The sequence below is a fragment of the Arthrobacter sp. 4R501 genome, assembly GCF_002929755.1.
Lineage (GTDB): Bacteria > Actinomycetota > Actinomycetes > Actinomycetales > Micrococcaceae > Arthrobacter.
This window is the reverse complement of the sequence record NZ_PJIW01000005.1, coordinates 227569-275383: the sequence shown is the minus strand read 5'-3', so window position 1 is coordinate 275383 and position 47815 is coordinate 227569. Positions and strand designations below refer to the sequence as shown.

Below are 47815 nucleotides of genomic sequence, written 5' to 3'. Positions count from 1 at the left end.
GCGAAGTCCGCGGCCATCGCCACCTCCGCCGCCTTCAACCGCTCCGCATTAATCCCGTTCAGCACCACCGTCGCCCCCGCCCCAGCCAACGCCCGCGCCAACGCATTACCAATCCCCCGGCTCGAACCCGTCACCAAGGCAACCCGCCCCGTCAGATCAAAAAGTCCACTCATGGTGCAGCTGTCCCTTTCGTTGCGGCTTCCACTGGTTCCGCGATATTGGTGTTGTCGCTCAGATTCGAAATGGCCTGGCGGACCACAGCAAGGTCCAGATCGCCAAGGCCCTGGCGCTTGAGTTCGGCGTAAAGCTCGACGGCGGCCGCCGCCATCGGCACGGCAGCCCCGGCCGCCCGGGCTGATACGAGCACAAAGGACAGGTCCTTATGCATAAACTTCGCCGGACCTGTTGGTGTGTAGTCCTTCCGGACCAGACGCGGTCCCACATTCTCCAGAACACGGCTGCCCGCAAGGCCGCCGGCCAGGACGTCGAACAGCGCCGCCGGATCCATCCCGGAGCGCTCGGCGAGCTCGGCCGCTTCGGCGAGCGCCGCCGTCGTGGTTCCTACAATGAGCTGGTTGCAGGCCTTGGCGAGCGATCCGGCGCCCAGCGGGCCCATGCGCCTGACAGTGGTTCCCATCGCGCTGAAGAAAGGCTCGAGCCGCCGGAAGTCGTCCGCGGTGCCGCCGGCCATGATGGCCAGGGTGCCGTCGGTCGCGCCCTTGGTCCCGCCGCTGACCGGTGCATCCACCACTGTGGCGCGGCCGTGGCTTGCCTCGCTGACCCGCCGTCCGAAGTCCTGGACCTTCGCGGGTGAGACGGAGCTTGTGACTACCACCGTAGTGCCGTCCTGCGGCGGATTTTCATCCCAGCTCGCCAGCAGCCCCGCCGAGGCCTCCTCGATGAAGGACAGGTCCGGGAGCATAAAGGCGATGATTGGCAGGTCCCGCAGGGATGCAACGTCGGGCGCGGAGTGGCCACCCTGCGCCACGAATTCCTGGAGGGGAGCTTCGGATCTGTTCCAGGCGGTGACCGCCCATCCGGCGCGGACCAGATTCGCCGCCATGGGCAGCCCCATCAGCCCCAGGCCTACAAAGCCCGCTGTTCTGTCTTCCATATCTAGGCCTCGACTCACATCGTTGTGTGGTTAATGAAGGGAAATCTGTCCAATATCCTAGCCGCTATTCAGTATGATGAACACTATGACGACTCTAACCACCGTCGCGATCGCCGTCCCGCTCGAAGCAGAGCTGGTGGACCGCATCCGCGCCGTAGACCCCTCCGTAACTGTCCTCTATGAGCCGGACCTGCTTCCGCCCGAGCGTTTTCCGGCCGACCACTCCGGGGATCCGGACTTCAAACGCACTCCCGCACAGGAGGAGCAGTACTGGGCCATGCTCAACAAGGCGCAGGTTCTGTACGGCCTGCCCAATGAGAGCCCCGCGGGCCTGGCCCGCATCGCGCGCGAGAATCCACGGCTCCAGTGGGTCCACGCCATGGCCGCCGGCGCCGGCGGCGCTGTCAAGGCATCCGGGCTGGACCAGGAAACCCTCCTCAAATTCAAGGTGACCACCTCCGCCGGCGTCCATGCCCTGCCGCTGGCAGAATTCGCTGCGCTGGGAATCCTCAACGGCTTCAAGCGCAGCGCCGAGCTGGCCCAGGACCAGGCGGCCAAGGTGTGGCCCGAGCTTCGGACCCCCACGCGCCTGGTCAGCGGTTCCACGCTGGTAGTGACCGGCCTGGGCGAAATCGGTCTGGAGACCGCCCGGATCGCCCGCGCCGTGGGCATGACGGTCAGCGGCACCAAGCGGAATGTTGAGCCGATCGAAGGAATCGAGCAGGTTGCCGGCAACGACGGACTGCCCGGGCTGCTCGCCTCGGCGGACGCCGTCGTCAATACGCTGCCCGGCACGCCGTACACGGAGAAGCTCTTCAACCGTGCGGTGTTTGCCGCGATGAAGCCGGGAACGGTGTTTGTGAACGTGGGCCGCGGCACCGTGGTGGACGAGGACGCCCTGCTGGAGGCCCTGGACAACGGCCAGGTCTCCTACGCCTGCCTTGATGTCTTTGCCGTGGAACCGCTCCCCCAGGACAGCCCGCTGTGGAACCACCCCAGGGTCATGGTGTCGCCGCATACGTCGGCGCTCAGTGCCGCGGAGAACCGCCTGATCGCGGAGCGCTTCTGCAGCAACCTGCGCACGTTCCTCGACGGTGGCGACCTCCCCCACCTGGTGGACCCGGTCCACTTCTACTAAGGCGCAGGCCCCGGCCCGCACCACAGAGCCCCTGCCGTGGATCCTCGAAACAGAATCCCGTAGCAGGGGCTCTTTTGTGTCCAGCAGTTTTGTCCGCGTGCTTGTCGGCGGCCAGATAGTTACATATTTGCGCTGAGCAGCGGCGCCCAACTAACGAGCGGCACGGAAATAGGCGGCCTCCACATCAAGGGGAGGCCGCCTATTGCGTGGGTGGAGTGCCTAGCGTGCGTCCTCCACCAGGAGCAGGTCCCGGCCGTTGGTTTCCGGGGTGAAGAAGGTGGTGCCGAAGGAGATCAGCGCCAGGACCAGGGAGTAGATGGCGGGAACCAGCCAGGAATGGCCGGTCGCGGCCAGGAGGGCCACACCGATCATGGGTGCGAACCCGCCGGCCAGGACGGCGGAGAGTTCACGGCTCAGCGCCACGCCGGTGAAGCGGTGCTGGGAGCCGAAGAGTTCCGGCAGCATGGCGCACTGCGGACCAAGCATGGACTGCACACCGAGTGAAATGCCCACCACCATGACCACCCAGACGAGGGTGACGCTGCCGAGCGTGACCAGGTAGAAGGCCGGCAGGGCGATGACGGCCTGGAAGAGGGCGCCGTAGCGGTATACAGGAACGCGTCCGAAACGGTCGGAAAGGGCGCCGAAGGTGACCACCATGACCGCTGCGAATCCAGCGGCAATGAGGAGGCCGGTGGGGCCGATGAACTTGTCGCCGGCGAAGATTCCGGCGGGCATGCTGATGAAGGACACCAGGAGGGCGGAGTAAATGGAGGAGTTTCCGTTTTCTCCCATCCGCAGGCCGATGCCGATGAGCACGTTTTTCTTCGAGTGCTTCCAGATCTGTACGACGGGGTTCTTGACCACGGCTTTGTGCTTTTCCAGTTCCTGGAAGACCGGCGTTTCCTTGAGCCGGAGTCGGATGAAGACCGCGATGACAATCAGGATGACGCTCGCCAGGAACGGAACGCGCCACAGCCAGCCCTGCAGCACTTCCTTGTCGGCCAGTGCCATCAGGGCGAAGGTGCCTGCGCCGAGCAGGGTGCCCAGCTGGATGCCGACGAACGGCAGCGCGGCGAAGAATCCACGACGACGGCGCGGGGCCACTTCTGAGATCAGGGTGGTGGCGCCTGCCTGCTCGGCGCCAGCGCCCAAGCCCTGAAGGATCCGAAGGGCCACCAGGAGCACTGCGCCGACCATTCCCGCCTGTTCAAAGGTGGGCAGGAGCCCGATGGCGAAGCTGGCCATGCCCATCAGACCGATGGTCAGGATCAGGACCATCTTCCGGCCGAACCGGTCACCGATGTAGCCGAAGACGATGCCGCCGAACGGCCGGGCTGCGAAGCCCACACCATAGGTGGCGAACGACGCGATCACGGCGCCGCTTTCCCCCAGCGGTGAGAAGAAGAGCGGCCCAAAGATCAAGGCCGAGGCGAGGCCGTAGATGTAGAAGTCGTAGTACTCCAGTGCGGAGCCTACTGAGCTGGCAAGAGTTGCCCTTCGCAGCTGCTCCGGATCGACGGCGGCGCCGTCCATGTCAGTCTGCGGTGATTTAGTACGAGTTGTCACAAGAACTCCCTCAAAAACACTCCAGGCCCCCGTTGGCCTGGTGGGATAGCGAGGACACGCCGTGGTGTCGATCACTATATTGAACAGAGTACAGCAAGTTGAACACGCAGCAAGTGGTTGACGGATATTTTGTTCACAACCGGTGTGATGAACGTTAAATAGGGCCGCCAGAGCGGGGGCACTCAGCCCATAGGGTTACCTAGGGACCGCGCCAGCTCGTTCAGTTCCTTGACCATCTGGGAACCCTGCTCCGCGGAGTATGTGGCCTTAAGGGCCGTGACTGACAAACCAAGGCTCGGGCCGTGGGCACCGCGCGTAGGCACGGCCACAGCCAGGCAGACCACTCCAGTAGTGGATTCCTCATCTTCGAACGCATAGCCCTGTTCACGGATGGTTGTGAGCTGTGCTTTCAATTCGGCCCCGGTGCGGAGGGACTTCGGGGTCAGCACTGGAAGTTGGGCGTCATCGGAAAACATTGCGTCGACGTCGTGGTCATGAAGGCGGGCAATCAAGGCCTTGCCCACGGCACACAGGGACACCGGCATCTTGTCGCCGATGTTGGACGTCAGCCGGACCGCCGGATGACCCTCGTAGCGGGCCAAATAGATCACGTTGGTTCCGTCCAGCATGGCTATGCGTACCGTCTCCCCGGAAAGGGTCGGCGCCTGCTCGCAGAACCGGTAGAACTCCTGTACTTCGTCGAGCCGGCTGAGATAGGCGGCGCCGAGTTCCACGAGCTTGCGGCCCAGCGTGAATTCGGCGCCCTGGCGGCTGATCAGCCGGGCTTCTTCCAACGCCAGCAACAGGTTGGAGGTGGACGACTTGGGGATACCCAGCTCGCGGGCCAGGTCGCTCAGTGTCAGCCGCCCCGTCGCAGAGGCTGACAATGCGTCCATGACGGCGGCGGCACGCGTGACCGCCGGCGCCGGCGACGTGCTCCCCAAACCCTCGGAGGAGCGGGAAGTGCGGGAATCGGCCATGATTCTCCTTCGATCGGCACGCCGGGGCGCTTCGCGTAGATGCGTTCATTCTGCTGAACACTAACCATCATAATGGCTTAGGCGCGATTCGGGGCCCGGCCAGGCGCCGTCCACCGCGCCACGCACGCGTGGTCCGCGTGGCATTTGTTTGTTTCAGGAAGTTCACGGTATATTCATTTCAGACCCTCCACCGCGGCATCCCCCAATAGTCGCGGTGGAGGGTTTTCCAATGCCTGAATGTTGCCGTGGCCTGGGCTGCCGGGTTCAGGCGACGTCCACCACGGATTCCCTCAGCCTCCAACCGCCACCAAGGCCGTCGCGCTCCAGCACCATGGTGGTCAACGCGGACCGGGGATTGCGGCCCAGCCGCACCTGGACCTGCAAGACCTCAACGTCCACGCGGCCCAGACCTTTGGGCATACGCCGCTGCGCCTCCCACCAGCTCACACGCTCAAACCATCTCACTGCGTCGGCACCGACGGCCCATTCCCGGCCGTTGCTGACCACGGCCGTCGGGCTGCCGTCCTTGGCCTTCTTCACCACCACATATTCCATAGCGGGAACACTAGGGACAGCCACCGACAATTTGGCGCCCTAGCGGTATTGAGCCAGGAGGGCACGGATTGTTGAACCCTTGGCTTCTGCGTAGTCGAGCCGATGTGCTCCACTGTGATGCTTGTGGAGCCCAGTGCGGAACGGATGTTGTCGCGGAGGTCGCAAAAGATCTCCGGCCACCCTGCGTCGTAGGCCACGGGCTCCACGGGTCCGTTGAGGGAATCCCTGCCGTGGAGATACTCGACCCCATTCACATTCATGGGCCGGCACTACGCCCTGAACCGCATAGGGCAACAAAAACCCCGCCGTTCCCGGCCGCTCGGGCCAGGAACAACGGGGTTTGGTGGTGGGTCCTACCGGGATCGAACCGATGACATCCACGGTGTAAACGTGGCGCTCTACCAGCTGAGCTAAAGACCCAAACTGCCGGTTTTTCGCACCTCAGCGCGTCAACCAACGAACATAGACTCTACCTGACGGGGGGGACGAAAAGCCAATCGACACGGTCGGCCCCGAACGGTCAAAGATCGGGGAGTTCGGCGGCGAGCCAGGTCAGTGCCTCGCTGACGCCAGCGTCGAGCTTGATGGTGGCGTACTGGTCTCCCCGAGTACCGCCCCTGTTGATGATCACCACAGGCTTGCTGTCCTTCGCCGCGTGTCGGACGAACCGCAGTCCGCTCATCACGGTCAGCGATGAACCGGCAACAAGCAATGCCTCTGCAATGTCCACCATCGCGTAGGCGGCTTCTGCGCGTTCTTTGGGCACGTTCTCGCCGAAGTAGACAAAGTCGGGCTTGAGAATTCCGCTGCAGGCGGGGCAGGCAGCGACCACAAAACTGCTGATCAGAGCAATGTCCTCAACAGTGGCGTCGGCGTCGGGCGCAATTTCCACCAGGCCGGAAGTTGTGGCGCGCGCCAGGAAGCCGGGATTGAGTTCTTCGAGCACCCCGGCCAGCAGGCGGCGGGTGTAGGTGCGCTTGCAATCGAGGCATGCCACCCGGTCATAACGGCCGTGGAGGTCAATGACATTCCGGCTGCCGGCGTCTTCATGCAGCCGGTCGACGTTCTGGGTGATCAACCCAGTGAGCAGGCCCCGCCGCTCAAGTTCTGCGGCCGCAGTGTGCCCAGGGTTTGGATCTGCGTGCCGCAAGTGGGACCAGCCGATATGGTTCCGCGCCCAATAGCGCTGGCGGTTGGCGCCGTCGCGCACAAACTCCTGGTACGTCATGGGCGAACGTGGCACGGCATCCGGCCCGCGGTAATCCGGGATGCCCGAATCGGTGCTCAGCCCTGCGCCGGTCAGGAACGCCAGCCGCTTGCCGGACAAAAGCTCCCGGACGTGTTCAAGCCCCTGAAGGTCCGCACTGGACAGCGCGGCAGGGTCAGTGGCCGGCAGGCTGGCGAAGCCTGTCAGGCCGATGCCGTGCCGCTGCTGGTCCATTTGGCCTCAGGCCTGTTCCAGACCTGCCAGAGCATCCTGGTACTCGGCGAGCTCGCGGGCCTGCCCGCGCGGATTCACCACGACGTAGCAGATTGTTCCTGCTGCATCGATGATGAACGTCCCGCGCCCAGCCATGCCGCTCTCCGGGTCGAAGACTCCATAGGCGGTAGCGACAGCGCCGTGCGGCCAGAAGTCGGCCAGAAGGTCAAAGCCGTAGCTTTCCTTCTCGGCATAAGCCCGCAGGCTGAACTTGCTGTCCACGGACACGGCCAGGACGGTGGCCCTGGCATCCTCGAACGCGGCCAGGTTGTCCCGGATTTCGCAGAGCTCGCCGGTACAGACACCCGAAAAAGCAAAAGGATAGAACACCAGCACAACGTTCTGCCCGCGGAAGGTGGATAGCCGGACAGGTTCTCCGAACTGGTTTACCAGCTCAAAGTCCGGGGCAAGCTCCCCCACTGCCGGAACAGTCTGCCCGGCTACGGCAAGAGCTGCCGTCACTTGTTCTTCCTGCTGACCAGGCGGGTGGCACTCCAGTCCTTTGACACACCTGCCGAGGTGGTGAGGTGCAGGCCCGCAGTGGGCGCCGCTTCCTGGATTTCCGCCGGCGACACGTACCCGGTGCGCCCGGACTTTGGCGTCAGCACCCAAACAACCCCGGTTTCACTCAGGGTGGTCAGGGAATCCATGAGGCTGTCGACCAGATCCCCGTCGCCGTCCCGCCACCAAAAAATGACGGCGTCAACAACGTCGTGGTCATCCTCGTCCAGGAGTTCGGACCCTGTCAGGTCCTCAATATCATCACGTAAGTCGAAATCGACGTCGTCGTCGTAACCGAACTCCTGAATCAGATCCCCGTTTTTGAAACCCAATTTTTCCGCCACATTTACCGAAGTGGCGGCGTCGGCCTCGCTCACGTGTTCCTCCAATGCCTAATACATGCAATTCGCATAGTGATTTCCATTACTCCCAGCCAACACCCTTTGTGCCTGCGCTTCAAGCTGCCACCACCGCGATCCGCCATATTCTGCGTCACATCCGGCGCCGTCAGCCTGCGTTGCAGCGGCTTTCGTCACACAACCAGTATGACGGCGAAATACAACAGGGACGCCATGGACGCGGCTACGCATCGCGCTGGAGTCACAGCTAGAGTGACTGGTGACAACTATGCCTGCGGGGCGACCGCCTGGAACTCAATGGCAGACATAGGCGTGATAGGACCCTGCCCGGCGCACATGACCGGGCTGTTGTAACCGATACGTCGCACACGTCGCATTCATGCCGGACAGTCACCCTGCCCGGCATGTGGGCGCCGATGCATGCGCGCAAAGAGAGGTTGGACGTGGCTGCAGGAGAAGAGACCTCCCATATCCTCAGCGGGTTGACAAACCAGCTGCCTGATCGTGATCCGGAAGAGACCGCCGAATGGGCTGAGTCCCTGGATGCCCTGATCAGGGAACAGGGCACGGAACGTGCCCAATACATCATGCGGAGCCTGCTGCAGCGCGCCGGCGCGCAGAGCGTCGGCGTGCCGATGGTGACCACCACGGACTACGTGAACACCATCCCGGTGGACCAGGAAGCTCCGTTCCCCGGCAACGAAGAGTTCGAGCGCCGGTACCGGGCGTACATGCGCTGGAACGCCGCCATCATGGTGCACCGGGCACAGCGGCCGAACATCGGGGTGGGCGGGCACATCTCCACCTACGCCGGGGCCGCCACCCTGTACGAGGTGGGCTTCAACCACTTCTTCCGCGGCAAGGACCACCCCGGCGGCGGTGACCAGGTCTTCTTCCAGGGCCATGCCTCCCCCGGCATGTACGCCCGCGCGTTCATGGAAGGCCGACTCGCCGAGGAGGACCTGGACGGGTTCCGGCAGGAAAAGTCCAAGGAAGGCCACGCGCTCTCCTCCTACCCGCACCCGCGCCTGATGCCGGAGTTCTGGGAGTTCCCCACGGTCTCGATGGGCATCGGCCCGATGAACGCGATCTACCAGGCCCAGTCCAACCGGTACCTGCACAACCGCGGCCTGAAAGACACCTCGGACCAGCAGGTCTGGGCGTTCCTGGGCGACGGCGAAATGGACGAGCCCGAGTCCCGCGGCCTGCTCCAGCTCGCCGCCAACGAGAACCTCGACAACCTGAACTTTGTGGTCAACTGCAACCTCCAGCGCCTGGACGGCCCCGTCCGCGGCAACGGCAAGATCATGCAGGAACTCGAAGCGTTCTTCCGCGGCGCGGGCTGGAACGTCATCAAGGTCGTCTGGGGCCGGGAGTGGGATGACCTGCTCACCAAGGACGCCGACGGCTCGCTCGTGAAGATCATGAACGAGACCCCTGACGGTGACTACCAGACCTACAAGGCAGAGTCCGGCGGGTTTGTCCGCGAGCACTTCTTCGGCAAGACCCCGCAGACCAAGGACATGGTCGCGGACCTTTCCGATGACGAGATCTGGAACCTCAAGCGCGGCGGCCACGACTACCGCAAGGTCTACGCCGCGTATAAGGCAGCCACTGAGTTCAAGGGCAAGCCCACCGTGATCCTGGCCAAAACCGTCAAGGGCTACGGACTCGGACCGCACTTCGAGGGCCGCAACGCGACCCACCAGATGAAAAAGCTCACCCTCGATGACCTGAAGAAGTTCCGCGACCACCTGCGGATTCCGGTCACCGACGAGCAGCTGGAGAAGGACCCGTACCAGCCCCCGTACTTCCACCCGGGCACCGATGCGCCGGAGATCCAGTACATGATGGAACGCCGTGCCCAGCTGGGCGGTTCTGTTCCGGAGCGCCGCTCCAAGCACCAGGAGATCGCTCTCCCGGAGGCAAAAACGTACGAGGTCGCCAAGCGCGGTTCCGGGAAGCAGCAGGCGGCCACCACCATGGCGTTTGTCCGGCTCCTCAAGGACCTCATGCGGGACAAGAACTTCGGCAAGCACATCGCGCCGATCATCCCCGATGAGGCCCGCACGTTCGGCATGGATGCGTTCTTCCCCACGGCGAAGATCTATAACCCCAAGGGCCAGAACTACCTGTCCGTGGACCGGGACCTGGTCCTTGCGTACAAGGAATCGGCCCAGGGCCAGCTGATCCACCCCGGCATCAACGAAGCAGGCGCGGTCGCGGCGTTCACCGCCGCCGGCACGGCCTACGCCACGCACGGCGTACCGCTGATTCCGGTGTATGTGTTCTACTCCATGTTCGGTTTCCAGCGCACCGGCGATGCCTTCTGGGCCGCCGGGGACCAGATGGCCCGCGGGTTCATCATCGGCGCCACCGCCGGGCGGACCACGCTGACCGGCGAAGGCCTGCAGCACGCCGACGGCCACTCCCCGCTGCTGGCCTCCACGAACCCGGCAGTGGTCACCTACGACCCGGCGTACGGGTACGAGATGGGCCACATCATCCGGGACGGCATCGAGCGCATGTACGGGCCCGATTCGGCTGACCGGAACCTGATGTACTACATCACGGTCTACAACGAGCCCATCACGCAGCCCGCAGAACCCGAAGAGCTCGACGTGGAAGGTGTCCTCAAGGGCATCTACCTCCTGGCTCCGGCGAAGATCGACGGTCCCCGGACCCAGATCCTGGCCTCCGGCGTCTCGGTTCCCTGGGCCATCGATGCCCAGCGGCTGCTCGCCGAGGACTGGGGCGTCTCCGCCGACGTCTGGTCCGTCACGTCCTGGAACGAACTGCGCCGCGACGGCATGGCCGCCGAGGAAGAGGCGTTCCTGAACCCGGGCAAGCCCGCCCGTGTTCCGTTTGTGACCCAGCAGCTCGCCGGTGCCACAGGACCCGTGGTTGCGGTCTCGGACTACATGAAGGCCGTCCCGGACCAGATCCGCCAGTTTGTGCCGAACGAGTTCGCCACGCTGGGTGCGGATGGCTTCGGTTTCTCCGACACCCGCGCAGCGGCCCGCCGCTTCTTCAAGAACGACATCCACTCCATCGTGGTCCGTTCCCTGCAACTGCTGGCGCGCCGCGGCGAAGTTGATGCCCAGGCCCCGGCCCAGGCAATCGAGAAGTACAAGCTGCACAACGTCAACGCCGGTTCCACCGGCAACGCGGGCGGCGAGTCCTGATCAACTCCCGCTGACCTGCTTGTCAGCGGACATGAACGACGACGGCGACCCTCACCGAAAAGGCGAGGGTCGCCGTCGTCGTCATCCCCCTGCCTTTCCGGACAGGAGGCGGCCTGTGACGCAGGTCCAACAACGTTGTAGCCTTTGCACAAATGGAGCTTGCCGGGCAGGCACCGTATGCTCGTAGGATGCCAGAGCCAACCACCCCGCCCGTGAAGCGCAAGCCGTCCTCGCGCAGCATGACACCGGAGAAATCCGAAACCCTGAAAAAGCTCCGGGCAAGCGTGGGCCAGCTCTCCACCACCACCCTTCGCCAGCTGGAAAAGTCGCTGCCGTGGTATTCGCGCCTCAGCTCCGACGAGCGCTCGGCCCTGGGCATGGTGGCGCAAAACGGCATCGCAGCCTTTGTCACCTGGTATGAGCGGCCCAGCTCACCGTCGTGGATCCTCACCGACGTTTTTGGGACGGCCCCCACCGAGCTGACGCGCTCCATCAGCCTCCAGAAGGCGCTCCAGCTCATCCGCATAGTGGTGGAAGTGGTGGAAGACCAGGTGCCGGTCATCGCCCCGGAAGCTGACCAGCCCTCCCTCCGCGAGGCGGTCCTGCGCTACTCACGGGAAGTGGCCTTCGCGGCGGCAGACGTGTATGCGCGGGCGGCCGAGTCCCGCGGTTCCTGGGACACGCGGCTGGAAGCGCTGATCGTGGACGCCATCCTCCGTGGCGAAAACACGGACGCGCTGCGGTCCCGGATCGCCGCGCTGGGTTGGAAGGCACAGGAGAGGTTCACTGTGATGGTGGGCAATTCGCCGTCTGAACCCAGTGCCAGCTACGTCAGCGAACTGCGCCGCCTGGCAGGCCGCTACGCCGAGGATGCGTTGGTGGGCATCCAGGGCGACCGGCTGATCCTGATCCTTGGCGGCGTCCAGGACCGCGAGACCGCATACCTGAAACTCAGCGAAATGTTCGCCCCCGGCCCGGTGGTCTACGGTCCGGAAGCCGGCTCCCTGCTGGAGGCCAGCGGATCAGCGCAGTCTGCCTTTGCCGGCCTGACCGCGGCAAGGGCGTGGCCCGCCGCTCCCCGGCCCGTGGCCGCCGATGACCTGTTGCCGGAACGCGTCATCTCCGGTGACGAAGCGGCGCGCCGCTCCCTGGTGAAAAACATCTACCGTCCGCTTGTCGCCGCCTCCAACGGGCTGGTGGAGACCTTGGGCACCTACCTGGAGTTGGGCCATTCCCTTGAGGCGACTGCCCGCGAATTGTTTGTCCACGCCAACACCGTCAGGTACCGGCTCAAGCGCGTCTGCGACGTCACGGGCTGGGATCCGCTGCTCCCCCGGGAGGCGTTTGTGCTGCAGGCGGCGTTGGTGGTCGGGCGGCTGTCGGCGCCGCCAAAAGCCCCGGCGGAGCGTCATCCGGCGCGGAATCAGCCGTGAGTAGTTGTAGACTTCCTACAATCTGACCCCTTGAGCTTGGTGCAGTGAAACACCGCTGGATGACCCCATAATTTGGAAAGCTGGATACGTGCTTGCAATAGTCTGCCCTGGACAGGGCTCACAGACCCCGGGTTTTCTGGCCCCTTGGCTGGAACTGCCTTCGGTAGCAGGCCATCTGGCCTCCCTCAGTGAGATCGCAGGCATCGACCTGACAGCCCACGGGACCACCTCTGACGAGGACACCATCAAGGACACCGCCGTTGCGCAGCCCCTGATTGTTGCCGCCGGGCTGGTGGCCGCAAAGTCGCTGTTCGACGTCGAACTCGGCACGCTTCCCGTGATCCTTGCCGGCCACTCCGTCGGTGAAATCACCGCCTCGGCCCTCGCCGGCGTGCTCACCGAGCAGGAAGCCATGACGTTCGTCCGTGAACGCGCCAACAGCATGGCCGCCGCCGCTGCCGTAACCCCGACCGGCATGAGTGCCGTCGTGGGCGGGGACCCCGCAGAGGTCCTGGCCGCCATCGAGGCTACCGGCGCGACACCGGCCAATGTCAACGGCGCGGGCCAGACGGTGGCAGCCGGAACCTTCGAACAGCTCAAGGCCCTGGCGGACAACCCGCCGGCGAAGGCGCGGGTCATCCCGCTGAAAGTGGCCGGGGCGTTCCACACCTCGCACATGTCCCCCGCCGTGAGCGCCCTCGAGTCGCTCAAGCCCGGCCTCAAGCCGCAGAAGCCGCAGGTGCCCCTGCTGTCCAACTTTGACGGCCGGGAAGTGACCGACGGCGGCGCCGCCGTCGAGAGCCTCATCGCGCAGGTCTCCCGGCCGGTCCGCTGGGACCTCTGCATGGAAACCCTTGTGCAGCGCGGCGTCACCGGTGTCATTGAGCTGGCCCCGGCCGGCACCCTGGCCGGGCTCGCCAAGCGCGGCATGCCCGGCGTCAAGACCGTTGCAGTCAAAACCCCGGACGACCTCACTGCCGCACTGGCACTCTTCGCAGAACTGGAGGGAAACGCATGAGCGTTCCCACGCTGAAACAGGTTCCCGTAAACGAATACAGCCGCATCCTCGGCCTCGGCGCATTCCGGCCTGACGTCATCGTCACCAACGACGACGTCTGCCAGTGGATTGATTCCTCGGACGAATGGATCCGCCAGCGGACCGGCATCGTGACCCGGCACCGGGCCGCTGCCGACGTCAGCGTCATCGATATGGCCGAGGGCGCTGCCCGGGAGGCCCTGCAGCAGGCAGGCATCGAAGCCTCCCAGCTTGGTGCCGTCATCGTTTCCACCGTCACCCACCCGTACGCCACGCCGTCGGCGGCCGCCGCCCTGGCTGACCGCATCGGTGCGACGCCGGCTCCGGCCTTCGATATCTCGGCCGCCTGTGCCGGGTACTGCTACGGCATCGCCCAGGGCGATGCCTTGGTCCGCTCCGGCACGGCCACCTACGTGCTGGTGGTCGGTGCGGAGAAGCTCTCCGACGTCATCGACAACCGGGAACGCACCATTTCCTTCCTGCTGGGCGACGGGGCGGGCGCTGTTGTCATCGGCCCCTCGGACACCCCCGGCATCGGACCCTCGGTGTGGGGTTCGGACGGCAGTAAATGGGACGCCATCGGCATGACGCGTTCCATCCTGGATGTCCGCGACCTCAGCATGGCCGCCCGCCAGTCCGACGAGCCCGGCGACTTTGCCCTGCTCGAAGAAGCGCAGGAGCTCTACCCCACACTCCGCCAGGACGGGCAGACCGTCTTCCGCTGGGCGGTCTGGGAAATGGCCAAAATGGCACAGCAGGCTTTGGATGCCGCGGGCGTCAAGGCTGAAGACCTCGTTGCGTTCATCCCGCACCAGGCCAACATGCGGATCATCGACGAGATGGTCAAGAAACTGAATCTTCCTGAATCCGTCACCGTGGCCCGGGACATCGCTGATGCCGGAAACACCTCGGCGGCCTCCATCCCACTTGCTACCCACCGCCTGCTCAAGGAAAACCCTGAGCTCAGCGGCGGCCTCGCACTCCAGATCGGCTTCGGCGCCGGGCTGGTCTTCGGTGCCCAGGTAATCGTCCTTCCTTAGGAACGCCCCATACAGGCCGCATCCGCGGACTGCACCGTTTCCGGCACCCCCTGCCGGCAATAACAAGAAAAGGAGCCATCAATGGCTAGCAACGAAGAGATCCTGGCCGGCTTGGCTGAAATCGTCAACGAAGAAACCGGCCTTGCCCCCGAGGCTGTGGAACTGGACAAATCCTTCACCGAGGACCTGGACATCGACTCCATCTCCATGATGACCATCGTGGTCAACGCCGAAGAGAAGTTCGGCGTGCGTATCCCGGACGAAGAGGTCAAGAACCTCAAGACCGTGGGCGACGCCGTCAGCTTCATAGCAGGCGCACAGGCCTAGCCAAGGCTTCAGCCCCTTAAGGCTGACTGGACTGCCGGTCCGTGCTCAGGCCGGACCGGCAGTCCACCACATTTTTCGGCAGCCAGCTGCCCCACACGCGGGACCCCGCCGGACAACCGGATACGGCCTGCCCACCGACAGAGAGTGATCCAATGACACGCAAAGTAGTCATTACCGGTCTGGGTGCCACCACGCCCATCGGCGGCGACGTACCCACCATGTGGAAGAACGCGCTGAAAGGGGTCTCCGGTGCCCGCACGCTGGAAGATGAATGGGTCGCCAAGTACGAACTGCCTGTCCACTTTGCTGCCCGCTGTTCCACTCCGGCCCTGGAGGTCCTGAGCCGCGTTGAGGCCAAGCGGATGGACCCGTCCACCCAGTTCGGCGTCATCGCGTCGCGTGAAGCCTGGGCCGATTCCGGCATCACCGAGATTGACCCCGACCGCCTTGCGGTCGCCTTCGCCACCGGCATCGGCGGCGTCTGGACGCTGCTGGACGCGTGGGACACGCTGAAGGAAAAGGGCCCGCGCCGCGTCCTGCCCATGACGGTGCCCATGCTGATGCCCAACGGCGTCGCAGCAGCCGTCAGTCTTGACCTTGGCGCCCGTGCCGGCGCCCACACCCCTGTTTCGGCCTGCGCGTCGGGCACCGAGGCCCTTCACCTGGGGCTGGAGCTGATCCGCTCCGGCAAGGCCGACGTAGTGATGTGCGGCGGCGCCGAGGCAGCCATCCACCCCATGCCCCTGGCCGCGTTCTCGTCCATGCAGGCCCTCTCGCGCCGCAACGACGACCCCCAGGGCGCCTCACGCCCCTACGATCTGGGCCGCGACGGCTTTGTGATGGGCGAAGGCGCCGGCGCGCTGGTGCTCGAAGCCGAGGAACACGCCATTGCCCGCGGCGCCCGCATCTACGGCGAACTGGCCGGCACCTCCGTGACGGCTGATGCCTACCACATCACCGCCCCGGACCCCCAGGGCCTGGGCGCCACGCGCGCGCTGAAGGCAGCCATGTTCGACGGCCGGATCCAGGCCGAGGACGTTGTCCACGTCAACGCGCACGCCACTTCCACTCCCGTCGGTGACAAGCCCGAGTACACGGCCCTCCGCGCATCGCTGGGGAACCACCTCGACAGCGTCGCAGTGTCCGCCACTAAGTCACAGATGGGCCACCTGCTGGGCGCGTCCGGTGCCGTGGAGGCAGTACTCACAGTGCTTGCCGTGTACCACCGCAAGGCCCCGGTCACCATCAACCTTGAGAACCAGGACCCGGAGATCCCGCTCGACGTCGTCACGTCGGCGAGGGATCTGCCGGCAGGCGACATCGTGGCGCTGAGCAACTCGTTCGGCTTCGGCGGCCACAACGCCGTGATCGCTGTCCGCAGCATCTAGCAGCAGCGCGGGAACAGCAAGTACCGCAGACGAAGCAGAGGCCCCGCCATGTGGCGGGGCCTCTGCTTTTGCTATGGAGCGCCGCCTTCCGATCCGGGCACGGCTTCTGCCAGGACAGCGGACAGGAAGTACGACGTCGTGATGTCCGACGGCGGTCAGCCCACCTGGTGCAGCCAGCGGACGGGTGCGCCCTCGGCTGCGTGGCGGAACGGCTCTAGTTCCTCGTCCCACGCCTCACCCAAGGCCAGGGAAAGCTCGTGGTACACGGCGGAGGGGTCGCCGGCACCCGATTCGTAGGCGTAACGGATGCGGTCCTCTGAGACCATGATGTTGCCGTGGACGTCCGTTGTGGCGTGGAAGATTCCCAGTTCGGGGGTATGCGACCAGCGGCCGCCGTCAACTCCCTGGCTCGGCTCTTCAGTGACCTCGTAGCGAAGATGGGCCCAGCCGCGAAGGGAGGATGCCAGCAGCGATCCGGTGCCCGGGGTTCCTGTCCAGGAGAGTTCGGCGCGGAACATTCCGGGCGCGGCAGGCTGAGGGGTCCACTCTAGATCCGTCCGCTTGTCCACGACGGATCCAATGGCCCACTCAACGTGCGGGCACAGTGCTGTAGGGGCTGAGTGAACAAACAGCACACCGCGGGTCATTGCAACAGACATTCCATCCTCCATAGCTGTAGGTACGTCTTCCCCAACGACCTCTGCCTGGATGAAACTGCCCGGTGCTGTAAGTTCCAGCGGCGGTGTTCCCTGCCTGATTATTAAGCTGTGTCCGGACTTGCGGGTGACGCGCGAAGCGAAAGAGCTTCAAGCGAAACTTGAAAGTTGCCGGACGTGACTCTTATTGTGCCGTACGCCGCGTAATTACGCCAGTGCGATCCGCCATAGGTGACACGGTCCTGGAATTACCCCGCGTTGGCGGGAATCCACGGCCCTCACGCCCGGGGATGGGCCTGCTGGTAGCTGTTCCGGAGCCGTTCAACGGACACATGGGTGTAGATCTGCGTGGTGGCGAGGCTGCTGTGGCCCAGGATTTCCTGGACGGCACGAAGATCCGCGCCGCCATCGAGCAGGTGCGTTGCCGCAGTATGCCTCAGCGCGTGCGGACCGGTTGCCGAGGTGTCGCCCAAAGCTTCGAAGAGAGCGTTTACCACGGTCCTGACCTGGCGCTGGTCAACACGGTTTCCCCTGGTGCCTAAGAAAAGCGCCGGTCCGCTGCGGCCGGTGGCCAGGAGCGGCCTGGCCCTGCGGAGCCAGTCGTCCACGGCCACAGCGGCCGGGACGCCGTAGGGAACAGTCCGTTCCTTGTTGCCCTTGCCGACCACACGCAGGGTCCGGCGGTCCGGGTTGAGATCGTCCACATCCAAGGCGGCCAGCTCCCCCACGCGCAGGCCCGTGGCGTATAGGAGCTCCACCATGGCCCGGTTGCGCACCGGCACCGGTGACCCGTCAGCCGCGGCTTCTTCCAGACTGTCCAGCAGCCTGAGGAGTTGGTGGGACTGCAGCACCCCGGGCAGTGACTTTTCCGCCTTGGGAGCCCTGAGACGGAGGGCAGGGTCGGTCTCGATGAGTTCTTCCCGTATGGCCCATGTGGTGAAGGAACGCGCGGTGGCCGATCTCCGCGCAAGGGTGGCCCGGGATATCCCGGCCTGGCTCTGCGCCCCGAGCCAGCGTCGGAGAGTGCCCAGCTCCAGTTCCGGCAGATCCGTGACGCCCTCGGAGGTGGCGTATTCCAGGAGGCCTCGAAGATCGGACAGGTATGCCCGAAGCGTATGCCCGGACCGGGCCCGCTCGGCGGTCAGGTATCTGCCGAAGTCGGCAAGTGCCTGTTCAAATGCCCGGGACAGTTCCTGATTCTGCACTGTTCCACTGTCCCAGAACTCCGCGGGAATCCCGTGCCGGACACAGGCAACTACGCTAATTCCTTGGCCCGTTTCCAGCCGCCCCTTTCTGAAGCTGCGAGCCCCAGCAGGCCTAGCCTGCCCAGCCCGGCCCGCACGGAGTCCGCACTGAGGCCGGCCACTGCGCAGAGCTTGTCCACGGACGTGGTGGACCGCAGCGGCAGGGCGTCCAGAAGGATCAGATCCTCCAAGGTCAGTCCGTCATGGTCGGCCGCAGGCGCTGTCCCGGGCGCCGCAAGACCCACGCCGCTTGGGGATGCCAGTTCGGCGATCTCCGCGGCGTCAGTCACGCAGACAGCCCCGCCATCCCGGAGCAGCCGGTGGCAGCCGGCGGAGTTGGCGCTGTGCACGGACCCCGGCACAGCTCCCACCGCGCGGCCAAGCGTCTCCGCGTGGTGGGCCGTGTTCAGCGCACCGGACCGCCAGCGCGCTTCGACCACCACCGTCACTGCGGCCAAGGCCGCGATCAGCCTGTTCCGCTGGAGAAAGCGGTAGCGGGTGGGCGCCGACCCTGGCGGCACCTCTGCGAGCACCGCTCCCTGGTTGCAGACCGCCCTCAGGAGATCCTCGTTGCCGGACGGGTAAAACCGGTCCACACCACCAGCCATCACCGCGATGGTAGGCACCGCCGCTGATCCCCCTGCCAGTGCTGCCCGGTGCGCGTGGGCGTCGATGCCGTATGCGCCCCCGGAGACCACGGTGAAGCCCCGCTGAGCCAAGGAGTAGGCGAGGTCCCCGGTCACCGAGGCGCCGTAGCTGGTGCTGTCGCGGGACCCCACCAGCGCCACGCTCCGGGCCGGACCGGGAAGCTCCTGTTCCAGGCCCCGCCACCAAAGACAGATGGGCTCCTGCATCCCAAGGTCCCCGAGCTGGGCAGGCCAGAGATCATCCGACGGGATAATCAGCCGGCCGCCAAGGCGTGTCATGGTGGCCAGGTCACGCTCGGGCGCCAGATCCGGAATGCGGGGAGCCCAGGGTTTGAGGGAGGCAGCCATCCCCGCCCAGCTGGTTCCGGCGCCGTTGTCCGCCAGCAATCCGGTGATCTCCCGCTCCAGTGCCGGGCCGGCGACCGCCTGGCCCGTGGCGATTTTCAAGGCGTCGGGTGCGCCGGTGGCCTGTACCAGGGCCAGTCCGGCCGCGTCCTGCGGTTCCATGAGCCTCGACAGGGCGGCCCGGGCGATCCATTCGTTGTCCATGTGGTTTCTTCCTTCACGCAGCTGCCGAGGCAGCCTGCCGGAGGCCAAGGGCCTGTCCGATGTCGTTGGTGTCGGGCATGTCGCGGTGCGACAGGTCCGCCAGGGTCCAGGCCAGCCGGAGAACCCTGTCATAGCCCCTGGCGGTCAGCCCGCCCCGCTCCAGTGAGTGGTCCAGGATCCGCGTGGCGCCGGCCGGCAACCGCAGGGGGCCGCGCAGAATTCGGCCGGGCACCTGCGAGTTCGTTTCCATTCCCAGCGGCCGCAGCCGTTCGGCCTGGCGCCGGCGTGCGTCGCCTACCCTCCGTGCCACGGCGGCTGTGTCTTCTTCGGCGCCCGCCTGGCCGAAGTCGGCCAGTGACACGCGCTCCACCTGCAGCTGGATATCCACCCGGTCCAGCAGCGGACCGGACATCCTGGCCACGTAGCGGCGCCGCATCATAGGCGTACATGTGCAGTCCAGGCCCTTTCCCGAAGCCTTGCCGCAGGGACAGGGATTGGCAGCAAGGACCAGCTGGAACCGGGCGGGGTAGGCTGCCGTTCCTGCCGAGCGGTGAATGACCAGCTCCCCGCTCTCCAGGGGCTGGCGGAGGGCGTCCAGGACGCGCCGTTCGTATTCCGGGGCCTCGTCCAGGAACAGGACACCGCGGTGTGCCCGCGACGCCGCACCCGGGCGCGGCAACCCTGATCCCCCGCCGATAATGGCGGCGGCTGTGGCCGAATGATGCGGGTTTTCGAACGGCGGCCGCCGCACAAGCTGAACGGCGGAGGAGGGAAGGCCGCAGAGGGAGTGGATGGCGGTGACTTCCATGGCCTCATTGTCGGCAAGGTCCGGCAGGAGACCGGGAAGTCTTTCGGCCAGCATGGTCTTGCCTGCACCCGGAGGTCCGGTCAGGAGCAGGTGGTGGGCCCCGGCAGCGGCCACCTCGAGCGCACGTCTGGCTTCGCCCTGGCCGGAGACGTCGGCCATGTCAGGAACAGCCTGGGCCCCCGGTTCGGAGTCCCCGTGACCGGCCTCATCCTCCGGCTCGAAGTCCAGTGCGAGCTCTTGCGGGTCTGCACCGAAGTCGAGCGCCAGCCGCGCCAGCGTGCGGTACCCCTTGACGTTGGCTCCAGGGACCAGCGATGCTTCGCCGAGGTTGGCGTGCGCGACCACCACGTCCGGATAGCCGGCCTGCACCGACGCCATCACTGCCGGCAGGATGCCGCGCACCGGCCGTAGCCGGCCATCCAGCCCGAGTTCGGCGATGAAGACAGTCCGGCCGGTGGGCTTGATGTCATTTGCGGCCCTCAGGACTGCCATGGTCACGGCAAGGTCGAAGCCGGAACCGCGTTTGGGCAGCGACGCAGGGATGAGGTTGGCCGTGATCTTCCGCCGGCTCAGCGGAATTCCGGAATTTTTGGCCGCGGAACGTATGCGCTCCTTGGCCTCGTTGAGGGCGGCGTCCGGGAGGCCCAGGATCACGAATGCCGGCAGGGTCTGGCCAATATCGGCTTCTACCTCGACGATGTACCCGTTCAATCCCACCAGCGCCACGGAGTAGGCCCGGCCCAGCGCCATCTACCCCACCCCCTTGAGGTGTTCCACCAGGGGTTCGCCGCCGCCGTCGTCCACCACGGCAATGACGTCCACGCGCCGTAGCGGCATCCGCAGCTCCCGGTCCCGGCACCATGCCGAACCGAGCCGATGCAGCCGGGCGAGTTTGTCCGGCCCCACAGCTTCGAACGGGTGCCCGTAGTCCAGGGAACGGCGGGTTTTCACCTCTGCGATGACCAGGGCGTCGCCGTCCAGGGCCACAATGTCTATTTCACCCTCGGCGCAGCGCCAGTTGCGTTCCACCACCAGCATGCCGAGCGATTCAAGATAGCCGGCCGCGAGTTCCTCGCCGCGCCGGCCCAACAGGTCTTTGGATTTCATTTCTACCTCCGCAACCAGCCTGCAGTGGCAGGACAGCGGAGGACAGCAGGCTATTCGCGTATGTGGGCAACCCGGGAAAACCGCCCCAATACAGCGGGGCTGTGGAGGAGCAGTGGGCCGGCGTCAGTTGCCGAGGTCAGCGTCCTTCGGCAGGGCGAGTTCCTCGTTGCGGGGCAGTTCTTCGACGTTGACATCCTTGAACGTCAGGACACGGACTGTCTTCACGAACCGTGCCGAACGGTACACATCCCACACCCAGGCATCCTGGAGCGTCAGATCGAAGTAGACCTCGCCGTCGGCGCTTCGGGCTTGCAGGTCAACGTGGTTTGCGAGGTAAAAGCGGCGTTCGGTCTCGACGACGTAACTGAAGAGCCCGACAACATCGCGGTATTCACGGTAGAGCTGCAGCTCCATGTCGGTTTCATAGTTTTCAAGATCCTCTGCACTCATGCTTCCATCTTGCACCATCCAGGGCGCCACAGTTGCAGCGTCCGCGCCGCATGAGCCCCACACCAGTGCGGCAGGCACTGGAGCGGCACGGAATCAGAGTTCGCCGCCCAGGAGGTTCCAACTCACCCGGTGATACGGTGTGGCTCCGGCGGCGCGGAGCGCGTCCCGGTGAATTGCCGTGGCGTAGCCCTTGTTGACGTCCCAGCCAAACGCGGGGTATTCACCGTGCAGGCCGCGCATCTGCTCGTCGCGTTCCACCTTCGCAATCACGCTGGCTGCGGCCACGCTCAGGCACTGCATGTCCGCCTTGATCTTGGTGTGGACCGGGGCAAGGCACGCGAAATTCATGGGTGGCTCGTCAAACAGGGAAGGCTGCCCGGCGGGCGAGAGCCAGTTGTGGCTGCCATCGAGCAGCACCACATCTGGGCTGATGCCGGCCGCAAGGATGTCCTGCCAGGCGCGCGTACCGGCCAGCCGCAGCGCAGCAATAATGCCCAATGCGTCGATCTCCCGCGCGGAAGCGTGCCCGACGGCGGACGCAACGCTCCAGCGTCTGACCAGCGGTTCCAGCCGTTCCCGTTCGGCGGGGCTGAGGAGCTTGCTGTCCCGCACCCCGGCCAGGGGCTTCTGGGTGTGGAGGTCCACGACGGCGATTCCGACGCTCACCGGTCCTGCCAGCGCCCCCCGTCCCACTTCGTCCACGCCGGCCAGGTAACGGGCGCCCTGCGCTTTGAACGTCCGCTCATGCCGGAGCGTCGGTGCTTTGGAGCGGACCCCGTCCGTCTTGCGGGCTGGAGCCTCGGACCTGGTGGCCGGTATCACTGCGGACACTCCTAGCCTCCCGCAGGCACGTTCCGGAAGACGGCCGGATAATTGTCAAGGACAGTGATCCGGTTCAACGGCCATGCGATGACGGCGGCTTTGCCCTCTACGTCCACGAGGTCGACGAATCCGCCATTGGATTCCAGGTGCGAGCGGGAATCCGCGGAGTGGTTCCGGTTATCGCCCATGACCCAGACCTTTCCTTCCGGAACAACGACGTCGAAAGCACGGATCTGCGGTTCCTCAGCCCCGTTGACGTAGGTTTCATCAATAGGAGATCCGTTGATGGTCAGTTTACCGCCGTCGTCGCAGCAGATCACTTTGTCACCGGGAAGCCCGATGACGCGTTTGACGAGGTGCTGCTCGGAGTTGTCCGGCAGCAGTCCCACAAATGTCAGGCCGTCCTGGACCCAGGTGAAAGGTCCATTCGGTTCCTCCGGTGCGGTGCTCAGCCAGCCCTTGGTGTCACGGAAGACCACAACGTCGCCACGTGAGAGGGAAAACGGCTCCGGAACCAGCAGGTTAACGAAGATGCGGTCGTTGACGTCCAGGGTGCTGACCATGGACTCGGACGGAATATAGAACGCGCGGAACAGGAACGTCTTGATCAGGAAGGACAGCACCACGGCGATCACCACTACCGTGGCAACCTCCTTCAGCCAGACAAAGAGCTGGCTGGGGGCGGCGGGCTCGGAAGTCGGTGCCGCGGATCGCCTGCCGGACTGTGGCGCTGCCGGGCTGCCATCCGCTACGCCGTCGGAGGTGCCGTCGCCGGAAATCGCGTTGGCGGACATACCGTCGGTGTCGGCACCGTGGGCGCCGTCGCGAGGCGGCTCAGGTGTCCGGGCATTGTTCTCGGGCATTTACTGTCCGTCCTCTGTTGTTGATCCTGCCGCTGGTGGCCGTAGTACTGCAGCAAATCTATCAAGTGGCCAAACGATCTGGACCGGCCTGCCGATGACATGGTCCATTGGCACCATGCCTCCGCCGGGCGCACCGAGCAGGCTGCGCGAATCAGCGGATGCCGAGCGGTGGTCACCGAGCAGCCAAAGCCTTCCGTCGGGCACCACTGCGCTGAAGACCTGCGTGCTTGGGCTGTCTCCGTCGAACAGATACGGCTCGTTGAGTGCCTCGCCGTTGACGGTGATCTTTCCGTCTGCATCGCAGCAAACCACGGTGTCCCCCGGTATGCCGATGACACGTTTGACGTACGTGGTGTCACTGCCGGCCAGGCCTAGCCACTGCCCGGCCGCTGCAAGGGAATCCAGAAGGGGGCCCTTCCCACTGTGCAGGGGAGCAAACGAACCCCTGCCGTCGAAGACCACAATGTCGCCCCGACGGATGGGTTCGGCATGGAAGTCTGTCCGGGAGACCAGGATGCGGTCCCCTTTCGCAAGGACCGGCTCCATGGATTCGGACGGTATGTAATAGACATCCAGCCACAGGGAACGGACCAGCCCGCTGATAGCCACGGCCAGGAGAACTGACAGGAACGCAAAACGCCAGCCCATTCGTCTGGGCTGGCGTTTTGTCTGGTCCATGATCCGTATTCCTGGGGCGCTGTTGCGAAGGGCTCCGGCGCTGGCCTGGTACGGCTGGGGCCTGCTTTGTAGGTCCCTGGGGGACTTACTTCTTGGGCTGGAAGTCGCGCTTTTCCTTGATTTTCGCAGCCTTGCCGCGCAGGTCGCGCATGTAGTACAGCTTCGCGCGGCGCACGTCACCCTTGGAGACAACTTCGATCTTGTCGATGATCGGGGAGTGCACCGGGAAGGTACGCTCCACACCGACGCCGAAGGAGACCTTGCGGATGGTGAAGGTTTCGCGGAGACCGTCGCCGTGGCGGCCCAGGACGAAGCCCTGGAATACCTGGACACGGGAGTTCTTGCCTTCGATGATGTTCACGTGAACCTTGAGGGTGTCACCCGCGCGGAAGACAGGAACATCGGTGCGCAGCGAGGCTGCATCTACGGAATCGAGAATATGCATAATTGCACTCCTGGTGAACGCCACAGGTCATTCACTTTGGGTCACGGCGGGCAAGCCCGGAAGTACCGGAAATTACCGCCGAAAATTAAGTGGGGCCGGTTCCTTCACTGATTGAAGGTCCCGGGGTGTCCAGCTGTTGGTTGCGCTCCCCCTGTGGCAGGTGCGGACCCAGCAGACACAAAGACTAATTTTGCCACACTCGCGGGCCTACAGCCAATCGCGGACCACGGACGCGCCGGTTCAGGTTGAGGCGTCGGTTCCGGTGTCCGTGCTGGTATCGGCCTGCCGTCGCGCCAGGAGGTGACCGTCGACGACGTCGTACCCGAGGTCCGCGAAGGCCGTCCGGTCGGCACGTGGCAGCTTCCCTACGTCGAACGTTTCCAGGAGGTCCGGACGGCGTTCCGCCGTCCGCCGGTACTGCTCGTGGCGGCGCCACTGCGCGATCTTCCCGTGGTTGCCGCTCAGCAGCACTGCCGGGACATCCCGGTCACGCCAGCTGGCGGGCTTGGTATACACGGGGTATTCCAGCAGCCCGTCCGAATGCGACTCCTCCACCAGGGAATCAGGGTTGCCCACGACGCCTGGCAGCAGCCTGCCGATGGCTTCGACCATGGCCAAAACGGCTACTTCGCCGCCGTTCAGCACATAGTCACCAAGGCTCATGGGGCGCACCGTGAAGTGCTCTTCCGCCCACTCGATGACACGCTCGTCGATGCCCTCATAGCGGCCGCAGGCAAAAACCAGCTGGTCCTCTTCTGCGAGCTCATGGGCCAGGGCCTGGTTGAAGCGCTCCCCTGCCGGCGACGGGACGATCAGAACCGGTTTGGCGGGCTCGGCCGCCGTGGCCTCGGCACCCGGTGCGGCTTCACCGGATCCGGCCATAGCAACTGCGGCAACAGCAGCCAACGCCTGCGCCCAAGGCTCAGGCTTCATCACCATGCCCGCGCCGCCGCCGTACGGGGTGTCGTCCACTGAGCGGTGCTTGTCGGTGGTGAAATCACGCAGGTCATGGACGCGCAGGTCCAACAGGCCGTCCTGGCGGGCCTTGCCAATGAGCGAGAGCTCCAGGGGCGCCAGGTACTCCGGGAAGATACTGACGACGTCGATTCTCATCTACGCGTTTTCCTCCGCTTCACCGGGGCCGGCTTCGCCGTCGTTGACCTCAAAGAGTCCGTCCGGCGGCGTCAGCAGGACGAAGCCACCGGCCACATTGACCTCCGGAACGATCTGCTCCACAAACGGGACAAGGATTTCCTTGCCGTCCGGCGTTTCAACCACGAGCAGGTCCTGGACCGGCAAGGTGTGCAGGGCGGCGACTTTGCCGACCATCTGCGACCCGACGCGCGCCTCGAGCCCTACCAGTTCGTGCTCGTACCAGCCTTCGTCGTCGTCCTCGTCCAGCTCTTCGGTTTCGATAAAAAGCTTGGCGCCGCGCAGGGTCTCTGCCTGGTTGCGGGTCTCGATTCCTTCGAATGCGAGCAGCAGGATGTCCTTGTTCCAGCGCGCACCCTCAACAATGAGCGGGCCGGCCGATGCAGGCTCCACCACAAACTCGGTACCGGGAACAAACCGGTCCCCCGGAGCGTCGGTCAGCACCTGGACCGTCACTTCGCCGCGGATTCCATGCGGTTTGCCGATTCGTGCCACCTGAAGCTGCATCTGTTCCTCTGTTTCGGTTTGTGGATTCTCCACGGTCTTGTGGTGAAAGCACTCCGGCCCCTCCACCGTTGCTGGTGGAAGGGCCGGAGCAAAAACTGATGTTGCTGAGCGCTTAGCGGCGGCGGTCGGTATCGACGACGTCGACCCTGACCGGCTCGCCGTCTGCCAGTGCCGCCACAACGGTGCGCAATGCCCGTGCGGTGCGGCCCTGGCGGCCGATCACCCGTCCCAGGTCATCCTGATGAACACGAACCTCGAGGGTGTCCCCGCGGCGGTTGTTCTTCGAGCTGACCTTGACATCTTCCGGCGAATCAACGATTCCCCGGACGAGGTGTTCGAGCGCTTCTGCCAGCAATCTACTCAGCCTCGGTGGTCTCTGCTTCGGCCGGGGCCTCGGCTGCGTCAGACTGCTTTGACTTCTTGGTGATGGCTTCCGGGATGATCACGGAACCCTTTTCCGGGGCAACAAAGGCCGCCTTCGGAGCTTTGGTCTTCAGGGTGCCTTCCTGGCCCGGCAGGCCCTTGAACTTCTGCCAGTCACCGGTGATCTTCAGGATCGCGGCAACCTGCTCGGACGGCTGTGCGCCGACGCCGAGCCAGTACTGGGCACGGTCCGTGTCCACCTCGATGTATGAGGGCTCTTCGGTGGGGTGGTACTTGCCGATCTCTTCGATGGCACGGCCGTCACGCTTGGAGCGTGCGTCCATGACGACGATGCGGTAGTACGGTGCGCGCATCTTGCCAAAGCGCTTAAGGCGAATCTTTACGGCCACTTTTGTGGTCACTCCTGTTTCAGAAAAGGGGTGAACCGACGTTCTGCACCCGTGGGGCGGGCCATACTTGAGGGTTCGAAGGACAGGATCCGGACGCGGAGAGAGGGGCCACGCAGATCGAGTACTTGTTTATTGTGCCAGATCAGCGTCCGGATTTCGACTTGACACGTCGGGATGGGGCAGCGGGCGGACCCGGCGGGCCACGGCCGGCCTACGACGACCAGACATACACTCCGGTGCGTGCGGCGTCATCGACGGAGTTGGCAAGCTCAGCGAACTGCTGGACATACGTCCGGGCCTCGGCCACGCCGAACGGCATGTCATCCTGGGCGGCCCACTTTTCAGCGACGTCGTCCAGGACATGGCCTTCGCCTTCAGTCTCGTAGCTGAGCAGGTCCGCGAGCGCACGCACCATGGCCGGCGGGACCCCGAGGAGGGAATCGCTGGCCACGTCAACCATGGCCAGTTCGTAGTCCGCGCCACCGGCGTGCACAGCAACGCCGGCAAGGTCGCCAAGCTGCTCGATTTCGAAATCGCTGATTCCGGGAATCCGCAGGGCCTGGCCCGCCGGGGAGCCGCCTGCATCCAGGACGCCCGCCCGCTTCAGCGCGGCATCGTGAGTGGAAACAAAAACTTCAGTGAAACCCATGGGAACAGCCCTCATTCCGTCGACGGTGCGGCCTGGAAGGGCAGCAGCAAGTGCCGCCCCGGCCGTTCAGAATCAGCCTAGTACAAGGCAGGCCGCATATTTGGCAGCCGCACTCAGCGGACGGTGGCACGGATATTGTTGCGCCACGGGTCCTCGAAGCGAAGCTCGGCGCCCGTGTGGTGCGAGGCCACACCGGCGACCTTCAGGCGGTCCGCGAGCGCTCCGACGTCATCCCCGGAAGGGACCTCGATGAGCACTTCGCCGAGGCCCAGGGTGTCCTTGCGGGGACCGGCTCCGCGGCTGTTCCAGACGTTCATGGCCATGTGGTGGTGATACCGGCCCGCGGAGACAAACAGTGCCTGCCCGTGCCAGCCGGCGGTCTTTTCGAAGCCCAGCGTGCCGACGTAGAAATCGTGCGCTGACTGGACGTCGCCCACCTGGAGGTGGACGTGACCCACGCCGGCTTCGCTGGCCCGCTGGCCTGCCACGGATTCCTGGGTCAGGTGCTGCTCGAGGTAGCGCTTCGGCGGCAGTGCCAGGCTGTCCATCACTACATCTTTCCCGTTCCACGACCAGTTTTCGCGGGGTCTGTCCCAGTACAGTTCGACGCCGTTGCCTTCGGGGTCATTGAAGTAGAAGGCCTCGCTGACGAGGTGGTCGGCGCTGCCGGTGAAGGACCGGGGTTCGTACTGGGCGGCGGTGGCTACCGTGGCGGCAAGCGAAGCCTGGTCGTCAAACAGCAGTGCGGTGTGGAACAGCCCGGCCTCTCCCCTGCCAGGCAGATTCAAAGACGGGGCGGCCGCGAGATGGACCAGCGGGCGTTGAAGGCGGCCAAGATAGACGCCGCCGTCCTGTTCCGCGACGATCTCCAGGCCGAGCGCACGCTGGTAGTAGTCGGTCATCAGCTTCATGTTGCCCACCTTGAGCATCACGGTGCCCATGGAGAGGTCGGCAGGAAGGAGATCCCGGCTGGTGGCTTCTGCAGTCATTTGAAAACTCCCGGTCCGTTGGCCTTCGGATGGAAGGCGGCTATACTTCCAATTTACTTGAAGCTTCAATTTAATTCAAGCGTTCCTCCAAAATCCTGCAGCGGCTGTGGTAGCTTCGACTTGACCACACGGGAGCCCTTGCAGGGGCTGAGATCGGGCTGACGCAGCCTGCGACCGTTGAACCTGTCCGGGTAATGCCGGCGAAGGAAGTGAGTATTCATTGAATACACAAGAAACACAGCTGATCCCTGCCCAAAATGAAGCCGACGTGGATCAAACGCTCCAGCCTGAAACCCAGTCACTGAAGTCCCACTCGCTGGCGTTTATCAACGATGAGGCCACCGGGATCCGGGTACCCGTGACCGAGATCGCGCTGGAACCGTCGCCGAACGGGGAGGCGAACGGGCCTTTCCGGACCTACCGCACGGCCGGTCCGGGCAGTGATCCGGTGGTGGGCCTCAACCCGTTCCGCTCGGAGTGGATCGCCGCCCGCGGCGACACCGCGCCGTACAGCGGACGGGAACGGAACCTGCTCGACGACGGCAAGTCGGCAGTGCGCCGCGGCGCCGCCTCTGCGGAGTGGAAGGGCGCGCAACCGGTGCCCCGCCGCGCCGTCGAAGGCAAGACCGTCACCCAGATGCACTATGCGCGGCAGGGTGTCATCACCCCCGAGATGCAGTTCATCGCCCTCCGCGAGAATTGCGACGTGGAACTGGTCCGCAGCGAGGTGGCGGCCGGCCGGGCCATCATCCCCAACAACATCAACCACCCGGAATCCGAACCGATGATCATCGGCAAGGCCTTCCTGGTGAAGATCAATGCCAACATCGGCAACTCGGCCGTGACCAGCTCCATTGCCGAGGAAGTGGACAAACTCCAGTGGGCCACGCAGTGGGGAGCTGACACGGTGATGGACCTGTCCACCGGCGATGACATCCACACCACCCGGGAATGGCTCATCCGCAACTCTCCCGTGCCCATCGGTACGGTGCCCATTTATCAGGCGCTGGAGAAGGTCAACGGCGAGGCCAACGCCCTGACGTGGGAGATCTACCGGGACACCGTCATTGAGCAGTGCGAGCAGGGGGTGGACTACATGACCATCCACGCCGGTGTGCTGCTGCGTTACGTGCCGCTGACGGCCAACCGCGTCACCGGCATCGTCTCCCGGGGCGGCGCGATCATGGCCGGGTGGTGCCTGGCGCACCACCAGGAGAACTTCCTGTACACCCACTTCGACGAGCTGTGCGAGATCTTCGCCAAGTACGACGTCGCGTTCTCCCTGGGCGACGGACTGCGCCCGGGGGCGACGGCGGACGCCAACGACGCCGCCCAGTTCGCCGAGCTGGACACCCTGGCTGAACTGACCCAGCGGGCGTGGGAATTCGATGTGCAGGTCATGGTGGAAGGTCCCGGGCACGTCCCGTTCCACCTGGTGCGGGAGAACGTGGAACGCCAGCAGGAACTCTGCAAGGGCGCCCCGTTCTACACGTTGGGGCCGCTGGTCACGGATATTGCCCCCGGCTACGACCACATCACGTCCGCCATCGGCGCCACCGAAATCGCCCGGTACGGCACGGCGATGCTTTGTTACGTCACGCCCAAGGAACACCTTGGCCTGCCGAACAAGGACGATGTGAAAACCGGAGTGATCACCTACAAGATCGCCGCCCACGCAGCAGACCTTGCCAAAGGCCACCCCGGCGCCCATGAACGGGATGATGCCCTGTCCAAGGCCAGGTTCGAGTTCCGCTGGCGCGACCAGTTCGCGCTGTCCCTGGACCCGGTCACGGCTGAGGCCTTCCATGACGAGACGCTGCCCGCCGAACCGGCCAAAACCGCCCACTTCTGCTCCATGTGCGGCCCGAAGTTCTGCTCCATGAAGATCAGCCAGGACATCAGGGACGAATACGGTTCCGCCGATTCGCAGGCGGCCATTGCCGAGGCCTACAGCGGGATGCGCGAAAAGAGTGCGGAGTTCCTGGCCGCCGGCGGAAAGGTCTACCTCCCCGAGCTTCGGATCCCGGCCGGGAACTGACGGCTCAGGAAGCCTGAACCGAGCGTGACCTGCCGACGTCGGCGATGAAGGACCGGATGGCACGGTCACCTTCGGCAGAGTCCTGGGGCCGGTGTCCTCCCGCAGCGATGCGGTGCAGGGCACCGGTTTCCTGCAGATATCCGGCGATTTCCTCGTAGAGCGGTTCCCACCCACCCGTAAGGACCATGGTGGGGACGCCCGGAACTATGTGCAGCGGGGCCTCCCAGGACGGCGCCTGCAACCGGAGCCGGCGCGCCGACCGTTTTTCCTCCGGCGTGGCGGGCTCCTGCAGGTCCGCCGCGAACATTCGCCGCACGAACTCACGTTGGAAGTCTTCATCGCTGAGCTGGTGCCGGACGTCGAACAGCGGTTGCATCAGGGCGCGGTGCGCGGCCGTGGCCGGCAGTTCGGCGGTTAGGGACAGGCACGCCGGTTCTACCAGCGTGAGGGAATACACCAGTTCGGGGCGTTCGACGGCAGCCATCATGGCCGCAATCGCGCCCTCGGCGTGGGCAACAACATGGCCCCCAGCGGCCCCGCGGCCGTCATCGGCAAGTGAGCGCAGGATGATGGCGGTATCTACGGAGAACGAGGACTCCACGGGTTCAGCGACGGGGTCAAAACCGTGCCGCCGCAGGAAGAGGGCGTCGTACGTCAGGGCCATGCCGTGCTGGCGCAGCCACGCCGCGGCACCGAAAGGTCCGGCGCCGTGCACGAACACTACCCGCTGTTTGAACATGACCCAACCCTATTCCACGGCACCGACATCCCAATTGGGCAGCAGCCAGTGTTGTTATGAGTGCCCACAACGACGCCTGCTGCTACCCAGTCGGGAGGGGTGGTTACTTGCCGAGGAACTTGTCGAATCCCTTGGGCAGGTTCAACTGCGAAGGGTCGAAGTCGCCGCCCTGCTGGCCGAACGCCGCCCCCGTGGGAAGAGCCTTCGCCCCGCCGGCCCGACGGGCCTCGGCGTCCTTGAGCTCCTGGGCAGCCTTGGCAGGGTTGCCTGAGCGGGCCTTCTTCTTCGGGGCGTTCTTGCCGCCCTTCCGCGCACCGCCGGGGCCGCCCATGCCGGGCATCCCTGGCATTCCCGGCATACCGCCGCCCTGGGCCATCTTCTTCATCATCTTCTGGGCCTGGCCGAAGCGCTCCAGCAGGCCGTTGACCTCGGAGACATGCACGCCTGAACCTCTGGCGATGCGTGCCCGGCGGGAGCCGTTGATGATCTTCGGGGCGACTCGTTCGTGCGGCGTCATGGAACGGACGATCGCTTCGACCCGGTCGATCTCGCGCTCGTCGAAGTTCTCCAGCTGCTCGCGGATGTTCTGCGCTCCGGGCATCATCATGAGCATCTTCTTCATGGAGCCCATGTTGCGGATCTGCTGCATCTGGGAGAGGAAGTCGTCCAGGGTGAAGTCTTCCTGGTCGGCGAATTTCTTCGCCATCCGGGCGGCTTCGTCCTTGTCCCAGTTCTTCTCGGCCTGCTCAATCAGGGTGAGGACGTCACCCATGTCCAGGATGCGGGAGGCCATGCGGTCCGGATGGAACAGCTCAAAGTCATCCACGCCTTCGCCGGTGGAGGCGAACATAACCGGCTTACCGGTGACCGACGCAACCGAGAGTGCGGCACCGCCGCGGGCGTCGCCGTCGAGCTTTGACAGCACGATTCCGGTGAAGTTCACACCCTCGTCAAACGCCACAGCCGTGTTCACGGCGTCCTGCCCGATCATGGCGTCGATCACGAACAGCACTTCATTGGGGACGATGGCGCGGCGGATCTCGCTCGCCTGCTCCATCATCTCGGCGTCAACACCGAGGCGCCCGGCGGTGTCGACAATGACGACGTCGTGCAGCTTCTGGCGCGCTTCCTCGACACCGGCGCGGGCGACGGCGACCGGGTCACCAGCGGGGTGCTCGAGTTCCGAAGTGGCTCCGGGGTGCGGCGCGAAAACGGGCACGCCGGCGCGGTTGCCGACAACCTGTAGCTGGGTGACGGCATTGGGCCGCTGGAGATCACATGCCACCAGCAGGGGGCTGTGGCCTTGCGCCTTGAGCCATTTGGCGAGCTTGCCCGCCAGGGTGGTCTTACCGGCACCCTGGAGGCCGGCCAGCATGATGATGGTGGGACCGGTCTTGGCAAGGCGGATCCGGCGGGTCTCGCCACCGAGGATCTCAACGAGTTCCTCATTGACGATCTTGACGATCTGCTGGCTGGGGTTCAGCGCCCCCGATACCTCTGCCCCGAGGGCACGCTCGCGGACGCGGGCCGTAAACTCACGCACCACGGGAACGGCGACATCGGCATCCAGGAGGGCGCGGCGGATCTCCCGGACTGTGGCATCGACGTCGGCCTCAGTGAGGCGGCCCTTGCCACGGAGATTCTTGAAGGTTGCTGTCAACCGGTCAGAGAGTGAATTGAACACGCGCCGCGCACTTCTTTCAGTGGATTTACAGGGGGGACTCGACTATCTAGGGTACCAAGTCGGGCTTGCCGGATGGCATGCTGGCAGGGTGACCAGCCAAACCAGTGTAAAAACCCTGCTCATTCTGGGTGCCTCAGGCGATCTGACGGGACGCCTCCTGCTCCCGGGACTGGCCCGGCTGGTGGCGAGCGGCCGCGCCGATGGCCTAACCCTGGTGGGCGCCGGCTCCGATGCCTGGACGCCGGAACAGTGGCGAACCCGGGTCCACGAAGCCTTCGCCCCCGCCGTGGAGGCCGCCGACGCGGCTGGCAAGAAGGCACTCACCGCCTTGGCGGAAGCTACTCCCTACCACCAGCTGGATGTTACGGCGGATGGAGCCCTGGCGGCCTTGTTGGCAGGCCTGGAAGGCCCCACCGCGATCTATTTTGCGTTGCCTCCTCATGTCAGCCAGCTGGCCTGCGAGTCCCTGCACCGCGACCAGGTTCCGGCCGGAACACGGCTGGTGATGGAGAAGCCGTTCGGCGCAAGTGTTGCCTCGGCCCGTTCCCTCAATCACACACTCGCCGCGCTGGTGGCGGAGGACCACATTCACCGGGTGGACCACTTCCTGGGCAAGGCGACGGTGCTCAACATCCTGGGCCTGCGCTTTGCGAACAATTTCCTGGAACCCGTCTGGAACCGCGAGCATGTGGAGAAGGTCGAGATCATCTTCGACGAGGACCTGGCACTGGAGGGAAGGGCGCGGTATTACGACACCGCCGGTGCCCTGCGCGACATGATCCAGAGCCACCTGCTGCAGATCATGGCCCTGATGGCCATTGAGCCTCCGGCCACCATCGGGGAGCGGGACCTCCGGGACGCCATCGCCGCTGTGCTGCGCGCCAGCACCATCAGCGCGCCGTACGCGAACTCCACCCGCCGGGCCATCTATACGGCGGGTTCGATTGCCGGCCGGGACGTCCCGGATTATGCGCAGGAAGAAGGGGTGGACGCAGCCCGCGGGACAGAGACCCTGGCGGAAGTCCGGGTGGACATCGACAACTGGCGCTGGGAGGGGGTGCCGTTCATCCTGCGGTCGGGCAAAGCCCTCGGGGTGAAACGCAAGGAAGCTGTGGTCACGTTCCGCCCCGTCCCGCATCTGCCGGCAGGATTCACCGGCGTGGACTCCCCCAACCAGCTGCGGATCGGCTTCGGGCCGGATACCCTGGCGTTCGACGTAGACGTCAACGGCCCCGGCAGCATCTTCAGCCTGAGCCGCACGACGCTGAATGCGGAGCTGAGCGCGTCTGAGCTGCTGCCCTATGGCGAAGTGCTGGAAGGCGTCCTGAGCGGCGACCCGCTGCTCTCCGTGCGCGGCGACACCGCGGAGGAATGCTGGCGGATTCTTGAGCCGGTGCTGAAGGCCTGGCAGCGGGGCGCTGTGCCGCTGGAAAAGTACGACGCCGGTTCGGCCGGTCCCGCCGGATGGCCCGGTTCCGCGGCGGCTGGGTAAGCGCTGGCTGGCTAAGGCTGGCTGGCTATGCCAGAACAAACAGAGCGGGCAGGGAACCTTTCGAGGTTCCCTGCCCGCTCTTTCGTTTGGAACAGTCTGCTTTGCCGATCAATCAGCTTCCGGCACTGCTAGATGGCGGCGACGCCGCGTTCGCCAGTCCGGACCCTTACCGCTTCGAAGACGTCCACGGTCCAGACCTTGCCATCGCCGGCGCGGCCGGTGTTGGAGCTGGCGATGATGACGTCCAGGATGTCATCGGCCTGTTCGTCCGTGGCGAGGACTTCAACCCGGATCTTGGGCAGGAGGTCCACGTTGTATTCAGCTCCGCGGTAGACCTCCGTGTAGCCGCGCTGGCGGCCGTAGCCGCTGGCCGCGCTGACCGTCAGCCCCTGGACGCCGTAGGACTCCAGGCCTTCCCGGATGGCTTCGAGCTTCTCCGGGCGGACGATGGCTGTGATCAGTTTCATGCTTCCACGCTTTCCTTGCCCGCTGCCGGTGCGGTCTTCTTTGCGCCGGCTGCTTCGCCGTCAGTGGCCGAACCCTTGCCCTTGATCAGTTCGTGGAGCGGCTGGAAGCTCCCGCCGTGGCCGCCCACTCCGAACTCGTACGCCGTCTCGGCGTGCAGGCTGAGGTCAACACCAACGACTTCCTGCTCCTGCGAGACGCGGAAGCCCATGGTCTTGTGGATGGCGTAGGCGATGATTGCGGTGAGGATTGCCGAGTAAGCGATGGCGATGCCTGCTGCTGCGAGCTGGGCCCAAAGCTGAGCCGGACCGCCGCCGTAGAAGAGGCCGCCGCCCACACCGTCGGTGGGGAGGGCGATGAAGCCCAGGGCAACCGTTCCGATGATGCCGGAGACAAGGTGAACGCCCACAACATCCAGGGAGTCATCGAAGCCCCAGCGGAACTTGAGACCGACGGCCAGGGCCGAGGCGACACCGGCGATGACACCGAGGCCGAGCGCGCCCACCGGGCTGACGTTGGCACAGGCCGGGGTGATGGCGACCAGGCCGGCAACCACACCGGAGGCGGCACCAAGGGAGGTGGGGTGGCCGTCGCGGATACGTTCGGTGACGAGCCAGCCGAGCATTGCCGCGGCCGGGGCTGCGAGGGTGTTGATCCAGATCAGGCCGCCCTGCTCAGCAGTGGTGGCGGCGCCGCCGTTGAAGCCGAACCAGCCAAACCACAGGATGGCTGCACCGAGCATCACGAACGGGATGTTGTGCGGGCGGTGGTTGGGGTCCTTGCCGAAGCCGCGGCGGTTGCCGATGATCAGGACCAGGACGAGGGCTGCCACACCGGCGTTGATGTGGACCACGGTGCCGCCGGCGAAGTCGATGGCCGGGCCGAGTGCCTGGCCAATGGCGCCTTCAGGGCCGAAGAGGCCTCCGCCCCAGACCATGTAGGCCAGGGGGCAGTAAACGAGGGTGACCCAGACGGGGACGAAGAGGGCCCAGGCGCCGAACTTGGCGCGGTCAGCGATCGCGCCGCTGATGAGGGCGACGGTGATGATGGCGAAGGTGGCGGCGTAGCCGACCTTGATGAGCCCGTCCGGGGTGGTGATGCCTTCAAGGCCGAACGTGGCGAACGGGTTTCCGACAATCTGCAGGAAGCCCTCGCCGGAGCTCATCGAAGCGCCCCAGAGGACCCAGACCACGCCGACCATGCCGATGGAGATGAAGCTCATCATCATCATGTTCAGTGCAGCTTTGGCGCGCGTCATGCCGCCGTAGAAAAATGCCAGACCTGGTGTCATGAACAGCACGAGTGCTGCTGCCACCATGAGCCATACGTGACCTGCGGTAAGTTCCATGGTGCACGTCCTCCCTATGATCGATGCTGCGGAGTGCTCCGCCTTACTAACGCCTTTTGCGTCCTGCATCGAGTCTGTCTCTGCAGTGTTTCGCCCGCGGAGGATTTACATTGCCGGATTGTTACAACAACCTCCCGGAAGTAAATGGTGCATATCTGGCTTGTTACGGTTATGTTTCACCACTGCCGCCGACCACCGGCTGCCTATCTTGCAAGGATCCCCGCCCCATGACGGCAACATCACGCGTGAGCCGCGCCACAACACGGATCTTGTCCGTTATCCGCCCGCAGAGGCCCACTCTTCCGCGGGACATCAAGGTGATGCTCGCTGCGGCGTTCCTGATTGCCCTCGGTTTTGGTCTGGTGGCACCGGTCTTGCCCCAGTTCGCCACCACTTTCGACGTCGGGGCAACGGCCGCCGCCGTGATCGTGAGCATCTTCGCCTTCATGCGGCTGGTGTTCGCGCCGGCGGGCGGGGCCCTGATCGGCCGATGGGGTGAGCGGCCCGTATATGTGGCGGGGCTCCTGATTGTGGCGGTATCAACGGCGGCGTGCGCTTTTGCCCAGGACTATTGGCAGCTGCTGGTCTTCCGGGGGCTCGGCGGCGTGGGCTCGGTGATGTTCACGGTGGCCTCCATGGCCCTTGTGGTGCGGCTGGCGCCGCCGGAAAGCCGGGGCAGGGTATCCGGCGCTTACGCATCCGCGTTCCTGATCGGCAGCGTCCTGGGCCCGGTGGTAGGCGGGCTGCTCGCCGGATTCGGCTTGCGGGTGCCGTTCCTTTGCTACGCCGCCGCGCTGGTCCTTGCTGCCGCGGTGGTGCAGACCCAGCTCAGCCATGCGCCGTCCGCGGACCGGTCCACAGTGGGCCGCGCCCCGGACATGCGCTTCGCCGAGGCCTGGGGAATTGGTATGTACCGCTCGGCGTTGCTGTCCAGCTTCGCCAACGGCTGGGCCACATTCGGTGTGCGGATGGCCACCGTCCCGCTGTTTGCCGTTGCTGCGCTGGGTGCCGGTCCCGAGGCCGCCGGCCTTGCGCTGGCCGTTTTCGCCGCGGGCAATGCCGCCGCACTGACGTTCTCCGGCCGGCTGGCGGACAGCCTGGGCAGGCGGCCGTTGATGGTCGTGGGCCTCCTGGTCGCCGGGCTCGCCACGGCCGCCATCGGCGTCACGTCCCACCTGGGCTGGTTCCTCGCCGCATCGGTTGTGGCCGGGGTGGGGTCCGGCCTGCTGGGACCCGCCCAGCAGGCCGCCGTCGCGGATGTCATTGGCAATGCGCGGTCCGGCGGGCGGGTCCTGGCGGCCTACCAGATGACCTCAGACGTCGGGGCCATTGCCGGACCGGTGCTGGTGGGCGTCCTGGCGGACAGGCTGGGCTACGGCTGGGCATTCGGCGTCACCGGCGGTGTGCTGGTGCTCGCGGCGGCCTGCTGGTCCGTGACGCGCGAGCCGCTGAAACGCATCGAGGGGTGAGGTCCCGCTGCTAAAGCCTGTGCTTAGCGGCGGGAACTCACCCCTCGTTGGTGTCGACCCGGTGTAGACCCGGTCCTAGTTCAGCAGGGCGTCGACAAAGCTCTCGACTTCGAACGGAGCCAGGTCATCGGCGCCTTCGCCAAGACCGATCAGCTTGACCGGCACGCCGAGTGATTTCTGGATGGCCACCACGATGCCACCCTTGGCGGTCCCGTCCAGCTTGGTCAGGACGATGCCGGTGATGTTCACTACCTCGGAGAAAACGCGGGCCTGGTTCAGGCCGTTCTGGCCGGTGGTGGCGTCCAGCACCAGCAGAACCTCATCCACCTCGGCCAGCTTCTCGATGACTCGCTTGACCTTGCCGAGTTCGTCCATGAGGCCGGTCTTGTTCTGCAGGCGGCCCGCCGTGTCAATCATGACAACGTCGACTTCCTGCTCAATGCCCGCCTTGACCGCCTCATAGGCGACGGACGCCGGGTCCGCGCCGTCGACATCGGACTTCACGGTGGGAACACCCACACGCTGGCCCCACGTGGCCAACTGCTCCGCGGCTGCCGCGCGGAACGTGTCCGCCGCCCCCAGCAGGACGTCCTTGTCCTCGGCAACGAGCACGCGGGCGAGCTTGCCCACGGTGGTGGTCTTGCCCACGCCGTTGACGCCTACCACCAGCACGACGGCCGGCTTGTCCGCGTGCCGGTCGGTGCGCAGGGCGCGGTCCATGGTGGGATCCACAAGCTTGATCAGTTCCTCGCGGAGCAGTGCCTTGACCTGCTCAGGGGTCCTGGTGCCGAGCACTTTCACGCGCTCCCGCAGGGCGTCGACCAGCTGCATGGTAGGTTCCGTGCCGAGGTCGGCCAGCAGGAGGGTCTCCTCCACTTCGTCCCAAACGTGTTCATCGATCTTGTCGCTGGACAGCAACGCGAGCAGGCTCTTGCCGAGGATGTTATTCGACCGGACCAGGCGCTCACGGAGGCGGGTCAGGCGGCCGGCGACGGGAAGGGGCGTCTCAACCTGGATGGTTTCCAGTCCCGCCACGTCATCAGGAACATCGGTGACTTCGAGGTCTTCGAGCTCGACGCCGGCGGGAGCGTTGCGCTCGGCCGGAACCACGGGCGCGTCCTCGAGCAGTGTTCCCCCGCCTTGCGGGGTGGCGGGATCATTGGCGTCGCGCGTCCCGGGGTACTGGGTGATGTTCTTCCGCGTCTTCAACAGGACCGGGATCAGCCCGCCAATAACCGCCAGGGCAGCAACAATGGACAGAATAATGGGGAGGATGTCATTCACTCCCCTAGCTTCTCACAAACGCGGCAGGCGTTCGGGGCTGCCACCTGCGCGGACGCTAGACGTCGGCGCCCAGCCGCTGGCTGATGACGGTGGACACGCCGTCCCCGCGCATGGTGACGCCGTACAGCGCATCAGCCACTTCCATGGTCCGTTTCTGGTGGGTGATCACGATCAGCTGGCTGGACTGCCGCAGCTCTTCGAAGATGGTGATGAGCCGGCCGAGGTTGGTGTCATCGAGGGCCGCTTCAACCTCGTCCATGACATAGAACGGCGAGGGGCGGGCTTTGAAGATGGCAACCAAAAGGGCGACGGCCGTGAGGGACCGTTCGCCTCCTGACAACAGTGAAAGGCGCTTGATTTTCTTGCCGGCAGGTCGCGCTTCAACTTCGATTCCGGTGGTGAGCATGTCCGAAGGGTCGGTGAGGACCAGCCGGCCTTCGCCGCCGGGAAAGAGGCGTTCAAAGACGTGGACGAACTGGTCCCGGGTGTCCTCAAAGGCCTCGGTGAAGACGCGCTGGACCCGGTCATCCACTTCCTTGATGATGTCCAGCAGGTCCTTACGGCTGGATTTCAGGTCCTCCAACTGGGTGCTGAGGAACTGGTGGCGTTCCTCCAGGGCCGCAAACTCCTCTAGCGCCAGCGGGTTGACCTTGCCCAGGGCTGACAGGTCCCTCTCGGCTTTCCGGAGGCGCTTCTCCTGCTCCTCCCGGACAAAGGGCTTGCCTTCGGGGACCGGTGTGCCGTCGTCGTCCACGGGTGTCCGCAGTGCCGCCCATTTGTCCCCGCTTTCCTCCACGGGGACGGGCACGGGAACGTCCGGGCCGAAGTCCGCCACCAGCACGTCAGGGGTGATCCCGAGTTCCTCGATGGAACGTGTTTCCAGGGCTTCAATCCGTGCCCGCTGCTGGGCGCGGGCCAGTTCGTCCCGGTGAACCGAGTCGGTCAGTTCCCCAAGCTCACGCGCCAGGGTGTCATTGGTTGTCCGGGTCTCCAGCAGTGCACGGTCCCGCTCTTCCCGGTTCTCTTCGGCGAGGTCACGTTCACGCCGGGCAAGCTCGACAGACACGTCGATGAACCGGATTGCCAGCTCCACCGCAGCGGAGACGGCGGCCGCCCGTCTGGCCTGGATCCGACGGCGGCGCGCCCGTTCGGCGGCCTCTTCACGCGCCCGTCGTTCGGTGGCCGCGGCCCGTTCCAGCGAGAGAGCCCGGTTGCGGGTGGCGGTCAGCTGCTCTTCGGTGCTGCGCAGCGAGAGCCTCGCGTCCATCTCCGCGGACCTGGCCAGGGATGCGGCCAATGCGAGCGCATCGCGCTGTTCGGTGGAGGGTTCCTCTTCGGCCGGCGCCTCCTGCGCCGCAGCCAGCCGCGCCGCAACGGCGGCGAGCGCCTGTTCCTCGGTCACAACATTGGCCTCGGCCCTGGCCAGGGAGGTGGCCAGCCTGTCGCTTTCGCCGACGGCGCTGCGAAGGATGGAGTTTAGGTGGCCGAGCCTTTCGGCCACGGCCGCGAGCCGGGCGTCGGAATCGTGCAGGCGGTCCAGGGCAGCTTCTGCCCTCGTCTGGGCCTCGGCGCGCCGGACCTCGGCGCCGGCCAGGGCGAACCTGTTCCGTTCCAGATCCGCGGTGACAACGGCCAGCCGGGCCTCAGCGTCGTCCACGGCGGCCTGCACCTCAAGCAAGGACGGCGCCTTCGCCGAGCCTCCAGTCACTGTGAGGGCGGTAAACACGTCCCCGGCCCGTGTCACGGCTGTCAGGTCCGGGCGTTCGGCAACCAGCAGCCCCGCACCGTCCAGGTCTTCAACGATTGCCACCCCGGTCAGGAGCGTGGCCACGGCGGGTGCGGTCACGCCCCCGCCGGATGCCAGGTCCACAGCCCAGCGTGCGCCTGCCGGCAAGGGTCCGCCCGGGCCGGAGTTTGCGTCCGGCAGGGGCAAAGCAGACGCCAGCAGCAGGGAGGCGCGCCCCGCATCGTCGTCCTTCAGGAGTTGCACCACGACGGCGGCCACGTCAGGGTCCCGGACCACTATCGCTTCGGAGGCATCGCCCAGGGCTGCGGCAATCGCCGTTTCATAACCCGGGTGAATGGTGAGGGAAGAGACCAGGGTGCCCACAACGCCAGCCAGCCCGGAGTTGAGGGCGTGCGCCGCGCCGTCTTTTCGGTTAAGGCCCAGCTGCAGTGCGTCCCGTCGGGCCACGAGGGCGTCACGTTGGCGGACAGCTTCTCCCCCTGCGGAGGTCAGATCGGCAATCTCCTGGACGACGGCGTCGAGCTCTGCACTGGCGTCCTCGTAGTCGGCGTCAAGGCTTTCCTCCCCTTCCTCGACCCCAGCCACTTGGGTTTCCAGCGCGGTGAACTCGGACTGGGCCCGGCGGCGGCGTTCCTGTCCGGCGGCGAGTGATTCCCGCAGCCTGCCCAGCTCGGCCTGCGCGGATTCAACCCGCGATCTTGCCGCGCCCACTTGTCCGGCAAGTTTCGCCAGGCCCTCGCGCCGGTCCGCTGCGGCCCGCAGGACGGCAGTCAGCCTTTTTTCCTCGGCAGACGCCTCGAGTTCGGCCCCGGTCTTCGCAGCCGTCGCTGAGTCCAGCGCGCTGCGCCGGTCCAGGATGTGGCGCTCCAGCTCCGTCAGCTCGTCCCTGACCCGGACGGCCTGCCGTTCCAGCTGTTCAGGATCCCTGCCCGAGTACGGTTCAGCATCAACGGCGCCCAGCAGCCGGCCGCGTTCCTGGGCCAGCGAGCCCAGGGAACGGAGCCGTTCCCTGGAAGCGGAGAGCCGGTACCAGGTATCCCGCGCGGCGTTGAGCTTTGGCGTGGCCTCGGCTGCGAGCTGTTCCACAGCTGCCTGCTGGCGGCGCCCCTCCTCCAGCTGCCGCTCCACTACGGCACGGCGGGCCTTCAGCGCCGTTTCGTCAGCCACGTCCTGCTCGAGTGAACTCTGCTGCTGGACGAGGTCGTCGGCCAGCAGCCGTGCGCGTGCGTCCCGGACATCGAACTGGACCCGCTGGGCGCGGCGCGCCACATCAGCCTGCTTGCCGAGTGGTGTGAGCTGGCGCCTGATCTCCCCCGTCAGGTCGCTCAGCCGTTGCAGGTTCGCCTGCATGGCCTCAAGCTTGCGGACCGTTTTTTCCTTGCGGCGGCGGTGCTTGAGGATCCCGGCGGCTTCCTCAATGAAGCCGCGGCGGTCCTCCGGAGTGGCGTGCAGGACCTTGTCCAGCTGCCCCTGGCCCACGATGACATGCATTTCCCGGCCCATACCGGAATCCGAGAGCAGTTCCTGGATGTCGAGCAGGCGGCAGCTGGCACCATTAATGGCGTATTCAGAGCCGCCGGCGCGGAAGAGGGTCCGCGAGATGGTGACCTCGCTGTATTCGATGGGCAGCGCCCCGTCAGCGTTGTCGATGGTCAGGGAGACGTGGGCCCGGCCCAGCGGGGGCCGCCCGGAAGTCCCGGCAAAAATGACGTCCTCCATTTTGCCGCCGCGGAGCGTTTTGGCTCCCTGCTCCCCCATCACCCAGGAGAGGGCGTCCACCACGTTGGACTTGCCGGAACCGTTCGGCCCCACCACTGCCGTGACTCCGGGCTCAAAATCGAAGGTCGTGGCCGACGCAAACGACTTGAACCCACGGACGGTAAGGCTTTTGAGGTGCAAGGTGTTTCTGGTCTCCTGAATGGCTGAAGCGTCTGCGTTGCTGCCCCAAATCTACTGTGTCCATGCGGGTTTCCACGGATTTCCGGGTGTCTGTCCCTGCACCGGGCAGCGCCCGATCATGGCCGGCAGGGCGGCGGCGGCCTACCAGCGGCCGTTGCGCGGGCGCGGCTGACAGACCGGGCAGGTGTAGGACGAGCGGTTCATGAACAGCTCGCGGCAGAGTAAGGAGTTAATCCCGACGGCGGCACAACGGCTGCAGGGCTTGCCCTCCCGTCCGTAGGCGTTCAGGGAGCGGTCGAAGTAACCAGAGGCCCCGTTGACGTTGACGTACAACGAATCAAAGCTGGTACCGCCGGCGGCAAGTGCGTCCAGCATGACTTCGCGCGCACTGGTGATGAGCCGTTCCGCGTCGCCGCGTCGCAGCGTATCGGTGGGCCTGGCGTAATGCAGTTTTGCCCGCCACAGGGACTCGTCGGCATAGATGTTGCCGATGCCTGATACGAGACCCTGGTCCAACAGGGCGCGTTTGAGGCCCGTCTTGCGCTTCCGCAGCCGGCTGTAGAAAAGGTCAAAGGAAAACGCCGGGTCCAGGGGATCCCGGGCGATGTGGGAGGCTTCCTCGGCGATGAACGCAACGGGAGCTTCCGCCTGGCCGCCCGGGCCGCCGTCGTCCGTGGGAACCATGCCGGTGACGAACAGCCCGCCGAAAATCCGCTGATCCACAAACCGGAGCTGTTCAGGCATACCGGCCACGGGACTCAGGCGCAGCCTGACCTTGAGGTGTTTCTCGTCGGGCACGTCCGCGTCCTGCACCAGGAGCTGGCCGCTCATCCCGAGGTGGGCCATCAGTGCAACACCCGGGGCACCGGCGGACTCCGCGGTCTCGCTCAGCGGCATCCACAGGAATTTGCCGCGGCGCACTACGTCCACAACCGTGGTGCCCTGGAGGTTGCCCCGGAAGTCCTCAGTGCCCATGACATGCCGGCGGAGGGAGCGTGGGTCCAGCACGTCTACCGCTGTGATGGTTCGGCCGCGGACCCAGCTCACCAGTCCGCGGCGGACCACTTCAACTTCAGGCAGTTCGGGCACGTCTCAACCTAGACGCTGCGGGAGGACTCTGGTGATGCGCCGTCCGCGGCAGGGGCAGCGGCGGCTCCTGCGGTTCCGGAGAGCTGACGCCAGGCGTCCGCGGCAGCTTCCTGCTCCGCTTCCTTCTTCGAGTGGCCTGATCCGTTGCCGTATGGTTTGCCACCGATATTCAGGACAGCCGTGAAAGTACGGGCATGGTCCGGCCCGGCCCCCTCAACGGCGTAGTAGATCGTGCCCATCTGCCGGCTGGCTGCCAGTTCCTGGATGCTGGTCTTCCAGTCCGTGCCGGCGCCGAGTGCGCCCGCATCCTTGAGGAGGGGGCCTATTAGGCGCATGACCAGCTGGCGGGCGGTCTCGATGTCGTTGGACACGTAGGTTGCCCCAATGAGCGCTTCCATAGTGTCCGCCAGGATGGAAGCCTTGTTCTTGCCCTCGGTGAGCTTTTCGCCCTGCCCCAGGTAGATGTAATCCCCGATGCCGAGGCTTCGTCCGATGCCGGCGAGGGCGCGCGTGCTGACCACCGCAGAGCGGCGTTTGGCCAGGTCACCTTCGGGCAGTGTGGGGTTGTCCCGGTACAGGGCATCGGTCACGGAGAAGCCCAGGATGGAGTCGCCCAGGAATTCGAGCCGCTCGTTGGTGGGGATGCCGCCGTTTTCGTAGGCGTAGGAACGGTGCGTGAGAGCAAGACGAAGCGTCCCGGCGTCAATGGAGACACCGAGACGCTTCAGAAGCTCTTCAGTTGAAGACATCATGTCAGCCCAAGCGGCCGATTAGACGTCTGCGACCTTGCGGCCCTTGTACTCAAGGAACAACGCAGTGCCAGCCGAGTCGGTGACGACCTTCGCCTGGTGCGGCAGGCTGTATGAAACCTGGCCGTTCTCTACGGTCTTCACCAGGTGGGGGGCAGTTGCCTTCCACTGGGAGCGGCGGGCGCGGGTATTCGAGCGAGACATTTTCCGCTTCGGGACAGCCACGGCTAACTCATTTCTCTCTAGACAAACACGTACAAATCAATTTTGCCGGTCAGGCTTAGCCATATCAGCTAGGGCAGCCCAGCGAGGATCCAAGACCTCGTGGTGGTGCCCCGGCTCGTCTTCCAGGCGAATTCCGCATTCGGAACAAAGGCCCTGGCAGTCTTCCCGGCACACCGGCTGGAACGGCAGCATAGTAACAACTGCGTCCCGCAACACCGGTTCAAGATCGATCAGATCGCGCTCGACTCGATATTGCTCTTCTTCGTCTTCTTCGTCCGAAAGCACAACGCCTTCGTAGAAGAAAAGTTCTTGCACATTTACCTCAAGGTCATACGCAAGGGGATCCAGGCATCTGCCGCATTCGCCTTTGACTTCGGCGACCGCGGTTCCTGATACCAGAATTCCTTCGTGTACGGCCTCAAGCCTCAGATCCAGCTCGATGTCCGAGCCTTCCTGAACGCCAATGAGTGCCACACCAAGATCACTTGGTGCGGGTACATGTTCCTTCAGTGTCCGCATGCTGCCCGGGCTGCGCCCGAGATCCTTGACGTCGAACGCCAAGGGCGAACTAGCATCTCGTTTAATGAGAACTCCTGTTGAACATATGACCGACGTACCATCTTAGCCTGAAGAACCGCAGGGACCCAAACCAGGCGACGGACGGCCGTCGAAGTACCGGACTAGCTTACCCTCTCGGCGGGTGATCGGGCGCAGACCCGCCGGCAAGCAACCTTTTATGTACCGACCGGGGCACATAGTCGGACACGCCGCCACCGAGACCGGCCACCTCTTTGATCAGGGTGGATGACAAATGCAGGTAGTGCGCTTCGGCCGGCAGGAACACCGTTTCCACGCCGCTGAGCTGGCGGTTCATCGTGGCCATCGGAAGTTCGTAGTCGAAGTCTGAAGACGAGCGGAGACCTTTGACGATCGCGGAGACACCGCGCTGGCGGCAGTACTCGGCCAGGAGACCGTCGCCCACCGGTTCCACCACAATGCCTTTGAGGGATGCCAGGGTTTCGCGCGCCATATCCAGGCGGTCCCCCAGGCTGAACATGTACTTCTTCGCATAGTTGGTCGAAACCGCCACGATCACCTCATCGAAGAGGCCAGCGGCACGGGCGATGACCTCGAGATGGCCGTTGTGGATGGGGTCAAAGGATCCGGGGCAGACAGCGCGTCTCATGCACCGAACCTACCGCATGGGACCGCCGGGATACCATGACTGGATGCATCCACCACGGGACGTTTCCATGCCCACCGCGCCTGCCCCGTGGCAGCGCACCGCCTCAGGCGCCAACCTGCTGGGACCTGCCGGCCAACTCGGCGTCACCATCTTCGAGGAGATGACCACGCTGGCGGCTCAGACCGGTGCCATCAACCTCGGGCAGGGCTTTCCGGACGAGGACGGACCGCTGGAAATCAAGGCGGCAGCGATGGCCGCCATCGAAGCCGGGGCCAACCAGTACGCGCCCGGCAAGGGCATCCTGGAACTGCGTGAGGCCGTGGCTGCCCACCAGGAGCGGTTTTACGGGCTGACCCCGGACCCGCACACCGAGGTCATCATCACTACCGGCGCCACAGAGGGGATCGCCGCAACGCTGCTGGCGTTCGTCGGCCCCGGCGATGAGGTGCTGACTTTCGAACCGTTTTATGACTCGTACGGCGCCGTCATCGGCCTGTCAGGCGCCACTCACGTCACCGCCCCGCTGCTGGCCCCCGAGTTTTACCCGGACATGACTGCCCTGGAAGCGGCCTTCACCGACCGCACCAAGGTGGTGCTGTTGAACAACCCGCACAATCCCACCGGTGCCGTCTTCCCCCGCCATGTTCTTCAACGCGTCGTCGAGCTTGCCGCAAAGCATGACTGCCTCATCATCACCGACGAGGTGTACGAGCACCTCACCTTCGGTGCCAGGCACATTCCTGTAGCCACCTTGCCGGGTGCAGCTCAGCGGACCATCACCATCTCGTCGGCCGGGAAGACCTTCTCCTTCACCGGCTGGAAGATCGGCTGGCTGACCGGCCCGGAACACCTGGTGGCGGCCGTCCGCACGGTCAAGCAGTTCCTGACCTACAGCTCCGGTACACCGTTCCAGGCGGCCATCGCGGCCGGTCTGGCACTGCCGGATGAGTTTTACCAGGGCATCTCGGCCACCCTCCGAAAGAAACGGGACATCCTCAGCGAAGGCCTTCGCGCCGCAGGATTCGACGTCTACACGCCGAAGGGGACGTATTTCGTCAACGTGGACACCGCACCCCTTGGCATCAGCGACTCCGTGGACCTGGCCCGCAGGCTGCCCGGACTGGTGGGAGTGGCCGCGATCCCCGTCCCCGTCTTCTGCCACCCGGAGGGCGCGGCACGGACACGGAGCCTGCTCAGATTCGCGTTCTGCAAGAAGGTGGAGCTTCTCGAGGAGGCCGCCGCCAGGCTGGCGACCCTCAGCGGAAAGCTCTGATGGCGGAGCCCGGCGGCACGCGTTCCACGAGGTTCCTGCGGACCACGGGACAGCACGCGTCCATCGAGCCCGATGCTTTCACCGACGGCGGCTACGTCCTGAGCATCGGCGGGGCCGAGCAGTCCCATGTTAACCTGGCGCATCCTGAGGAGATCTTCTACGAGTACCTGCGACGGATCGGCCACATTGTGGACCTCGCCGCTCCCGAAGGCCGGCCAATCACCGCGCTCCATCTTGGGGCCGGAGCCCTGACCCTTGCGCGCTACATCCAGGCGACGAGGCCCGGATCCGTCCAGTATGCGGTGGAGCTGGAACGCGAGCTCCTCGACTTTGTCCTGCAGCAACTCCCCCTGCCTGACGGTACCGACCTGCACACCGTCATCGGCGATGCCCGCGACGCCCTGGCGGACCTGGACCCGGCACTTCAGTTCGACGTCGTGATCCTGGACATCTTCTCCGGACCGGAAGCCCCCGCCCACATCGCCTGCGAGGAGTTCTACCAGGAGGCCCGTGCACGCCTTGCACCGGAAGGCTTGCTGATCGTCAACGTGGGCGATGAACCCGGCCTCACCCTGGTACGAAGCCAGGCCGCCGCCATGCGCCGCGCCATGACCGACGTCGCAGCCTTCGCCGAAACCGGGATGTTCGCGGGCCGCTACCCCGGCAACATCATCCTGACCGGAA

General features: G+C 65.2%; 47 protein-coding genes, 1 tRNA gene and 1 riboswitch (1 of these 49 cut by a window edge). Of the genes, 12 read left to right on the top strand and 36 right to left on the bottom strand.

Annotated features, from left to right (window positions below; genetic code table 11):
• Nucleotides 1–173, bottom strand: a 173-nt coding sequence (locus CXR02_RS06845) for an SDR family NAD(P)-dependent oxidoreductase (protein WP_146072482.1), incomplete at its 3' end; no start/stop codon positions are given.
• Nucleotides 170–1114 (bottom strand): NAD(P)-dependent oxidoreductase, encoded by a 945-nt coding sequence (locus CXR02_RS06840; RefSeq protein WP_104061275.1) that lies wholly within the window; start codon nt 1112–1114, stop codon nt 170–172. The genes CXR02_RS06845 and CXR02_RS06840, both read right to left, overlap by 4 nt.
• Before the next feature lie 73 nt (nt 1115–1187).
• Between CXR02_RS06840 and CXR02_RS06835 the strand changes: the two genes are divergently transcribed.
• Nucleotides 1188–2252: a D-2-hydroxyacid dehydrogenase gene (locus tag CXR02_RS06835; RefSeq protein ID WP_104061274.1), complete on the top strand. Its 1065-nt coding sequence runs from the start codon at nt 1188–1190 to the stop codon at nt 2250–2252.
• Between the two features lie 219 nt (nt 2253–2471).
• On the opposite strand, the gene CXR02_RS06830 is transcribed toward CXR02_RS06835, so the two are convergent.
• From CXR02_RS06830 to CXR02_RS06800, 7 genes are all read right to left on the bottom strand, one after another.
• Nucleotides 2472–3788: an MFS transporter gene (locus CXR02_RS06830; RefSeq protein WP_104061273.1), complete on the bottom strand. Its 1317-nt coding sequence runs from the start codon at nt 3786–3788 to the stop codon at nt 2472–2474.
• A 215-nt stretch (nt 3789–4003) separates the two neighbouring features.
• Entirely contained in the window at nt 4004–4801 is a 798-nt protein-coding gene (locus CXR02_RS06825; protein WP_104061272.1) for an IclR family transcriptional regulator, read from the bottom strand.
• Between the two features lie 264 nt (nt 4802–5065).
• Nucleotides 5066–5356: a hypothetical protein gene (locus tag CXR02_RS06820; RefSeq protein WP_104061271.1), complete on the bottom strand. Its 291-nt coding sequence runs from the start codon at nt 5354–5356 to the stop codon at nt 5066–5068.
• A 344-nt stretch (nt 5357–5700) separates the two neighbouring features.
• Nucleotides 5701–5776: transfer RNA gene (locus CXR02_RS06815), tRNA-Val, on the bottom strand.
• Nucleotides 5777–5876: 100 nt separating this feature from the next.
• Nucleotides 5877–6797 (bottom strand): NAD-dependent protein deacetylase, encoded by a 921-nt coding sequence (locus CXR02_RS06810; RefSeq protein ID WP_104061270.1) that lies wholly within the window; start codon nt 6795–6797, stop codon nt 5877–5879.
• A gap of 6 nt (nt 6798–6803) precedes the next feature.
• Nucleotides 6804–7298, bottom strand: a complete 495-nt coding sequence (locus CXR02_RS06805) for a peroxiredoxin (protein ID WP_104061269.1) — start codon at nt 7296–7298, stop codon at nt 6804–6806.
• The gene (locus CXR02_RS06800) at nt 7295–7714 is read right to left on the bottom strand and encodes a DUF3052 domain-containing protein (protein ID WP_056341561.1); all 420 of its coding nucleotides are present in this window, start codon (nt 7712–7714) and stop codon (nt 7295–7297) included. The genes CXR02_RS06805 and CXR02_RS06800 overlap by 4 nt, the downstream gene beginning before the upstream one ends.
• 398 nt (nt 7715–8112) lie before the next feature.
• On the opposite strand from CXR02_RS06800, the gene aceE reads away from it, so the two are divergent.
• The 6 genes from aceE to CXR02_RS06770 all read left to right on the top strand — a co-directional run bounded on the left by aceE (nt 8113) and on the right by CXR02_RS06770 (nt 16105).
• On the top strand, nt 8113–10881 hold the full coding sequence (gene aceE, locus CXR02_RS06795) for a pyruvate dehydrogenase (acetyl-transferring), homodimeric type (RefSeq protein WP_181037145.1): 2769 nt from the start codon (nt 8113–8115) through the stop codon (nt 10879–10881).
• Nucleotides 10882–11069: 188 nt separating this feature from the next.
• A complete protein-coding gene (locus CXR02_RS06790) occupies nt 11070–12314 on the top strand; it encodes a CdaR family transcriptional regulator (protein WP_056349053.1) in 1245 nt (414 codons plus the stop codon).
• Between the two features lie 88 nt (nt 12315–12402).
• Nucleotides 12403–13332, top strand: coding sequence for an ACP S-malonyltransferase (locus CXR02_RS06785; RefSeq protein WP_181037144.1), 930 nt, complete (start codon nt 12403–12405; stop codon nt 13330–13332).
• Nucleotides 13329–14390, top strand: coding sequence for a beta-ketoacyl-ACP synthase III (locus CXR02_RS06780; protein WP_104061267.1), 1062 nt, complete (start codon nt 13329–13331; stop codon nt 14388–14390). Before CXR02_RS06785 ends, CXR02_RS06780 begins: the two co-directional genes overlap by 4 nt.
• An 81-nt stretch (nt 14391–14471) precedes the next feature.
• Complete coding sequence (locus CXR02_RS06775; protein ID WP_009359314.1) at nt 14472–14717, top strand: acyl carrier protein; 246 nt, start codon at nt 14472–14474, stop codon at nt 14715–14717.
• A gap of 152 nt (nt 14718–14869) precedes the next feature.
• Complete coding sequence (locus tag CXR02_RS06770) at nt 14870–16105, top strand: beta-ketoacyl synthase (RefSeq protein WP_104061266.1); 1236 nt, start codon at nt 14870–14872, stop codon at nt 16103–16105.
• Nucleotides 16106–16260: 155 nt separating this feature from the next.
• Here CXR02_RS06770 and CXR02_RS06765 read toward each other — a convergent pair whose 3' ends face one another.
• The 16 genes from CXR02_RS06765 to CXR02_RS06690 form a co-directional block, all read right to left on the bottom strand.
• Nucleotides 16261–16764, bottom strand: a complete 504-nt coding sequence (locus tag CXR02_RS06765; RefSeq protein ID WP_056349065.1) for a DUF3145 domain-containing protein — start codon at nt 16762–16764, stop codon at nt 16261–16263.
• Nucleotides 16765–17039: 275 nt separating this feature from the next.
• On the bottom strand, nt 17040–17966 hold the full coding sequence (locus CXR02_RS06760) for a tyrosine recombinase XerC (protein WP_104061265.1): 927 nt from the start codon (nt 17964–17966) through the stop codon (nt 17040–17042).
• A 50-nt stretch (nt 17967–18016) separates the two neighbouring features.
• Entirely contained in the window at nt 18017–19201 is a 1185-nt protein-coding gene (dprA, locus tag CXR02_RS06755; protein WP_104061264.1) for a DNA-processing protein DprA, read from the bottom strand.
• Nucleotides 19202–19214: 13 nt separating this feature from the next.
• Nucleotides 19215–20759 carry a YifB family Mg chelatase-like AAA ATPase gene (locus CXR02_RS06750; RefSeq protein ID WP_104061263.1) on the bottom strand — a complete coding sequence of 515 codons (1545 nt, stop codon included), beginning with the start codon at nt 20757–20759 and terminating at the stop codon, nt 19215–19217.
• On the bottom strand, nt 20760–21116 hold the full coding sequence (locus CXR02_RS06745) for a YraN family protein (protein ID WP_056349077.1): 357 nt from the start codon (nt 21114–21116) through the stop codon (nt 20760–20762).
• Nucleotides 21117–21239: 123 nt separating this feature from the next.
• A complete protein-coding gene (locus CXR02_RS06740; RefSeq protein ID WP_056349080.1) occupies nt 21240–21566 on the bottom strand; it encodes a DUF2469 domain-containing protein in 327 nt (108 codons plus the stop codon).
• Between the two features lie 93 nt (nt 21567–21659).
• Nucleotides 21660–22385: a ribonuclease HII gene (locus CXR02_RS06735; RefSeq protein WP_181037148.1), complete on the bottom strand. Its 726-nt coding sequence runs from the start codon at nt 22383–22385 to the stop codon at nt 21660–21662.
• 14 nt (nt 22386–22399) lie between these two features.
• The gene (gene lepB / locus CXR02_RS06730) at nt 22400–23251 is read right to left on the bottom strand and encodes a signal peptidase I (protein WP_104061261.1); all 852 of its coding nucleotides are present in this window, start codon (nt 23249–23251) and stop codon (nt 22400–22402) included.
• Nucleotides 23252–23929 (bottom strand): signal peptidase I, encoded by a 678-nt coding sequence (gene lepB / locus CXR02_RS06725; protein WP_104061260.1) that lies wholly within the window; start codon nt 23927–23929, stop codon nt 23252–23254. It lies immediately after the preceding gene.
• A gap of 85 nt (nt 23930–24014) precedes the next feature.
• Nucleotides 24015–24374, bottom strand: coding sequence for a 50S ribosomal protein L19 (rplS, locus tag CXR02_RS06720; RefSeq protein WP_056349088.1), 360 nt, complete (start codon nt 24372–24374; stop codon nt 24015–24017).
• 240 nt (nt 24375–24614) lie between these two features.
• Nucleotides 24615–25487: a tRNA (guanosine(37)-N1)-methyltransferase TrmD gene (gene trmD, locus CXR02_RS06715; RefSeq protein ID WP_104061259.1), complete on the bottom strand. Its 873-nt coding sequence runs from the start codon at nt 25485–25487 to the stop codon at nt 24615–24617.
• Entirely contained in the window at nt 25488–26033 is a 546-nt protein-coding gene (gene rimM, locus CXR02_RS06710) for a ribosome maturation factor RimM (RefSeq protein ID WP_104061258.1), read from the bottom strand.
• 112 nt (nt 26034–26145) lie between these two features.
• Nucleotides 26146–26388 carry an RNA-binding protein gene (locus tag CXR02_RS06705; RefSeq protein WP_056349097.1) on the bottom strand — a complete coding sequence of 81 codons (243 nt, stop codon included), beginning with the start codon at nt 26386–26388 and terminating at the stop codon, nt 26146–26148.
• A gap of 1 nt (nt 26389) precedes the next feature.
• Complete coding sequence (gene rpsP / locus CXR02_RS06700; protein ID WP_056349101.1) at nt 26390–26806, bottom strand: 30S ribosomal protein S16; 417 nt, start codon at nt 26804–26806, stop codon at nt 26390–26392.
• 211 nt (nt 26807–27017) lie between these two features.
• The gene (locus CXR02_RS06695) at nt 27018–27455 is read right to left on the bottom strand and encodes a hypothetical protein (protein ID WP_181037143.1); all 438 of its coding nucleotides are present in this window, start codon (nt 27453–27455) and stop codon (nt 27018–27020) included.
• Nucleotides 27456–27568: 113 nt separating this feature from the next.
• On the bottom strand, nt 27569–28444 hold the full coding sequence (locus CXR02_RS06690) for a VOC family protein (RefSeq protein WP_104061256.1): 876 nt from the start codon (nt 28442–28444) through the stop codon (nt 27569–27571).
• A gap of 118 nt (nt 28445–28562) precedes the next feature.
• Nucleotides 28563–28670, top strand: a riboswitch (TPP riboswitch).
• Between the two features lie 42 nt (nt 28671–28712).
• Between CXR02_RS06690 and thiC the strand changes: the two genes are divergently transcribed.
• Entirely contained in the window at nt 28713–30482 is a 1770-nt protein-coding gene (gene thiC, locus CXR02_RS06685) for a phosphomethylpyrimidine synthase ThiC (protein WP_308470663.1), read from the top strand.
• 4 nt (nt 30483–30486) lie between these two features.
• Here the strand turns inward: thiC and CXR02_RS06680 are convergent, their stop codons facing one another.
• Together CXR02_RS06680 and ffh are read right to left on the bottom strand one after the other, a co-directional pair.
• Nucleotides 30487–31221 (bottom strand): alpha/beta fold hydrolase, encoded by a 735-nt coding sequence (locus CXR02_RS06680; RefSeq protein WP_104061255.1) that lies wholly within the window; start codon nt 31219–31221, stop codon nt 30487–30489.
• Nucleotides 31222–31324: 103 nt separating this feature from the next.
• Nucleotides 31325–32905, bottom strand: coding sequence for a signal recognition particle protein (gene ffh / locus CXR02_RS06675; RefSeq protein WP_104061254.1), 1581 nt, complete (start codon nt 32903–32905; stop codon nt 31325–31327).
• Nucleotides 32906–32993: 88 nt separating this feature from the next.
• Here ffh and CXR02_RS06670 point away from each other — a divergent pair, with 88 nt between their 5' ends.
• The gene (locus tag CXR02_RS06670) at nt 32994–34397 is read left to right on the top strand and encodes a glucose-6-phosphate dehydrogenase (RefSeq protein ID WP_104061253.1); all 1404 of its coding nucleotides are present in this window, start codon (nt 32994–32996) and stop codon (nt 34395–34397) included.
• 128 nt (nt 34398–34525) lie between these two features.
• Here the strand turns inward: CXR02_RS06670 and CXR02_RS06665 are convergent, their stop codons facing one another.
• Together CXR02_RS06665 and CXR02_RS06660 are read right to left on the bottom strand one after the other, a co-directional pair.
• Nucleotides 34526–34864, bottom strand: coding sequence for a P-II family nitrogen regulator (locus CXR02_RS06665; RefSeq protein ID WP_056349123.1), 339 nt, complete (start codon nt 34862–34864; stop codon nt 34526–34528).
• A complete protein-coding gene (locus CXR02_RS06660; RefSeq protein WP_056349126.1) occupies nt 34861–36210 on the bottom strand; it encodes an ammonium transporter in 1350 nt (449 codons plus the stop codon). Before CXR02_RS06660 ends, CXR02_RS06665 begins: the two co-directional genes overlap by 4 nt.
• 227 nt (nt 36211–36437) lie before the next feature.
• Here CXR02_RS06660 and CXR02_RS06655 point away from each other — a divergent pair, with 227 nt between their 5' ends.
• The gene (locus CXR02_RS06655) at nt 36438–37679 is read left to right on the top strand and encodes an MFS transporter (protein WP_104061252.1); all 1242 of its coding nucleotides are present in this window, start codon (nt 36438–36440) and stop codon (nt 37677–37679) included.
• Between the two features lie 75 nt (nt 37680–37754).
• Here the strand turns inward: CXR02_RS06655 and ftsY are convergent, their stop codons facing one another.
• From ftsY to coaD, 7 genes are all read right to left on the bottom strand, one after another.
• Entirely contained in the window at nt 37755–38963 is a 1209-nt protein-coding gene (ftsY, locus tag CXR02_RS06650) for a signal recognition particle-docking protein FtsY (RefSeq protein WP_104061251.1), read from the bottom strand.
• A 55-nt stretch (nt 38964–39018) separates the two neighbouring features.
• Nucleotides 39019–42609: a chromosome segregation protein SMC gene (gene smc, locus CXR02_RS06645; RefSeq protein WP_104061250.1), complete on the bottom strand. Its 3591-nt coding sequence runs from the start codon at nt 42607–42609 to the stop codon at nt 39019–39021.
• A gap of 141 nt (nt 42610–42750) precedes the next feature.
• Nucleotides 42751–43698, bottom strand: a complete 948-nt coding sequence (gene mutM / locus CXR02_RS06640; RefSeq protein ID WP_104061249.1) for a bifunctional DNA-formamidopyrimidine glycosylase/DNA-(apurinic or apyrimidinic site) lyase — start codon at nt 43696–43698, stop codon at nt 42751–42753.
• 8 nt (nt 43699–43706) lie between these two features.
• Nucleotides 43707–44447, bottom strand: a complete 741-nt coding sequence (gene rnc, locus CXR02_RS06635) for a ribonuclease III (RefSeq protein ID WP_104061301.1) — start codon at nt 44445–44447, stop codon at nt 43707–43709.
• 21 nt (nt 44448–44468) lie between these two features.
• On the bottom strand, nt 44469–44672 hold the full coding sequence (rpmF, locus tag CXR02_RS06630) for a 50S ribosomal protein L32 (RefSeq protein WP_104061248.1): 204 nt from the start codon (nt 44670–44672) through the stop codon (nt 44469–44471).
• A gap of 36 nt (nt 44673–44708) precedes the next feature.
• Entirely contained in the window at nt 44709–45233 is a 525-nt protein-coding gene (locus CXR02_RS06625; RefSeq protein WP_104061247.1) for a DUF177 domain-containing protein, read from the bottom strand.
• Nucleotides 45234–45357: 124 nt separating this feature from the next.
• On the bottom strand, nt 45358–45858 hold the full coding sequence (coaD, locus tag CXR02_RS06620) for a pantetheine-phosphate adenylyltransferase (protein ID WP_104061246.1): 501 nt from the start codon (nt 45856–45858) through the stop codon (nt 45358–45360).
• A 43-nt stretch (nt 45859–45901) separates the two neighbouring features.
• On the opposite strand from coaD, the gene CXR02_RS06615 reads away from it, so the two are divergent.
• Together CXR02_RS06615 and CXR02_RS06610 are read left to right on the top strand one after the other, a co-directional pair.
• Nucleotides 45902–47131 carry an aminotransferase class I/II-fold pyridoxal phosphate-dependent enzyme gene (locus CXR02_RS06615; RefSeq protein ID WP_258060838.1) on the top strand — a complete coding sequence of 410 codons (1230 nt, stop codon included), beginning with the start codon at nt 45902–45904 and terminating at the stop codon, nt 47129–47131.
• On the top strand, nt 47131–47815 hold the 5' portion of the coding sequence (locus CXR02_RS06610) for a spermidine synthase (RefSeq protein WP_181037142.1). Its footprint extends 104 nt past the window's final position; the window shows 685 of its 789 coding nt (coding positions 1–685); its start codon is at nt 47131–47133; its stop codon lies off the right edge, out of view. Before CXR02_RS06615 ends, CXR02_RS06610 begins: the two co-directional genes overlap by 1 nt.

What these genes read in the sequence shown, in the direction of transcription:
- CXR02_RS06840 (WP_104061275.1), bottom strand. Translation starts at nt 1,114, where the DNA reads ATGGAAGACAGAACAGCGGGCTTTGTAGGCCTGGGGCTGATGGGGCTG.
- CXR02_RS06835 (WP_104061274.1), top strand. Translation starts at nt 1,188, where the DNA reads ATGATGAACACTATGACGACTCTAACCACCGTCGCGATCGCCGTCCCG.
- CXR02_RS06830 (WP_104061273.1), bottom strand. Translation starts at nt 3,788, where the DNA reads ATGGACGGCGCCGCCGTCGATCCGGAGCAGCTGCGAAGGGCAACTCTT.
- CXR02_RS06825 (WP_104061272.1), bottom strand. Translation starts at nt 4,801, where the DNA reads ATGGCCGATTCCCGCACTTCCCGCTCCTCCGAGGGTTTGGGGAGCACG.
- CXR02_RS06820 (WP_104061271.1), bottom strand. Translation starts at nt 5,356, where the DNA reads ATGGAATATGTGGTGGTGAAGAAGGCCAAGGACGGCAGCCCGACGGCC.
- CXR02_RS06810 (WP_104061270.1), bottom strand. Translation starts at nt 6,797, where the DNA reads ATGGACCAGCAGCGGCACGGCATCGGCCTGACAGGCTTCGCCAGCCTG.
- aceE (WP_181037145.1), top strand. Translation starts at nt 8,113, where the DNA reads ATGCATGCGCGCAAAGAGAGGTTGGACGTGGCTGCAGGAGAAGAGACC.
- CXR02_RS06790 (WP_056349053.1), top strand. Translation starts at nt 11,070, where the DNA reads ATGCCAGAGCCAACCACCCCGCCCGTGAAGCGCAAGCCGTCCTCGCGC.
- CXR02_RS06780 (WP_104061267.1), top strand. Translation starts at nt 13,329, where the DNA reads ATGAGCGTTCCCACGCTGAAACAGGTTCCCGTAAACGAATACAGCCGC.
- CXR02_RS06775 (WP_009359314.1), top strand. Translation starts at nt 14,472, where the DNA reads ATGGCTAGCAACGAAGAGATCCTGGCCGGCTTGGCTGAAATCGTCAAC.
- CXR02_RS06770 (WP_104061266.1), top strand. Translation starts at nt 14,870, where the DNA reads ATGACACGCAAAGTAGTCATTACCGGTCTGGGTGCCACCACGCCCATC.
- CXR02_RS06765 (WP_056349065.1), bottom strand. Translation starts at nt 16,764, where the DNA reads ATGTCTGTTGCAATGACCCGCGGTGTGCTGTTTGTTCACTCAGCCCCT.
- dprA (WP_104061264.1), bottom strand. Translation starts at nt 19,201, where the DNA reads ATGGACAACGAATGGATCGCCCGGGCCGCCCTGTCGAGGCTCATGGAA.
- CXR02_RS06750 (WP_104061263.1), bottom strand. Translation starts at nt 20,759, where the DNA reads ATGGCGCTGGGCCGGGCCTACTCCGTGGCGCTGGTGGGATTGAACGGG.
- CXR02_RS06745 (WP_056349077.1), bottom strand. Translation starts at nt 21,116, where the DNA reads ATGAAATCCAAAGACCTGTTGGGCCGGCGCGGCGAGGAACTCGCGGCC.
- CXR02_RS06740 (WP_056349080.1), bottom strand. Translation starts at nt 21,566, where the DNA reads ATGAGTGCAGAGGATCTTGAAAACTATGAAACCGACATGGAGCTGCAG.
- lepB (WP_104061261.1), bottom strand. Translation starts at nt 23,251, where the DNA reads ATGCCCGAGAACAATGCCCGGACACCTGAGCCGCCTCGCGACGGCGCC.
- lepB (WP_104061260.1), bottom strand. Translation starts at nt 23,929, where the DNA reads ATGGACCAGACAAAACGCCAGCCCAGACGAATGGGCTGGCGTTTTGCG.
- rplS (WP_056349088.1), bottom strand. Translation starts at nt 24,374, where the DNA reads ATGCATATTCTCGATTCCGTAGATGCAGCCTCGCTGCGCACCGATGTT.
- trmD (WP_104061259.1), bottom strand. Translation starts at nt 25,487, where the DNA reads ATGAGAATCGACGTCGTCAGTATCTTCCCGGAGTACCTGGCGCCCCTG.
- rimM (WP_104061258.1), bottom strand. Translation starts at nt 26,033, where the DNA reads ATGCAGCTTCAGGTGGCACGAATCGGCAAACCGCATGGAATCCGCGGC.
- CXR02_RS06695 (WP_181037143.1), bottom strand. Translation starts at nt 27,455, where the DNA reads ATGGGTTTCACTGAAGTTTTTGTTTCCACTCACGATGCCGCGCTGAAG.
- CXR02_RS06690 (WP_104061256.1), bottom strand. Translation starts at nt 28,444, where the DNA reads ATGACTGCAGAAGCCACCAGCCGGGATCTCCTTCCTGCCGACCTCTCC.
- CXR02_RS06680 (WP_104061255.1), bottom strand. Translation starts at nt 31,221, where the DNA reads ATGTTCAAACAGCGGGTAGTGTTCGTGCACGGCGCCGGACCTTTCGGT.
- CXR02_RS06665 (WP_056349123.1), bottom strand. Translation starts at nt 34,864, where the DNA reads ATGAAACTGATCACAGCCATCGTCCGCCCGGAGAAGCTCGAAGCCATC.
- CXR02_RS06660 (WP_056349126.1), bottom strand. Translation starts at nt 36,210, where the DNA reads ATGGAACTTACCGCAGGTCACGTATGGCTCATGGTGGCAGCAGCACTC.
- CXR02_RS06655 (WP_104061252.1), top strand. Translation starts at nt 36,438, where the DNA reads ATGACGGCAACATCACGCGTGAGCCGCGCCACAACACGGATCTTGTCC.
- rnc (WP_104061301.1), bottom strand. Translation starts at nt 44,447, where the DNA reads ATGTCTTCAACTGAAGAGCTTCTGAAGCGTCTCGGTGTCTCCATTGAC.
- coaD (WP_104061246.1), bottom strand. Translation starts at nt 45,858, where the DNA reads ATGAGACGCGCTGTCTGCCCCGGATCCTTTGACCCCATCCACAACGGC.
- CXR02_RS06615 (WP_258060838.1), top strand. Translation starts at nt 45,902, where the DNA reads ATGCATCCACCACGGGACGTTTCCATGCCCACCGCGCCTGCCCCGTGG.